The following is a 56,855-nucleotide window of genomic DNA, read 5'->3' as shown; positions in this document are numbered from 1 at the left end:
CAGCACGCCGAAATAGACCGGGTCGATGCCAGCCTGCTTGATGATTGGCATCAGCACCGGCGTCATGATCAGGATGGTCGGCGTCATGTCCATGGCGGTACCCACCACGACGACGAGGGCCATGATGGCGAGCAACAGCAGCGTCTGGTTGTCCATCAGGGGTTCAAGCAGGGACACGAGTTCGCCGGGCACGTCCGCGACGGTGACGAGCCAGGCCGAGACGGCCGCGCAAGCGACGAGGAACATGACGACGGACGTGATCTTGGCCGCAGCGACGAAGACGCCGAAGAGTTTTGCCGGCGGCAACTCGCGGTAGACGACCATGGCCACGAAGAGCGAATAGACCGCGGCAACAACGCCCGCCTCCGTTGGCGTGAACACGCCGAATTTCAGCCCGATGATGATGATGACCGGCAGCATCAAGGCCCAAAGGCTGTCGACGAAGGCTTTCAGGCGCACGGCGCCGCTCTGGCGCGGCGGCAGTGCGAACTGCTCCTTGCGCGCGACCAGCAGCCAGGTGATGCAGAGCGCGGCTGCGATCATCAGGCCGGGAAAGATGCCGGCGAGAAAGAGCTTGGTGATCGAGACGCCGCCGATGACGCCGTAGAGAATGAAGCCGATCGACGGCGGGATGATCGGGCCGATGACCGAGGCGGACGCGAGCAGCCCGCCGGTGCGCGCCGGGTCATGGCCGGATTTCACCATCATCGGGTAGAGCAGGGCGCCGAGTGCTGCCGCATCGGCAACCGCCGAGCCGGAGAGGCTGGACAGGATGCAGGCGGCGAAGATGGCGACGAAACCGAGCCCGCCGCGGATATGGCCGACCAGCGCCATGGCGAGGTTGACGATGCGGCGCGACAGTCCGCCCGTGTTCATCACCTCCCCGGCAAGCAGGAAGAAGGGCACGGCCATCAGGGGGAAACTGTCGGCGCCATTGAGCACGTTCTGGGCGACGATCTGCGCGTCGAAGAGGCCGAGATACATCATCAGTGCGACGCCGCTGAGGATCAGGGCGAAGGCGATCGGCACGCCAAGGGCCATGGGAACGAGAAGGGCGCCGAAGAAGATCGTGACGGTCATCGGAGCGGCCTCAATGTTTGACGGAAGGCGTGACGAGGGACGGTTCGGGCTGGTGTTCCAGCGCCACCTCGTCCTCGCTGTCCTTGACGAATTCGGCGGTAGCGACGTCGATACGGCCGGTGAGAACGCCGATCATGTCGGCGAGGATGAGGAGCAGGGCGGGAACACCGAAGGCAAGGCCGGCGCCGTAGAAGACACCCATGGAAATCCCAGTCGCGGGTGCCGAAACGTGAAGGTTGATCACGGTCTGTGTCCAGCTTCCGCTGATCATCAGCCACGTCGCCCAGAGCATCAGCGCCTGCCCGGCAAGAACGGCAACCTTGGCCCCAGTGGGCGGCAGACGACGCAGAAGGGAATCGACACCGAGATGGCCGTGTTCGCGCATGGCGACGACCGCGCCGAGAAAGGTCAGCCAGACGAAGAACATGCGCGACAGTTCTTCCGAATAGGTGATGCCGGTGTTGAAGGCGTAGCGCAGGACGACGTTGCCGAAGACGAGGACGACCATGCCGGCGAGCAGGGCTGCGATCGCTGCCTTCAGCAGCCAGAAGCTGAAATCGATGATGCGAACCATAACGCTCCTCCCAAAGCGAATTGCCGCTGGTGCGGCCTGTATCCGTTCCTAGCCTAGGTCCGGCCTGGCGCGTTAGCGCTATGGTGCAGCGACGTCCTCCTCCTGGCCGCCAGCGCATCTACAAAATGTACGAACTAGTACGTATGTCAAGTAGGGTCTCTTGAAAGACCCCCACAAGCTCAATATGACTTTCCTGGGAGGCAAGATGGGACGGCTGTTTAGCCGTCCCGTTGGGTGGCGTTTTCTTGATGAAAATCAAGCTGATCGCGGGGAGAATGGGAAAAATGGTAGAGCGGGCTGAGGCGAGTCGAAAGAACGATCCGGAGCGGACGAAGGAAGATATCCTCGTCGTCGCCACGGAGGAATTTTCGACCCATGGTCTCGCCGGCGCGCGTGTCGATGCCATCGCGGAGCGCACGCGCACGTCGAAGCGCATGATCTACTACTATTTCGGCGGCAAGGAGGGGCTCTATCTCTCCGTGCTGGAGCGCGCCTATCGCAAGATCCGCACGCTGGAGGAGGATCTCAAGCTCGCCAGCCTCGCGCCGGAAGAAGCACTCCGCACGCTCATCTCCAGCACCTTCGACCACGACGAGGCCAATCCGGATTTCGTGCGGCTGGTCAGCATCGAAAACATCCACCACGCCGCCCATATGCTGCGTTCGGAGGCGATCCGCGATCTCAACGTCTCGGTCATCGAAACGATCGCCGGCATCCTGGAACGCGGTGTCACCGAGGGCGCTTTCAAGCGCCAGGCCGATCCGATCGACGTCCACATGCTGATCAGCGCCTTCTGCTTCTTCCGCGTCTCGAACCGCTACACCTTCGGAACGATTTTCCGGCGCGACCTGTCCGAACCGGAAACAATGACGCGGCACAAGGGCCTGATCGCAGACGCGGTTATCCAGTATCTCAAGGGGTAGAGCTTGTCCTGTATCCGCGAACTGCTGGCGCCGTAAGCGCCACCGTCGAACGCGCCTCGCACCCGTATCCGGAGCAAGTTGCGACGAAACGTCGTGGCGCTATGCCAGACCACGCGAGTATCTCGCTCGCGATAAAGTCCTCGGCGACCTGATGCAGGACACCCGCATTTACGCGAATTGTTACCGTAACGTACTTCCTTCGATCCGTTTGCGGATGACAGTGGCACCGGCAAGAAGCGACCTGCGAGGGCGGCTGTGGCCTGTCCCGTCAGAAGGAGGGCGAAATGTCGAAGGATGTCCGACCAAACAAGCTGGAGCGACCATCATGACGAATACATTTTCACGTCGATTACTGAGTGTCACCGCCGCAGTCGCCATGTCCTTGACGGCGGTACCCCTGGGCGCCAGCACCGCACGGGCGCAGGATGCGGCCGCCGCCAAACCCAACATCCTCGTCATCTTCGGCGATGATGTCGGCCAGACCAACATCTCCGCCTATTCGATGGGCGTCGTCGGCTACAAGACGCCGAATATCGACCGCATCGCCAAGGAAGGCATGATGTTCACGGACTACTATGCCGAGAACAGTTGCACCGCGGGCCGCTCGACATTCATCACCGGGCAAACCTGCCTGCGTACGGGACTGTGCAAGGTCGGTGCACCGGGTGTTGCGGTCGGCTTGCAGGCGGGTGACATCACCATTGCCCAGGCTTTGAAGCCGCTCGGTTATGCGACGGGCCAATTCGGCAAGAACCATCTCGGGGACCGCGACGAATACCTGCCGACCAAGCATGGTTTCGACGAGTTCTTCGGCAATCTCTATCATCTCAATGCTGAGGAGGAGCCCGAGGCTGCCAATTGGCCGGGAAATGACGAGGAATTCCTAAAAGCCTACTCTCCGCGCGGCGTGATCAAGGCATCGGCCGACGGCAAGGTCGAGGACACCGGTCCGCTGACTGTCAAGCGCATGGAGACCATCGACGACGAGACAACGGCGGCCGCCATCGACTTCATCGACCGTCAGGCGAAAGCGAAGAAGCCCTTCTTCACCTGGATGAACACGACCCGCATGCATTTGTTCACGCATGTCCGCCCGGAATACAGGGGCAAGAGCGGGATGACAGGCAATGAGTATGGCGACGGGATGTGGGAGCACGACCAGGACGTCGGAAAACTCCTGACCAAGCTCGACGAGCTCGGCATTGCCGACAACACTATCGTCGTCTATGCGACCGACAACGGCCCGAACCAGTTCTCGTGGCCCGATGCGGCAACGACACCGTTCCGCAGCGAGAAGGATACCAATTGGGAGGGCGCGTTCCGCGTTCCGGCAATGGTCCGCTGGCCGGGTCATGTCCAGCCCGGACAGGTCTCCAACGGCATGATCTCCGGCCTTGACTGGTTCCCGACCCTGCTTGCCGCGGCTGGTGATCCCGATGTGAAGAGCCGTCTCCTCAGCGGCTGGAAGCCGGAAGGCAGCGATACGTCGTTCAAGAACCATCTCGACGGATACAACCAGCTCGACTACATCACCGGAAAGGCCGACAAGAGCGCGCGCAACGAGTTCTACTACTTCGATGACGACGGCAACCTTGTTTCCATTCGCTACGACGACTGGAAGGTGGTCTTCCATGAACAGCGCACGCCGGGTGGGTTTGGCGTCTGGCAGGATCCCCTGGTCACCCTTCGCCTTCCCAAGCTCTTCAATCTCCGCATGGATCCCTATGAGCGGGCCGACCTCGTTTCCGACCAGTACAATGACTGGCTGGTGAAAAACGACTTCCTGCTCGTCAAGGGACAGTTGAAGGGGGCTGCCTTCCTCGAGACCTTCGTCAAGTACCCGCCGAGCCAGCGTGTCGCCAGCTTCAACATCGAAGGCGTGCGCGAGCAGGTTAACAAGGCGATCGACGAGTCCTTCAAGGCGCGCGGCATCGAGAAGTAACCCATCGACCTGGAGACGCGCCGTTCAAGCGGCGCGTTTCACTGCTCCGGTTTTGACAGGGTTTCCCATGACCGCACGCGACGACATCCTGGCTCTCGGCCAGCGGATCGGCCAATCCATCATCGGGCAGGAAGCGATGGTCGAGCGGTTGCTGCTCGGGCTGCTCGCCAACGGCCATCTGCTGGTCGAAGGCCTTCCGGGGCTCGCAAAGACCCGCGCCATCAAGAGCCTCGCGAAGAACCTCAATTCCGAACTGTCCCGCGTCCAGTTCACGCCGGACCTTCTGCCCGCCGACATTACCGGGTCGGAAATCTATTTCAGCGAGGGCGGCAAGGGCGAATTCAAGTTCCAGCAGGGACCGATCTTTGCCAACCTGATCCTGGCCGACGAGATCAATCGCGCACCCGCCAAGGTGCAGTCGGCGCTGCTCGAGGCGATGGAAGAACGGCAGGTCACCGTCGGTGGCAAAAGCTATCCTTTGCCTGACCTGTTCATGGTCATGGCGACGCAGAATCCTATCGAGCAGGAAGGCACTTATCCGTTGCCGGAAGCCCAGCTCGACCGTTTCCTGATGCATATCGAGGTCGGTTATCCTGATGAGGCGTCGGAGGCTGCGATCATGCGGCTGGTGCGCGGTGAGGAGAATGCTGCCGCGCATGTAAAATCGGCCGCGGTCGAGCGTCTCGATCCAGCGGCAATCTTTGCTGCCCGCAAGGAGATCGGCGCCGTGACCGTGTCCGATCCCGTCGAGAAATATATAGTGGCCCTTGTCTTCGCCACGCGTTATCCAGATCGCTACGACAAGGATCTCGCCAGGCTGCTGCAGGTCGGCGCCAGCCCGCGCGGCGGCATCGGCCTCGACAAGGTCTCGCGCGCCTATGCCTGGCTGAAGGGCCGCGACTATGTCACCCCGGATGACGTCAAGGCGGTCGTCCACTATGTCTTTCGCCACAGGCTCATCCTGTCCTACGAGGCGCATGCCGCGAACACCACGCCGGACAAGGTCATCGATCGCATTGTCGAACTCGTGGCGATTTCGTGAGGAGAGGGGATGCCCACGACCGAAAGCACGGCAGGCGTCCATGTCTCCACCGACCAGCTCGTGGCGCTGGAGGCGCGCGCCCGCGACCTGAGCTTCGTCCAGAAATACCGCAGCCACCAGCAGCTTGCAGGGCGAATGCAGTCCTCGATGCGCGGCCGGGGCCTGACCTTCGAGGAGTTGCGGGACTACCTGCCCGGTGACGACATCCGCTCCATCGACTGGCGCGTGACGGCGCGCACGAACAAGCCCGTCGTGCGCGTCTACAGCGAGGAGAAGGAGCGTCCGGCCCTCATCGTCGTCGACCAGCGGATCAACATGTTCTTCGGCAGCCGGCGCGCGATGAAGTCGGTGGCGGCGGCCGAGGCGGCGATGCTTTGCGCCTGGCGCATCCTCGGTTCGGGCGACCGCGTCGGCGGCTTCGTCTTCGACGATGGAGACATCGACGAGGTCCGGCCGCATCGCAGCCGCGAGGCGGTGATCACGCTCGCGGGCAAGATCGCAACGCAGAACGGCAGGCTCGAGGCCGGATTTTCCGGGGAGCCGTCGCCTGGATCGCTCGACACCGTGCTGCAACGTGTGGCCGGCATCGCCCATCACGATCATCTCGTCGTGGTGATCAGCGACTTTGACGGGCACAGTGCCACGACGCGGGATACGCTGCTGCGACTGGCGGGCCGCAACGATGTCATCTGCATCCTCGTCTACGACCCTTTCCTGCTTGAACTTCCGACCTCCGGCGACATCGTGGTGAGCGGCGGCACCCTGCAGGCGGAATTATCGCTGCGCCGTGCGGATATTCGGCAGGCCATCGACACTTTTGCGCGCGCACGGGGCCGCGAACTTCGCGACTGGCAGCGGGAACTAGGGCTGCCGATGCTCCCTGTCTCGGCGGCGGAAGAAACCGCACCGCAACTCCGGCGTCTCCTCGAACAGGCCGCGTGGCGGCAGCGGAGGCGGTGATGGAACCCGACAAGGCGGCACCGCTGGATCCATTGACCAAGGTCGCGCTTGAATCGCTGAAGGACATTGCGGTTCCGCAGCCCGTGTCATGGATGCCGCAGACCTGGGGCTGGGCGCTGGTCGCGGTCCTTTTCGCGTTGGCCGTCGTTGCAATCCTCCTTCACCGGGTGCGGGTCTATCGCGCCAACGCCTATCGCCGTGAGGCGCTCGGTCTTCTCGACGGGATGGAGGCAAAGCTCCAGAATGCCGCAGAGCGCGATCAGGCCCTGTGTGATCTCGCGGAAGTGCTTAAGCGAACGGCTCTTGCTGGTTGGGGCCGGGCCGATGTCGCCGCGCTGTCGGGTGCCGCATGGGTGGCGTTTCTCGAAGAGCATGGGGATCGACAAAACGGGCATGTGCTCGCCGCGCTGCTTGACGATGGCGAATACCGGAACGGCAGCGGTGCGGTGGCGCCGGTGTCGGGTGATATCCTGTCGTCGGCCCGCAGTTGGATCAGGCGGCATCATGTATCAGCTTGATCTTCCCTGGCTGCTGCTTGTTCTTCCCTTGCCGCTCCTAGTCTGGTGGTTGCTGCCCGCGCACCGCGAGACCTCGGCATCGGTGCGGCTTCCCTTCTTCACGCAGATCGCCAAAGCCGCCGGCATCAATCCGACCCAGGGGTCGGTCATTGCCCGCCGCGGCTGGGTTCAACTCGCCTGCGAGACGCTGGCATGGTGCCTGATGATCCTGGCGCTGGCCCGCCCGCAATTCGTCGAGCCGCCGATCGAGAAAGTCGAGCCGCAGCGCGACCTGTTGCTGGCGCTCGATCTGTCGCAGTCGATGGATACCAAGGATTTTCGTTCGCCCGACGGCAGCAGTGAGGCTCGCGTGGATGCGGTGCGCACGGTGGTCGCGGACTTCGTCGCCAAGCGGCCCGGTGATCGCATCGGATTGATTGCCTTTGGCGACGCGCCCTATCCGCTGGTGCCTTTCACCATGGACCACAAGACCGTCCAGGCGGTGATTGCCGAAACGCTGCCCGGCATGGCGGGGCCGCGGACAGCGATCGGCGATGCGATCGGCCTTGCCATCAAGATGTTCGACAAGACCACCGTGCCGGAAAAGGTCCTGATCGTGCTGACCGATGGCAACGACACGGCAAGCCGGATGCCGCCGGTCAAGGCGGCGGAGGTCGCCAAGCAGAAAAGCGTCGTCATCCACACGGTCGGTATCGGCGATCCGAAGGCCGTGGGCGAGGACAAGCTTGATATCGTGACATTACAGAGGATGGCGGCCGACACGGGTGGGCGGTACTTCTTCGGCGGGGATCAGGCACAGCTTGCAGCCATCTACGACACCCTCGACAAGATCACGCCGCAGGACCAGAAAAACCTGTCCTGGCGGCCGCGCATCGAGCTGTTCCACTGGCCGTTGGGTGCCTCGATCGCCGTCCTTGCTCTGTTCTACCTCCTGAGCGGGCTGGCGGGTGTTTTCAAGAGGAGGGCACCGGCATGATCGAAGCCTTCCATTTCCTGCGGCCGTGGTGGCTGCTGGCTCTTATCCTTCCGCCCGCCATCGCCTGGCTGTCCTCGCGTGCGAGCGATATGCGCAGCCAGTGGAAGGGCATGATCGAGCCACATCTTCTCGACAGCCTGATCGTCGATGGTTCTGCCGGTTCGCGCATACGCCCCTCGTGGCTGCTGGCCCTGGTGCTGACGCTGGCAATTCTGGCTGTCGCCGGCCCGACCTGGCAGCGGGAACTGCCACCCTTCGTGGAAGATACCGCCCCGCTCGTCATAGCGGTGGACCTTTCACACACCATGGATGCGATTGACGTGACCCCATCGCGGCTGGAGCGCGCCAAGCTGAAAATCCGGGACATCATTGCCGGGCGCGCGGGCGCGCGGACGGCCGTGATCGCCTATGCGGGGTCGGCCCATCAGGTCCTGCCGCTCACCGAAGACCTGTCGCTTATCGCGACCTATACCGATGCGCTCGCAACGCGGATCATGCCGGTCGATGGCAAGGACACGGCCGGGGCGCTCGATCTCGCCACGACCGTGCTCGCCGCGCAGGAGGCATCCGGCACCGTTGTCTTCCTGACCGACGGGGTTGAACAGAAGGCGTTCGACGCGTTCAAAAGCAGCACGAGGAACGGGATCGTCGTGCTCGGTATCGGCACCCCCGAAGGCGGGCCGGTGAAGACGCCGGACGGGGGATTTCTGACCGATGCGGCGGGCGGACGCGTCTTTGCGAAGCTCGATGTCGAGGCACTGAAGACGCTGCATGCGGCGACAGGCGTGGATGTCGCCACAATGACGGATGACGACACCGATGTCCGCTGGGTGTTGCAGAAGATCCGCACCAACTTCGCGCAGAAGCAGGCAGCCGAAGGGGATCGCTGGCGCGACATGGGCTGGTGGATGCTCGTTCCGTTGGTGTTTTTTTTCTTGCTGTCGTTCCGCAAGGGCTGGGTCGTGCGGGTCGGCGCGATCCTCCTCGCCGCCCGCCTGCTGCTTCCGGCCGAAGCCCAGGCCGCAGACTGGGCGGGCATGTGGCTGACACCGGACCAGCAGGGGCGGCTGGCCTATGAGAAGGGCGACTTCGACGCGGCGGCAGCACACTTTGCCGATCCAATGTGGCGGGGAACGGCGCTCTACAGGGCGGGCAAGTTCGCCGAGGCGGTCGACGCCTTTGCCACGGTCGATAGTGCGGAAAGCTGGTACGATCAGGGCAATGCGCTGCTGCAGATCGGCAAGCTGGACGAGGCGGTCGCCGCCTACGGGAAGGCGCTCGACAAGAGAAAGGGCTGGCCGGACGCCGCCGCAAACCTCGCCATTGCCAAGACACTCATCCAGCGGAAAAAGGACGCTGAAGAAGAGCAGCAGGACCAACCCAACCTGCCGCCCGACAGCGTGCAGTTCGACGACAAGGGCAAGCAGGGCAAGGCCGGTCAGATGACCATCGCCGAGCAGACGTCGGACCTGTGGATGAAGAACATCGTGGTCAGCCCGGCGGATCTGATGGCGCGCAAGTTCGCGATCGAAGCACAGAGGGCAAAACCATGACGCTCCTGCGCTTCGCCGTCGCACTCTGGTTGGTGTTGGGGTCGGCCGGCTTCGCAGCAGAACCGTTTGCCCGGGTGAAGATCGAAGACACCGGCAGGATCATCCCCGGCCAGCAGGTTCGGGTCGATGTCGAGGTATTCGTGCCCGACTTCTTTACATCGCCGCCGCAGTTTCCGCTCTTCGATCTGCCTAATGCGCTCGTCACCCTGCCGGATGGTCGCGCGCTGAACATGGTCGAGACGATCGATGGGGTCCAATATGCCGGCATCCGGCGGACCTACGCCGTGGTTCCGATGGAGGCGGGCACTTTCACTTTGCCGCCGGCGGTCATCACGCTCGGCTATTCGCAGAATGGAAAACCGGTTCCGGGCCAAACGACGCTGCCGGAAACGCGTTTCACCGTGGCCGAGCCCTCGGGCGGCACCGCGACTGCCCCGACCTTTGCGGCGCGCGGCCTGACGATCACCCAGTCCTTCGACCGCGATCCCTCCACCCTGAAGGTGGGCGACGCTCTGGTCAGGACGATCACGGTGTTCGCCAAAGATACGCAGGCGATGCTGATACCAGCGGTCCCCGTCGCGACGGTTGCAGGCATGAAGCAGTATCCGAAATCCCCCAGCATAGCGGACGGGGTGCAGGCCGAGGACCGGACGACAGGCAGCACGCGGACGGAGACGACCACCTTCGTTGCCGAGATTGCGGGCGCAATCGAGATTCCGGCGGTGTCCTATCCGTGGTTCGATATCGATGCGCAAGCCAAGGCGATAGCGGCCCTTCCGGGCACGCCGGTCAAGGTGAGCAAGGCCACCCCGGCGAGGACAGGCCTTGCGCCGCAGCTCGAGCAGACGGACGCCGGGAGCGACCGGACATGGCCATCGAAGGCGACATTGGCCGCCGCTGCCGCGCTACTCGTTGTTCTTGCGGCCATATGCTGGCTCTTTGTGAAAACGCTCCCGTGGATGAAACGAAGACTGCGTGCGTTCGCAGATGGTGAGTGGGTTTCCGAGCGGCGAAGTTTCAAACGCCTGATGGCCGCGATCCGGGGGAGCGATCCGATGACGGTCTATCGACGTCTTGAGGATTGGACGCGCAGCGCAGGATATGGATCGATCGGCGATTGGGTGAACGCGTCCGGGAACGGCGATGTCGCCAGGGAGGCGGAGAAGCTCCAGCGAGAGCTTTTTGGCCCTGATCGCGACCGTCCTGGCTTCAACAGGGCGGCATTGTCAAAGTCTGTCCTCGCTGCCCGAAAGCGCAGTGAAAATCGGGAGGATATTGTCCGGCCGTCCGCGCTGCCGAAGCTGAACCCCGATAGCGCGGCCATCGGGTGAGCCCGATTTACGACGTTGTTACATCGCTCGGTTCCTTTTTACCGTAACGTACTTCCGTCGACCGCCCGTCTCCGCGATGTTCCAGTATCGAAAGACGGAGACGGCAATGACATTGGCTTTCCCGACGACTGGCGCGCAGCCGGCCGTAACCGAAGATCTCGTCTGGATCCCCGGCCGCACCTTCGTGATGGGCTCCGACAGCCACTATCCGGAGGAAGCCCCGGCACACCCCGTAAAAGTGGACGGTTTCTGGATCGAACAGACCCCGGTGACGAACAGGAAATTTGCGGACTTCGTCAAGGCGACCGGATATGTCACGCTGGCCGAGAAGGCCCCCGATCCCAAGGATTATCCAGGCGCGCTCCCGAAGATGCTGAAGGCGGGCTCCCTGGTTTTCACGCCGCCAAAGGTGGTGAGCGGACCGGACATCAGCCAGTGGTGGAATTTCAAGTTCGGCGCGAACTGGCGGCGACCCTATGGCGGCCTCAGCGATCTTCGGGGCAAGCTCGACCATCCCGTCGTCCATGTCGCCCACTGCGACGCCCTTGCCTATGCCGAATGGGCGGGCCTCGACCTGCCAACCGAGGCCGAATGGGAGCTCGCTGCGCGCGGCGGTCTCGACGGCGTCGAATACGCCTGGGGTGACGAGCTGACGCCCGGCGGCACAATAATGGCCAACACCTGGGCGGGCACCTTTCCGACGCTCAGCACGAAGGCTGCGGGCAAGGACCGCACGACGCCCGTCCGCTCCTTTCCTGCAAACGGCTACGGCCTCTACGACATGATCGGTAACGTCTGGGAGTGGACGACGGACTACTGGTCGACCCGGCATCCGGAGCCTGCAGCCAAGTCCTGTTGCATTCCGCAAAACCCACGAGGTGCTGCCATCGACGGTAGCTTCGATCCTCGCCAGCCCGAAATCCGGATTCCGCGCCGTGTCCTCAAGGGCGGCTCGCATCTCTGCGCACCGAACTATTGCCGCCGCTATCGCCCTGCGGCCCGCCATGCGGAGCCGGAAGACACATCCACGAGCCATGTCGGCTTCCGTTGCATCAGGCGGACCAGCCTCTGATGGGAGAATTTTGATGAAGATCATCCTTCGCGTCTTGCTCATCCTGCTCCTGACACCTCTGGCCGCAATGGCGGAAGACCTGCCCTCATGGAACGAGGGCAAATCCAGGCAGGCGATCATCGATTTTGTCACGACGGTGACGACGGAGGGTGGCGACGGCTTTGTCGCGCCCGAAGACCGCATCGCCGTGTTCGACAATGACGGTACGCTGTGGTCCGAGCAGCCGTTCTATTTCCAACTCGGCTTCATGCTCGACCGGGTGAAAGCGCTGGCACCACAGCATCCGGAATGGTCCGAGAAGGAACCGTTCAAGTCCATCCTTGCCGGAGACCTGAAGGGTATCGCGAAGAGCGGCGAGAAGGGCATCGTGGAGCTTGGCATGGCGACGCATGCCGGGATGACCACTGATGCGTTCACGAAAATCGTGACGGACTGGTACGCGACCGCCCGCCACCCGAAGTTCCACAAGCCCTATAACGAGGTCACGTTCCTCCCGATGCGTGAACTGCTCGATTACCTGCGGGCCAACGGCTTCAAGACCTACATCGTCTCGGGCGGCGGCGTGGAATTCATGCGGCCGATCACCGAGAAGGCCTATGGCATTCCGCCCGAGCAGGTCATCGGCAGCACGATCGTGACGCAATATGCGCTGGTCGATGACGTGCCCGTGTTGAACAGGCTGCCGAAGATCGACTTCATCGACGACGGCGCGGGCAAACCGGCCGGCATCAACAAGTTCATCGGCCGGCGGCCGATCTTCGTCGCCGGAAATTCCGACGGGGATTACGAGATGCTTCGCTGGGTCACCAGCGGCCCGCAGAAGGGTTTCGGCATGATCGTCCATCACACGGACGCGGTGCGCGAGTTCGCCTATGACCGGGAATCTGCCTTCGGGAAACTGGACAAGGCATTGGACGAGGCCGAAGCTCGCAAGTGGCTTCTGGTGGATATGAAGGTGGACTGGAAGAAGATCTATGCCTTCGAATAGCCGACGACCAGCAGCCTTCAGCATTCCGTGCAATGCGGGTGTCCTATAACGACGCCTGCATTGCACGATTTACGAAATGTTGCTGGAGGGCGGAAATGGCCTTACTGGGCCGCCACATTCGTCGGCTGTGTGATTGCCAAAGGCATCGCAATCGTCAGGAACACCGAATCGCCCTCGGCCCGGTTCGTGGCATTGAATTCGTGGAAATACTTGATGCGGGCGGAAATCGGCACTTCGCCAAACTTGAAATTCCACCCGATCGTCGCGCCGATTGCCGCGACCTCTCCCTTGAACGGCCGCGCGGCGCCATCGCCGCTGTCGCCCGTCGTCTGGTTGTAGTAGTAGCCAACCAGACCCGCATCGAATTGCTCGTTGAAGTGCTGGACGGCAGCCCATTCGAAATGGAACTCGTTGCCGGTCCTGTAGTCAGTCGCCGGGTTTTCCGCATTGAACGACATGCCGACGACGCCCGACAGGTCGAGGCCGATGTTCGGGTCGAGCCACGTCGCGGCCGCGAACACATCAGCGCCCCAGTGATGGAAGGCGATGTTGGAGATTTCGCCTTCCTGATAGTCGCCGATCGGGACGTTCACCATCGTGCCGACCTGGTAGTGAAAGTTGCCGGCTTCCCAGCCGACGAAAGCGCTCAGGATCGGATCTCCGATCGTGAACACCGTATCGGTCACCGATCCGGTCGCAATGCCGCCGAGTGGCCCGGTTCGTGTCGCCTCCGCAGAGGTCTTCTTCCAGCCGAACGGCAGGCTGGCCGAGAGGCCTAGATGGCCGCCTATCACCTCTTCCGGCAGAACCCAGATGACGGTTGGAACTTCAACGATCGCGCTGCCGTCGACACCGACAGCTATTTTGCCGCCCGTCGGAAGCTCCGTGCCGCCGCCGAGGTCGCCGGAATAGATGTAGATGTCGTTCTGGAAGAACACGCCCGGCGGCGGCAGGATGGCGGCGGCAGGTCCCTTCGAACCGAGCAGATAGAAGCCTGCACCGCCTTCGGCGGCATGTAAGGGGGCCGCAAGACACAAGGTCGTTCCCGCCAGAACCAGTCCAACGGTCGTCTTCATATGCCGTCCCATCATGCTCTCCTGACTATTCCGATAAGGCTAACTCTTCCTGCTACCGACGCCTGAAGCGTGCACCACCTCCGCCATGAAAGCCCCCCATCCGATGGCCACTGAATTCATGGGCCCGGAAGCTGCTTCCCCCGCCGCGGAACTGCCGTTCGCTGATGCCGCCACCGCGGAACTGTCCGATGTCCTGCCGTCCGAAGTCGTGGCGAAGTTCCCGCTGGTTGCCGACCTGACGCCCCGCCCTGTCGATGGCAAGATGCTCGGGCGCCCTTTCGCGAACCTTGCCTGTGTGACGGACGGGCTTTTCGGTGCGGATCCGCTCTGCCGCATCAGGATGTTTTGCCTGGAAGTTCTGGGCGTGGTTTTTCAGGTTTTCGGTGTTCGGACGATTGACGTCCTGCCAGCCATCCGACGTGTGCTTCTGCCAGCCCCCGTCGTCCTTGCGGTAGACATCGCCGTTGCGGCCCGCATAGACATCGGTGCCCTTGCCGCCGGCGACGAAGCCATGGTTGCCACCAGACGTTCGCCAATGCATGCCCGCCGCATTGTCTGTCGCGCCGCCTGATATGCGGGCGAAATCGGAGCCGTGTTTCACGCCTGCCGTGCCCCAGGCTCCGTAGACATTGTGGCCGCCGCGGGCGAAGGCGGCATTGCCCGTGCGGGGATTGTAGGCCGACACGAAACCGCGCGCACCGTTTGGTCCCGCAATCGCGCCACCGCGGACATAGGTCCCGGTGCGAGGATTATAGGCCGCACCCCCGGCTATGCCGCGATAGGGTCCGTAGGCATAGCCATAACGGCCGAACGTCCCATAGGCCGGATTGTAGAAGGCGCCAACGCCGTAGGTCAGCGGTCGCGGATAATAGGGCCAGTAGCCGCCGCCAGCCCAGCCGAAGTCCCAATAGGCCGGATACGCCCAGCCCGTTCCGTAGACGAAGGTGTCCCATGCCAGATAGGCGCCGAGATAGCCCATCGTGTAGCCGAACCAGACCGCATCCGGCTCCGTGTTGTAGACGCGCACATAGGTGACATTGTAGATCGGCGACGATGGTGGGATCTTGTAGATCTCATCCGGCACGGCCGTGGCGACCTTCCACGGACCGGTCGGCGCGGGTCCGGTGAACCAGACGCCATCCTTCAGGACGAAATAGGCATCGCCGACCTTGATCACCTGCTCGTTGGAATTCACCGCATAGGCAAGGCTCGTGCCGTCGATCGGTTCGAATTTCGGATCGCCGCTATAGGACACCTCGACATTGACCGAGCCATCCGTGGCGACGCGGGCCATCTGCGGGATGCTGGCTTTCAGGCGGGCTTCAGCGCTTTCCGATGTGCCGGGCACGGATGCGCGCACCTGATAATAGGCAGAGTCGTCCGGAATGTTCTGGAAGTCGGCGGGGAGATTCGGCGTTGCGAACGTCCACGGACCATCAAGGCTCGCCGCGGAGAACCAGCGCCCCGACACAAGCACGTACCAGGTCTTCTGGCCCTTGTGGAAGAAGACGTCGCTTGTGGTGTTTGACGCCCATTCCAGTCCGGTTCCGGGGACGGCTTCAAGCGTTGGCTGGCCGTCGAACAGAAGCATTTCGGCCGGCACATCCGAATAGAACACCTTCGGCACCTTGCCATCCTCGAAAGCTGCGGCCGGTACGGCTGTCTTCGTGTCCTTCCAGTTGTCGTCCGCGGGCAGCTTCGTCAGGATATCCGGAAGCTGTGTAACCGCGGTCCACGCGCCGTCGAGGGTCTTCGATGTCAGCCAGCTCTTCTCGTCGCGCAGGAAATAGGCGCCGCCGGGATCGGCCGTCTTGAAGAGATCCCAGTTCGTATTGACGACGAACTGAAGGCCCTCGACGCCCTTTACCGGCGAGAGCACTTCCTTGCCGTCCGTCTGCACGAGGATGGCGGGTTCGGTGCTGACGACGATCTTCGGCGGGTCGGACTTGATGCCATTCACGTCTTCAAGACGCTTGTAGTCCGCAAGGCTTGCTGTCAGCCGTTCCTGCGACACGGTGATGGAGCCGGTCGGCATGATCTTTCCGACCTCGATTGCCAGATCGGTGAGTTCCTTGCGATCAAGCGTCGAGAAATCCACCTGCGTGGCGGTAACGTCGGTGATCACCACCTCATCGGTCGTGTCGTCTGCGACGGTCTTGCCGCTGATGCCGATGACGCCGTAGATGGGCTTGGCATCGGCCGTCGCCTTGAATTCGGTGGCGACCAGCGCGTCGAGCTGCGTGAACCCCGGCCAATCGGTGATCTGCGGCTGGAAGAGCGTGAGTGTCGCGCCTTTGTCGGTGGTGAAGCTGCGCGGCCAGTTGGGTTTATGCGGATCGGCCTGCTCGATATATTTGCCGTTGATGAAGCCTTCGCGGCCATCCAGTTTTACGGCGCACCACGCACCGCTCGCGTCGCACTCGCTGACATCGACCGTCACACCTTCGCCGACGGTGCCGGCAGTGGGATAGCCGGTGCCCGGTCCGGTGCGCAGGTTGACCTTGGTGGTCGTGATCGCAGGCGCAGCCGAGGCCGCCGTCGCCACGAGGGATACCGTTATCAGAAGTGCTGCGAGCCGTCTCATCGCGGCCTCCTTCCACGTGTCGTTTGCATCAGGCACGAGAGTGGCAGAGACAGGCCTTGCAACAAGTACGTTACGGTAAATGTCGCGTTTTACATGCGTGCACTACACTCAGAACGCCCGCGCGGAGCGCCGCGTCTCCATGTTCGCCCCTGCCTTCATCAGGCCTGCCTTGATGGATGTCGCCAAGGCCGGCACGAAGCGCCGGGCGGACATCAGCTCGGAATAGGTCTGCTCGAAATCAGGATCATGGATCCGGACATCGGCCAGTCGCTGTGTCGCCTGCTCGGAGCCGATTTCGCCCAGCGCAGCCGCCCGCAGCAGCCGCACGACGGCATCGCTGCCGTTGAGTTGTTCGGACAGCAGCGACGCAGACGACCAGTCGGCCCGGCGATAGGCATCGAGGGCGAGAATCATGATTGCGTCACGTGGGACGACATCGACGGACCGGCTTGCATCCTCGGCGAGCGACACGCCCGCATCCCAGTATCCGGACGAAAACAGTACCATGCCAAGCTTGGCGGCGACGTCGGGATTGTTGGGGTTGAGGGCCATCGCCTTCTTGCCCGTCTCGATCGCCGACGGCGTGCGGCCGCTGTAGAACTGCGCCATCATCTGCGCGATCTGTGCTCGGTCGGAAAGTGGTGCCAGGGAGACCGCCAGGTTGGCAAGATCGAGAGACCGTTCCATCGCCTCTTTGGCAGGATGTCCTCCGGCCCGCGCGATGATCACGCGCGACAAAGCTGCCGCCGCGTCGCTGTCCCATGTGTGTTTCGCCACGGTACGTTCGAGGCAGTCGGCCGCTTCGGTGAGGTCGCTGGCACCGCCGTCATCAAGATCATATTCGGCACGCAGGACACAGGCGTTTCCAACAACGCTTTCCGCAGCATCATGCCGCTCGATGTTGTTGATGACACCGCGCGTGTGCGCGAAGCGCCTTGAGAGCACGCTCACCAGCTCGTCCCGCACCGCGAATGCAGCCTTGCCGTCGGTGTTGACGCGCTCGAGACCGGATTTCAGCAGGTCGCCCGTCCGCGCGTCGACGATCTGCCACCATACGCTGCGGTCGTCGTCATCTCCGTAGTATTTGAGGTCGATGGTATAGGCGTTCGAGCGGCGCGGACGCAGTGAGGTGGAGAACGATCCGGTCGCACGCCCGACGCTCGCGACCGTCAAGGTGCTGAACTGTGTGAGCGCTGCCAGCAGCATGTCGCGCGTGAGGCTGGCCTCTCCCGAAAGGGCCTCATCGGCTGCCGTCATCGTCACGGCCACTATCGGCTTTTCCGTGATGTCGGGCTGCATGCCGTACCATGTTCCCGCAGCGATCATGACGGAAACGGCCAATGCAAGACAGGCTGCCGGCCGCCAGTGTCTTCTGATGTTTCGAGATTGTGCCTCTGCCGGGGCAGGGGACGGGCGTGCGTCGATGGCTGCGTGCGCTGTCGGTCGCGCATCCGTTGCCTCATCGTCAGCAGCTAATGCCCGTGCGGCGTTCGCGTAGGTGAAGTCGGCGACGTAGTGACCTTTGGGGAGTGTGATGACGACAGCGCTCTCAGAACCGAACGCTTCATAGTATTGCGACAGAGCCGAGCGTAGCCTGCTCATCTCGATGCGCACGATGGGGTCGGTCGTTGGATCGAAGTCGCACCTGCGGCCGAGGACATCGAGCGCGATCGAGTAAGCCTTGACGCTGTCGGCCTGCCCCTCGAAACGCCGTTCCGCCAGATATTTCAAGATACTGCGCGTGCGATCGGTGCCGTGGAACCTGCTATCGTCGAGAAGCCTGCAGAGTTCGGCACGTGCGTGGACGTCGGAAACGGCGACGACCACGCCAAGGCTGTGTTCAGTGTTCATCGTCGCTCCCCCGCTACGCTTTACCTGAAACTAAACCAGGGGTTTTATCGCGCAGGTGATGATGAGTTGCAACCGAAGTTGTGCCATGAAGCGCGACAAAACTAAGCGAGCGTAAAGCCCCCGCGGGGCAAGTGGCCTATTCCGGCACGGTTGGGCGGTGCTTCAGACAGTATTCGATGACCTCGGTCTCGATTTCGGAACAGATGGTTTCGTACTCAAGCGCGAGCAAGTGGTCTTGTTCTCCCGGCGCTATCCTCAGGCGCTGAAGGGTCACGCTTGCGTCTTCGTACGCCTCGAAGAGATTGATGATGGAATCGCGCCTGGCGGCAAGGATCTGAAGACGCCCGCGCAGCGCGGGCAGCTTCAGCATGAGCCTCCAAAGGCCACGCTCAGCGGAACCGTGCGGTAGTCCTTCGCTTGTGTTTCCCTTGCCCATCAGCCCGTCTAGCCTCGGTCGAGTCCGACCGGCGCATACTATCCACGCCATGGAAGCGGATAAGTACGTTACGGTAAAAGCGGCCGGATTTACGAGGCGTTGATGTGTTTGTCGGGACGTCGTCAGCCGACCGAGAACACTGATACAGAATTCAGGGACTAGAATTGCCAAACGACGGTCGCGCACAGGCTATTGTCCTTGTCGCCCGCGACTGGAGCTGCCTCTCGAAAGCGTGTGCGTGCTATGAAGACGGCGGGTTCAGATGCTGAAGCGCTGTCCCTCCTGAACAAGTGCGATGTCGTCGAAATGCTGCTTCAGCGGCAGGAAGTCTTCGGAGGCAGAGCTTTGATAGCCCATGCGCCCGACACCCTTCCACACCTGAAAGGCTGCCGACCAGACACCGAGGAGGAAACCGGAGGTGTCGCGCAATTCGATGCGGTGCCCGAGAAGATCATGGAGGTCCAGGCGACGGTCGGTAACGCTCAAGCCCATTGAAACCGTCACAAATCCCGCGCGATAGAAACGCCAGCTCACATAGTGCCAGGTGCAGCTCTCGTGATGGTGCTCGTCGGGCCAATTGAACTGGATCCAGCTATTCTTTTTTTCGTCGCGGGCCGGCTTGCTCCTCTGATCCTCCCTCGACGCCCCAGGGAAAAGATATCTTTGGTGCAGCGTCTGCTGCTCTCGCCCCGCAGTCAGCCGGGTGCTCCCCGAACCGGCTGAAAGAACTGTATCCAGGACCTTATTGCGGTCGTCGCGTTCTTCCTGCGAACGGCTCTTGAGCGAATTCTTCAAAAGGGAGGCTATTGCCGAAATCATGCCAGAACGCTCCTGTTTGGTCAGCTCACTGCGCCTAGCGGTCAAGCGCGAACTGGAAGTTGATTCCCGCGAAGATCTGCCATTTCGGGCCGCCCGTGCCCCTGCTGAAAACTGTGTATTGCGGTTCGATGAAGGCGTTGAGTGTCAGCTTGTCGTTGACCTGGATGACCTTACCGATGCCGAAACCGACAGGGATGGTGTATTCACCGGTCTCAAGGTCGAAATCCAGGATCGCCGTCGAACGCAGGTAGAAGCCATCACTAAGGTTGATATTGACGATCGGCTGCACCGTCGCAAGTGAAACGTCGTCGCGATCATCATCGCCCGCAAACGACGCCTGGTAAGTCACGAGACCGGCAAGAAGGCCCCATTTCTGCGGCGCTACCACCATGCCGACAGCGCCGGCTTGCCATTTATCTGCGCCGAGTGCATTGTCGGTTGCCGTCGGCAGAACGACGAGTGGACCGACGCCGAGCGAGACCTCCTTGCCGGGAAAAACGAAGATGTCCATCAGTGTCAGATCGCCGAGCCCGGTCACGTAGTCGCGCGGGAATTCCGGGGCCGTTGCGATCGGCAAGGTAAAGCGAAATAGCTGCGGCACGCCAAACAAATCGGAAGGAACAAGCCCTCGCAGAGGAACTGGTTGGCATGCCGGTCATCGATGCCTTTCAGTTCGGGGGTGTAGCAGTTTTGAAAATTGAAAGTGATCTTCGGCGTCAGCGGATTGTTGGCCGCGTTGAGGTCGTCATGCTCCTGCGCCCAGGACGGGCTGACTAGAGTGATGGTGATGAATGAAAGCAGAAAGGCAGAAAGTCGCTTCGACATCTGATTTCTCCTCTAGCTTGACTTTCCTGTCTGTTATGCCGGATGGTACGTCCGTACGCCAATCCCCTGCCGTTCCGAACGCTTTCGTAGCAGATGGGTTGCACGCGGGCGTGGTTTCGCATCATAGTGGCGCGCGCTGATCCGGGGATTTCCACCAGACGTCGAATATCTCCATGATACGCAGCATGATAGACGTTGCCATGACGAAAGCCGAGAAGCTTTGCTAGGCGCATGATCGGTAGTTTGAGTTCCCTACTGATCATTTTTTCCGCCCAGCAAGCCGGCCTTACCCAGGCACCGGACAAAAAAGTTCCCCAGTGTCAACTCACCGATCTAGGCTTGTAACGTCTTGACATCGATTGTGGGCCTGCTGGTTTTGCCTTGACGTCATCAAAAAAACGACCGCCGCCCCACAGAGAGCCGGTCTTTCTGCTGCTTGCAGGTCGAATTGCTATGACCGTTCCACCAGCCTTTGCTCGCCCCAAGTCGTGGTAAGCGCTACCTTTGCCTTGAATGCAGAGATGAAGTCTGGTGCTCACTGTGCTATCTCCTGCTTCCGGCGTCGAAGTCAAAGGCAGGCAGAAACTCGACATATCCCCACTGTGCAAATCTCCCGAGCCACCTCTATGCCGAGGATTTTTGCTGCTTGGGTGGCGGCAATGCAATGCCACGATTAGGGGGCGATATGTTCAGAGATCTAACACCAACCACGATCGCCAACGGTGATCGTGGTTGGTGTTACTTGGACGAGAGCGTCATCCGCCATGGCGCTCAGATGACAAAAAAGTCCGCAGCGGTCAGTGCAAGCCCTGGCGCCAGCGACGCGAACTTCACGGCCGCAGTGCCGCCCAATCCGTCCGCGTCATAGAACATCGAGCCGGTGTCTGAATTATAAATGATTTTGTCGTTTGCATCCTGTGGAGACAGGGCGTTGTCCTTGAATAAGGATGCCGAGAGCACGCCGGTGGAGGTCAGGCCTGTAAAGATTGCGTTCTCCAGCCTGATCGTGTCATCGGTGACGTTGAAGTCGGTGATCTTGTCGACATTCGTTGCGCCGAGCGCGGTGGAAAACACAAAGCTGTCCTTGCCGCCGAGCCCTGTCAACGTGTCGTTGCCACCCTGGCCATTTAGAATATTGTTGCCGGCATTTCCGGTGATCGACTGAGTGAATTCGTTTCCGCTAAGGTCGACCCCGGATGTTCCCGTCGAACCATTGGTGGTCATAAGTTCCACATGGACTCCGGCGCCGAGCTGATAGTCGACCGCAGCCATGATTCGGTCTGCGGTGCCGCCGGATGATGCCTCGACGATTGTCGTTGTTTTACTATAGATTTGATAAATATCGTTGCCGCTAAGTCCTTTCAAAGTATCGCCGAGTCCTCCGCCGTCCTTAAGCGTGTTTTTTCCGGCATTGCCGACGATAAATTGATGAAGTGCATTGCCTGTCAGGTTGATCGCCGTGGTGGCGGTGGCCGAAGTCGTTGACATCAATTCGATATCGTCATCCGCCGCCAATGTGTAGCTCACCCGAGCAGAGACCCGGTCGGCGGTTCCTTCGCCGGCAACCTCGATAATCACATCGCCGATCTGGTCAACGAAGTAGTGATCGTCACCGGTTCGGCCGCGTAAGGTGTCTGCGCCGATGCCGCCATCCAGCCGGTCATTACCCGCTCCGCCATCAAGGTTGTTTTTGCCTTGATTGCCGACCAGATAGTCGTTCCCCGATCCGCCCGTCGCGTTCTCGATGAGCGAACGCAGGTCGCCGTTGTAGAGGAACGCGTTGTAGACGTTACCCCGGGCATAACCATTGTTGGGGCCGCCGCCAAGATAGGCGACCTGGTCCGGAGACAGAGTGGAGGAGTATCCGGGCCTGAGGTCGATTTTGACATCATTGCTATAGTTGGACGCATCATAGGTGTCGTTCGTGCCGCCATTATCCCAGATTGTCAGGAAGATGCGGTTGTAGATCCCGCCTGCTCCGTTGTTGGGTGCGCCCTGGCCGACGCCGTTGACGAACATTTCACCCGTCGTCGGTGACCATGAATACGTAGAATTGCTGCCGCCGAAATTGGCGCCATACATGTATTGCAAGGCTGCAATATCGACCATCATGAAGCTCTGCGGAAAGCCGCCGGCTTCATTCGTATAACTAGTCGGCCCACCCTGGTAACTGATATACGGCATGACGGTATATTCATGATGATTATACTCCACCGGCACGGAAATGTTGGCAGGACCACCGGCTTCATGGCCGTGCTTCAGGCCGAGTGCATGCCCCAGTTCATGCAGCGTCGAGCGATAGCCGGACGATCCGAGCGTCGCCGTGGCATAATTGTATCCGCTGAAGGTGCCGAACCACATATCGCCGCCGTAATAGCTGCTCGATGGGTAATAGGCATATGCCGACCCGCCGGGATCCGAAGAATAGGCGGCTCGCAATGTGGAATCCGCGCTGTTGCCGTTGTCTATTGTATCGAGGGCGGTAAATCCGTCGATCGAACGCCAGGTATTACCATCCAGCGCTGCGCGCAGAATTGCTTGCTGGCTCGATGAAATTTGTCCGAAATTCTCCAAAGGCGCGCCGTCTTCATACCCTGCCTCATAATCGGTTGATTCATCTGGAAAACTAAAGGTGATCGACGTCAGGTTCCATCGTACCCCGGAGAGAAGGCCGTCGACATAATTGATGCCCGACGCAGCAACCGATGTGGTCGCGCCGTCGAACTGCTGCAACGCCGTGGCGGGCTCCTGGCGTACATCGCTTTCAAACGGCAGGAGCGGATTCAAGTCGCCATCCGCGACGGCTTCATAAGCCTTTTGATCAAGTCCGTCATAGAGCGCGCGAGTCTTCAACAATGTGGTCATAAGATCCCCCGGAGGTTGCCATTCATTCGGAATTCATCGGAGAGGAGCCGCCATCCTGCGTATCCCCAGCGTTAATTCTTAAAATGAGCGAGATTGTAATATTAATCAACGGTTAAAATCTCTGAAGAGCTGATTTGTATTGCTTGAAGTCGAGCTTTCATGAAGAAATATCCGAAATATGGCTACTGTAGTTATGTATATCTTTGGGATGAAGATATGATGGTGTTGGCTGTCTCAAGTTTAGGTCCATCGCTCAGTCTTTGAGTCTGCCGAACATGGAGGCTTTGTGGTGCTTCAGTAGAGTGCCGGGTCATGCGGGATCGGTACCTTGCGGTTTGCCACCGAAGGATGCAGGCGAGAATCCGATCATCAACCGGTCTGGCCGACCATGGGCAGTTTGTCGAAAATCCGAATATCTACTCCAGCGAACGAAGCGGTTATAAATCGATCGTGTTCTAAATTTTCTCGGAAGCGGCTTGGGGAGGGTCGCTGGCAGCCGGCAAGCGCACGTCAACGTAACATTCCGTCGGCGACATCTCTGCCGGGCAGACAATGGCTGTCTTTCGGCTCGCGAAGGTGCGACCGCCGGAGCACCGAACGTTTTAACGGCGACGCCCGCTATGACGGCCTATCGCCGTTGAAGCGGGCGAGGCGGTTGTCAGCACATCCGTTTGCCCGCGGCGGATTTTCCAAGCAGTGCGGCGCGCTCACCGGTTTTGTTGGAGTATCGTCTCGGCGGCGATGTAACCCCAGGTCATGTTCGGGCCGAGCGTCGTGCCGGCACCGATGGCGCGTGTGCCGAACGGGTTGGCCATTGCGAGGCCCGCGGCATAGAGGCCGGCGATGATCGAGCCGTCCTCCCGGAGCACCTGGCCCCGCTCGTTGGTCATCGCGCCGCCTTTGGTACCAAGGATTGAGCGGTTGAGGGTCATGCCGACATAGGGCGGCTTGTCGATCGGCTTGAGGCGGCTTGTCTCGCCGTGCGCCTTGTACGCTTCCCAACTGTTTTCGCCACGCTGGAAATCCGTATCGCGGCCCGTCTTGCAATGGGCATTCCAGCGCGCGATCGTTTGCTCAAGGGCTTCCGCCGGCAGTCCCAGTTTCTGTGCGAGTTCCGGCACCGTTTCCGCCTTTTTGACCCAGCCCGGGTCGTACGAGGCGTACCAGCGAAAGGGGAGGGCAGCGCCCAGAAAGCGGTGATCGCCGATGAGGAAACACGGCAGGTTGAGAGGGGTTCCGTTCTCGTCCCTCGCGTCAAGCGCCTCGCCGATGTTGAAGTCGCTTTCGCTGACGAAGCGCTCGCCGTGACGGTTCACCACAATGGAATGCGGCTCGGCCTGGAATGTCATTGGAAGGCCACTGGGGCGTCGTTCGTAGCGCGTGGGGAGGCAGGGATAGATGTTCGCCTGGTCCATGCACGACAACGCGGCCCCGGCGAGCGCGGCCAACAGCTGCCCATCCCCCGCGTTGCTGCTCGGGCTGCCGATGCGATCGATCGGGCCTGGAAAATGGCGCGCGACCATCTCCGGGTTCCACTCGAATCCGCCGCTGGCTATGACGACGCCGCGTGCGGCTTCGATGTGCTGCTTCTGGCCGGCTTGTTCGACGTCCACACCATTGATTCGGCCGTCTGCATCGCGGATAAGGTCAACCGCCCGCGCCTCCAGGCGAAACTCGACACGCGCATCCAGGCAGCCCTTAATGAGTCCGACCATCAGTGCGGTTCCCTGCCCGCCCGAATTGGTCAGCCACCTGCGGAGGAGTTTATACCAGACCTTGAAGCCCGCCTTTATCGGATGATGATAGATGTCGAGGTCGACGGCCTCCTTGTAGGTGAAGCTGTGGGGAAGCGTTGAGCGGCGGAGCCGATTGGCAAAACGGCCGAGAATACGGCGGCTCAATTCCCGAGGCGTGACCATTCGGCCAAAGACCTTGCCACCTGGCGCTTCCGTGAAGGGATCCGGCTCGGCGACAAGCTGGAACTCCAGGGGCGTGTTCTCCGCGAGAAATTGGAGCATGTCGGGAGCCGATTCCACGAAGGCGGTCCACCGTTTGCTATCGTGCTGCTTGAGCTCGGGCGGCTGCACGGCATGGATATAGGCGAGCGCGTCCTGCCGGCTGTCTGCAACACCCGCTGCCGCTGCCACATGGTTCGCCGGAATCCAGATGCCCGCGCCGGACATGGCGGACGTCCCGCCGAGCCGATCCGATTTTTCGAGGACGAGGACTTTCAGCCCGCCCTTCGCACACCGCAAGGCTGCGGCGCACGCGGCCGAGCCCGATCCAATCACCACCACGTCGAACTCGTTCATTGCCTTCTCCGATGCCGAAACCGCACTATAAGAAGAATAATCTTTATCTGTCTACTATTGTGTCGACACTTTTTGCGCGCTAGTCTGACCTGCAATCAGGTGGGGGGATTCTTCCAAAGCACGGCAGGTCAAGCCGCATCGCCATAACCGGTTCACCGACCGGCAATGCTGTGGCGTGGCCGGCCCCCATCTGCGCATCAAACATCTTTCTCGAATGTCGGGCTGCCTATGACAAGAGATGACATATCCGGTCTTCATGATCCGCGCCTCACGGCGGGCGCCGACCTGCTCAGCCAAGGGCGGTCGATGGCTCAGGACTGGCGGCTTGGGACAAGCCGCTTCATGCGTGAGACGGGCGTGGCGTCCGAGGCGGAATGGAAGCGGCAGGCCGCCGCCAACAAACGCATCATGCAGCATGCCCATATCGGCTTTCGCGATGTCCACCGCACGATCGAGGGCATCCGCGCGGTCCATGGCGCATGCGCGGATGCGGGCATCACGGTCGATCGTTTCGGCATAACGCTCGATTGGTCGATGGGCTATCCCGAGGCGTGGCGTGCCCAGGCATCCCGCGGAACCGGCATTGTCCTGTCGGGTCCAGAGGATTTTGCGCGGATCATCGAGGCGGCCCCCGCAGCCGCGCACTTTGGCGATTTCATGCTGGGGCTTCCCGGTGCGCTCGAAAACACCAGAGCCGCGATCGTGGCCGGCGCCACGGCCATCGGCAATCTGGGGCAATATTTCACCTTCCGGCTGCCCTATTGGGACGATGACGTGGCGACCACGGAAGCGACCGTCACCGCGCTTGGCCTTATCGCAGCGCAGGATGCGGAAATCCTGGTTCATTCCAATCTAGACGATGGCTTCGCCGGCCTGTTCGTGGACATGGCCTGTGCGCTCGGCATGGTGATCATTGAAAAACACGTCGTCGAGGGGTTGATCGGCGCGCGGCTCGCCCATTGTTACGGACACCACTTCAGCGATCCGCTGTCGCGCACCGCTTTTCATGCCGCGCTGGTGCGGGTCAACGATACGCCCGGCACGATGATCTTCGGCAATACAGTCGCTTACCAGTCAACGCCAGCTGGCAATTATGCCAGTCTCGCAAGCTATCTTCTTGCCGATATTCTGGCGCTTGGACGTTGGCCGGCGGGCCACGCGATCAATCCGGTTCCGGTGACGGAGAACCAGCGCATCCCCGACATCGACGAGATAATCGATGCGCAGACCTTTGCCCATCGTCTCACGTTGCAGGCACCATTCTACGATCCGGTTTTCGACTGGGTGCAGGTGGAGGCCATGGCCGACGTCCTGGTTGAGGGCGGGGGACGCTTCGCTACCGCGGTCCTGGACGGTCTGGCGGAGCGCGGTGTGGCCGTGAACGACCCCGCTGCGCTGCTGCTGGCAATCCGCCGCATGGGACCGAAACGCATGGAGGCACTGTTTGGCCCAGGCGCGCTGGCGGGACGGGGACGAACGCCGTTGATCCATGCGGAATGGGCACGCGAACTCAATCACAAGGCAGAAGACTGGGTTGCGTCGCACCGTTCGTTTGCTCCGTCAAAGCCGCTTTCCGTCTGTATCGGCACGACCGACGTGCACGAACACGGCAAATATCTTGTGGAGAAGGCCTTCGAAGGGTTGGGCATCGAAACCATCGATGCCGGCGTCGCCGTAGACCCGGAAACGCTCGTTGCAAAAGCGGCGGAAACCGGTGCGGATGTAATCGCCGTCAGCACCTACAACGGCGTCGCACTTTCCTATTCGCGCGCGGTGAAGGCTGCCATGCGGCAGCGCGGCCTCGACCTTCCGGTTCTGATCGGTGGGAGGCTGAACGAGGTGCCGAAAGAATCCAACTCCGGCCTTCCTGTCGATGTTTCGAAGGACATCGCAGAGATCGGCTGCATCCCCTGCACGGATCTGGATGGGATGCTGGTCGCGCTCAAAGCCCATTCGCCTGAAAACTAGACAGGAAGTGTCGGTGGCGGTTGGGTCACTAAATAAAGTGTCGACAGGAATGTATTGGATTATTGTTCGGCGAGGCGGTACCGCGGCTCGCGCTTCGAAAATGAAGGATTAGGGATGCAACTTGTTTTCACTGCCGAAGGCCGTAGCTGGCCAATCCGCCTCACCGGCGATGCCCTGCGCACACGCAGTGCGTTGCTGGCCAGCTTGCCTTTGCGTCTCCAGCTGCATACGCCAAAGATTGCCGGGAGCCATATCTATTGGCACGCGCCCTTCGTCGAAGACGTTGAAGGGGCAACCCATGTTCTCGACGCGCAAGCGGGCGCCTTCATCTACTGGCCGGTTCGCCAGTTCCTCGAGATTACCTTTGCGCCGTTGCAGGCAGAGAACGCCCAGATCACCGTCCTTGGCCATCTGGACGCCGCGGTGGAAGGCATTGCCGAGCTGGCCGCAACTCTCAAGCGCGAGCAGGGTCATCGTGTTATCGAGGGAACTCTAGCGCTCGTAGAGGGTACGGAACTGGCAGCGGCTTGCGACACGGCGCCTGTCCTGCCCACGAATTTGATCTCGCGCCGGAAGGTGCTTTGGCAGGAGATGCCTGCAGACATTGCCCGTCTGACAGCCTCGCGTGCGATCATGCATCCGGCCGGTCCGATTTTCGCGGCCGAGGCGGAGGCGCGCGTGCTGCATGAGTTGCTCTGGTGGATCCGCGCCGGCCAAGGCCAGTATGACGAGGCTGTCCTGCGGCAGACCATGGCCATTGCGCTTGATAAAACGGCGACACGGCTGCGAGATTTCTGTCACATGGACGAAACGCCGGCGCTCCTTTTCAGCCTGCGTGACGCGGCTGAAGGAGCCGTGCCCGTCGCAGCGCTTGTTGACGAGGCCATTCTTGTCGCGGGTCGCATCGGCGCGTGGCTGGACCTTCTCATTCCGTGGAATGACCTCAACGAGGCATTTCGGGCCGCGCTGGACTGAGCCCGGTTCGCTCGCGTCCTAAGTGGAGGCTTGCTCCGATAGCCTATGAAGAACGGCGTCGCAGGCGGCTTGCCATGCTTGCGGCTGCCTCTTCCTGGCCAGAACATCGAGGCCAAGTTCGGTGATGCCGCCTGGCGTCACCAGTTCCCCGATCAGCGCATCCATCGGCCGATCGGTTTCCGCGATCAAGCGTCCTGCGGCGACAAAGGTCAGGGCCGCGAGCCGGCGCATGGTGTCGGCATCGCCGCCTTGGCGCGTCGCCCATCCGGCCGCTTGCCGGATCAGATCCTGTGCCCAGCCATAGATTGCCGCATTCACGGATGCCACTTCGAACTCGCGTTCGTCACGAAGCGTAATGATCGGCCCGAGTTTCTCAAGAACACCGAAGGCCGCAATACTGGCGGGAAAGCAGGCCGTCGGGCTGGCATTGATCGCCGCCGCAGTCAGCGGCATCGCGCGCACGGCTTGGGCAAGGCCGACATTGAGGCTGGAAAGCGGTACGCCGGCGCAGAATGAAAGCATTGTCTGGCCCGCACGCCACGGCAAACCGGCAACGGCATCGGGCGCATCGACAGGGCGCACGGAAAGCAGCACAATGTCCGCGCGTGTAACGAGATCCTCGTTGTCACGCGCAAGGGGAATGTTCCAGCGCTGCGCCAGCTGCCGGGCTTGACCGCGGGGAGACAACAGTATGGATGCCGGATCAACGCCCGCGCGCAGGAGGCCGGACAGGACTGCGGCTGCAAGGTGGCCCACGCCGATAATGCCGACAATCATCATTCGCCTCCAAATTAATGACGGCGGCTTGCCATCGACGCAAAATTAGGAACAAGATATTGCACAAAACTGTAGACACTTTGGTTCGATGCAGCAAGACGCCGGAGGCGCCATGACCGAAAGAATAGAGGCGGATACGCTGGAAAACGTGCCCGTTGAGGCTGAGCAGGAGGGGCGCCGCTCGGCAGACAGCAGCGAACGGGCCTACAACACGATCCGGAAACTGCTGATAGAGTTCAAGCTGAAGCCGGATGAGCGCCTGAATGAAGTTCAGTTGTCACGCAGTCTCGGCGTATCGCGCACGCCCATTCGAGAGGCATTGAACCGGCTTGCCTCCGAGGGGTTCGTGTCGCTCACGCCCAACCGCGGCTTTTTCGTGCGCAGCCTTTCGACGGAGGGCTTGCTCGACCTGTACGAGTTGCGCTCGATTATCGAATGTGCCGCCTTCCGGTTGATGTGCGAGCGGGCCGAGGATGCGCAGATTGCCCGACTGACGGCCTATTGGGCCAGCGTCGTCGATGGTTATGAACAAAATCCGCCGGACGAAATCCTGGTCAAGGACGAGACGTTTCACCTGCTGATTGCGGAACTCTCAGGCAATCCTGAACTTGCCAACCAGCTTGCCGCGATCAATGCACGCATCCGCTTCATCCGGCGCATCCAGATCGAGCACACGCATGACAGGAAACAGATCGTTTCCCACTCGGATATCGTCGCTGCCGCCATCCGGCGCGACGCGGAGCGGGGTACGGCGCTGCTGCGCGACCACATCGAAATGACCGTTTCGGCAACGCAGGAGGCGCTGAAGAACGCGCTGCTCAAGGTCTACACATCGGCCGAAGCGGCAGCCCGGCCGCGTCGCCGCTCCAACAAAGAGGCCTAAATGCGATAATTGAACGCAATAGTGTCGACACTTTCTTGACGCGACTGTGAATGTCTGCTTCCATGCAAGCAGTGGCAAGAGACCGGAACGGCCTGCCAACAAACGGATCGTGTCAAAGACAGGGGAACTGTTATGAAATTTGTCGCATCACTTTGCCTCGGCGTTTCGCTTCTCGCGACGCCGAGCCTCGCCGAGGAGATTTCGATCGGCATTGCCGGGCCGCTGTCCGGGCCGCAGGCCTACTTCGGCAACACCTGGCACAATGGCTTCAAGCTCTACTGGGACAAGTTGAATGCGGCTGGCGGCGTCAACGGCGTGACCGTTGCCTACAACCAGCAGGACGACAAGGCCGACCCACGCGAGGGCACGCTGGTTGCCCAGAAATTCTGCGACGACGATAGTGTCGTGATCGGCCTTGTGAACTTCAATTCCGGTGTGGCGCAGTCGACGCTGCCGATCTTCGAAGATTGCACCTTGCCGACCATGACCTTCGGCTCGAACCCGGACCTGACGCAGCAAGACTACAAATACATGGTGCGCCCCGTCGCCAACGACCTCGCCGGCGCTCTGCTGCCGGCTGAATATGCGCTCCAGAAACTCGGTGCGAAGACGGCGATCGTCGTCAACGACAAGCAGGTGTTCGGCCAGGGCATTTCCGAAATCTTCGGCAAGAATTTCACGGCGGGCGGTGGGCGGTTGCTCGACACGCTTGCCATTGCGCCGACGGATGTGGACTTCTCTTCGGTTCTCGCCCAGATCAAGGCCAAGGCGCCGGATGTCATCTATGTCGGCGCGGTCATGCCGCAGCTCGCTCTCTTTGCCAAGCAGATGCATGAGCAGGGCGTGACGGCGACCCTCATGGTTCCGGACGGCGGCTACACGCCGGACTTCATCGGCCAGGCGGGTGAGGGCAACGTGCAGGGCACGCTGGTCGCAATCCAGGTTCCCCCGATGGATGCGTCACCGGCGATTGCCGAATTCGCCAAGCTTTACAAGGAGAAGTTCGGCGAAGAAGCCGGGCCCTATTCGATCTACGGTTATGTCCAGGGGCAGATCCTCGAGGCCGTGCTGAAGACGACCAAGGGGCTCTCCCGCGAGGAGATGAACGAGGCACTGCACGCTGTAAAGGTCGAGACCGCCGTTGGCGCCCTGGAGTTCGACGATGTGGGCGAGTTGAAGGTCGCGCCGTCCTACCTTTACAAGGTGGAAGGCAAGAACTTCGTTCTGATCGGATCCAGGTAAGCGGGCAGGGCCGGCCTCGGCCGGCCCGTCCGTCCGCCGCGCGGTGGCCTTTTCCGCCGCCGCGCATTTCTTCTTGATATCCGCGGTCCTTCGGCCGCGGACTTTCCGGGCGGACCTCCATGCTGGGAACCCTTATTCAACAGACTGTCAACGCCCTGACGATCGGGTCGATCTACGCTCTGATCGCGTTGGGCTATACGATGGTCTACGGCGTCCTGCGCATGATCAATTTCGCCCATGGCGAGATGTTCATGCTCGGCGCTTACGCCGCATTTCTGGCCCTCAGCCTGTTTGTCGGTGAGATCGGCGCGGCCGGTGCATTCGCCTTCACCCTTGCCTTTTTCGGCGCCGTCGTCGCCGTTGGCTTCTTTGGCGTCGGCATCGAGCGGCTGGCCTACAAGCCGCTGCGCAATTCCACCCGCCTGGCGCCAATGCTGTCCTCGCTCGGCGTATCGCTGACCCTTGTCACCGGCCTCCAGATTCTGGCGGGACCGCAGCCCGTCGCCTTCCCCAGTTTCTTCCCGGCCACGCGCTACGATTTTTTCGGTGGCACCGTGACATCCGTGCAGATCGGCATTCTCGTTGCGGCCTTCGTTCTGATGTTCGCACTCTATATGCTGGTCAATCGCAGCCGCATGGGCATCATCGTGCGCGCCGTCTCGGAAAGCCGCCCTACAGCGCAGCTTCTCGGCATCAACGTCAATCTGGCGATTTCGGCGGTCTTCTTCTCCGGCCCGCTGCTTGGCGCTGCCGGTGGCATTCTCTATGCCAGCTATTACGGCATCATGTCGCCGACCATGGGGGCCGTCATCGGCCTCAAGGCCTTCACCGCAGCGATCCTCGGCGGGATAGGCTCCATTCCCGGCGCCATGCTGGGCGCCTATATTCTGGCTTTCGTCGAAGTGGGAGGCACGGCGCTGCTGCCGATCCTCACCAACGGCATGCTCGGCACGGAGTATCGCGACGTGCTGTCCTTCGTCATTCTCATCCTCGTGCTGCTCGTGAGACCCGCCGGTATTCTTGGCGAGCCGGTGTCCGAGGAAAGCATGGTCTATAAGAGGGAGTTCTGATGTCTGCCATCGACGCCTCTTCCCCCGCCAAACCAAAGGCAGGCCGTCTCGTCGCACTTCTCGTGCTTGCCGCCATTGCAGCCCTGGTCGTCGCGACGCCGTTTCTGTCAAACTACCACATCCGCGTCGTCAATAGCCTGCTGATCTACATCCTGCTCGGGATCGGCCTCAACATCGTCATCGGCTATACCGGCCTTCTCGATCTGGGTTTCGTGGCGTTCTATGCGGTGGGAGCCTACACCTATGCATTGCTGGCCAGCCCGCAGCTCGATCTGCACCTGCCGTTCCTCCTGATCGTCGGCATCGCGGCCCTCATGGGCATGATCACCGGCATCCTGCTCGGCATACCGGTCCTGAAGCTGAGAGGCGATTATCTCGCCATCGTGACCCTCGGTTTCGGCGAGATCATCCGCATCGTCATCAACAATGTCGATTGGCTGACCGGCGGCCCGAAGGGTATTGCACGCCTCGACAAGGCGTCCATTCTCGGCGCGGAGGTCGCGCGGCCGGTGGAAATCTACTGGCTGCTGTTGGTCACCGTCGTCCTGACAGGGATCCTCGTCTGGCGGCTTGAGCGCTCCATCCTCGGCAAAGCCTGGGCGGCGATCCGCGAGGACCAGGATGCTGCGCGCGGCATCGGCATCAACACGACCAATGCCAAGCTCGCGGCCTTCGCGACCTCCGCCACCATCGGCGCCATTGCCGGGACGATCTTTGCCGCCTCGCAGCGTTTCGTCAGTCCGGAAAGCTTTACGCTGCAGGAATCCGTGCTGATCGTCCTGATGATCGTCATCGGAGGGATCGGCAACATTCTGGGCATCGTCGCGGGTGCGGCCATTCTCATCCTGTTGCCGGAAATGCTCAGGGAATTTGCCGAATGGCGCATCCTCTTCCTGGGTATCCTGATGGTCGTTCTGATCATTGTGCGCCCGGCCGGCATCGTGCCGCGCAGCTTCGGCCCGGAAAAACTCATTCGGGGGCTTTTCAGAAAATGACACTCGTCTTCAGCAACCTGCGAAAGCAGTACGGCGCCAATGTCGCCATCAACGACGTCTCGACCGAATTCGAGCCTGGTCTCATTCACGGCGTCATCGGCCCGAACGGTGCCGGCAAATCGACGCTTATCAATATGACTGCCGGCTCCTACACGGTCTCAGCGGGCTCCATCTCCCTCGACGGGCGGCGCCTGGACGGGATGAAGAAATACCAGATCGCCAATTCCGGCATCGCGCGCACCTACCAGAACATCCGCCTGTTCGATCAGATGACCGTGCTGGAAAATCTGGAAGTCTGCTTCTACCCGGCGCAGGTGCGCGACACGTGGAAAGAGGTGCTCTGGCCGCCCTATGGACGTGCCCGCGCGGGATCGCGTCGCCAATCCTGTATGGAAATCCTGCGCTTCTTCGATCTTCAGGGATATGCCGACATGGAAGCCGGCAGCCTTCCCTATGGCCGCCAACGCATGTTGGAGATCGCCCGAGCCCTGGCCATGAACCCGCGCGTTCTTCTGCTCGACGAGCCTGCCGCGGGGCTCAACCACCACGAAACGGCCGATCTGACGGCCAAGCTCGCCGAACTGCGTTCGCCTGATCGCATCATGCTCGTCGTCGAACATGACATGGATCTGGTGATGACGCTCTGCGACAGGATTGTCGTGATGCATCACGGCAAACTTCTCTTCCAAGGTACGCCCGCCGAAGTTCAGGCGAGCAGCGACGTTCAACTTGCCTATCTGGGGACCGACAATGACATCGATGACATCAGAGCCGCTGCTCAGGATCGCCGGGCTCAGCTCGGGATACGGGCGCGTCGGCGTTCTTGAAAGCGTCGATCTCGAGGTCGACCCGCGTGAGATCGTCGTTATCCTCGGTCCCAATGGTGCGGGCAAGACGACGCTGCTCAACTCCATCTCGGGCGTGGCTCGTCCCACGGCCGGCACCATTCACTTCGAAGGCCGCGATATTACCGGCGCGCGACCGGAGCAGGTGGTGCGCATGGGGCTTACCCACTGCCCGGAGGGGCGGCAGATCTTCCAGCGCCTGACGGTCGAGGAAAACCTCGTCGCCGCCCATATCGGCCGTGCCGGCAAGAGTTTCGAGACGTTGCGGGCAGAGGTGTTTGATCTCTTTCCCGTTCTCAAGGAGCGTCGCAACGGCATGGCGAGCCGCATGTCCGGCGGCCAGCAGCAGATGCTGGCGATCGGTCGTGCGCTGATGGCGGAACCGACGCTTCTCATGCTGGACGAACCCTCTCTCGGCCTTGCTCCGAAGATCGTCCACCAGATTTTCCATATCATCCTCGACCTGTCGAAAACCGGCATGTCGATCCTGCTCGTGGAGCAGAATGTCCAGCTTGCGCTGGAATGCGGCGACTATGGCTATCTGTTCAACATGGGGCAGGTGAAGCTCCATGGACCCGCGCAGGAGATGGCGGAGCACTCGGCTCTGGGCGAGCTCTATCTCGGCGGGGCCAACGAGGACACCGTCCGTGTTTGATGTCGACTGGAAGAACCCGCATCTATGGCGGAAGACGACAGCGACCCGAAATGCTTCTCCCGCACTCGCTGATGATATCGAGACTGACGTGCTTGTGGTCGGCGGCGGTTTTACCGGTCTCGCCGCGGCGCTGGGTGCGCGCGACAGCGGGGCGAGCGTCGTCCTTCTCGAGGGCAACGAGATTGGCTCGGCTGCGTCGGGCCGCAACAACGGCCTCGTCATTTCGCATCATTCCAAGGCCTCGCCCTCCGAACTCGAAGCGAGTTTTGGGAAGGTGCATGGCGCGCGGTTCAACGCTCTTGTCGCAGGCGCAGCCGATGTCGCCTTCGGGCTGATGCAGCGCTTCGGCATCGATGCCCATCAAGCCCAGGAGGGCTGGATCCAGCCGGCGCACACGAAGGCGACGCTCGCCCGTGCGCGTCAGTTCCATGATGAATGGCGAGCCTTCGGGGCGCGCGTCTCCTGGCTAGACCGGGACGAGGTGACGGAGAGGGTGGGTAGCCCGTATCTTGGTGGCTGGATGGTGCACAATTCCGGGCACATCAATCCCTTCTCGATGACGGTCGGGCTTGCTGGTGCGGTCGAGCGCGAGGGCGTGAAGCTCTTCGAAAACACTCGGGCACTCCGTCTGGAGCGGGGGGCGGCAGGCTGGAAAGTCTATGCCGGCAGCGGCAGCGTGACCGCGCGCGAGGTTGTGCTGGCCACAAATGCATTGACGGATGACCTATGGCTGAGCTTGAAGCGCACGCTCATTCCGATGAAGGTCTTTCAAGCCGCAACTGAGCCGCTCGCCGAGGACCTGAGGGCACAGATTCTCGTCGGCAATCCCGCCGTCTCCGACATGCGCAACGACCTTCGCTACTTCCACTATGACCGCGACGGGCGCCTGGTCAGCGGTGCGACGCATACATTCTGGCATGACGAGGCGGCCCGCGGGCGGGCCAAGGTGGCGAAGATGCTCGCCAGCACCTTCAAGGCCTTTGGCGGCGAGCCGCACATTCCCGAATACTGGCATGGTACCTTCGCGGTGGTTCCGGATCTGAAGCCGCAACTCTATCGGCTGGCACCGGGCCTGGTCTTCGGCGGCCTCTATTCCGGCCGGGGCGTGGCGCTTTCCATGGCTCTGGGACAGGAGATCGGCCGTTGGGCTGCCGGCTGCCTGACCGATGCGGACATGCCGCTGCCCGTGACGACTATGAAGCCGATTGCCTTTCATCCGCTCGCCGTGCAGGTCGCCAACCGCATTCATCCGTGGAACCGCTTCAAGGACAGGCGTGCCTGACCTCGAAGCGTCGCGGGGGCGTTATCGCTTGCCATCCAGATTGCGGAAGTAGCGAACCTCGATCGCGCGCAGGATATCGCGCGGTTCTTCGTCGTAGCTTTCGGAAAACTGGTCCTCGCCACTTTCAATCGTGATCGCCCAACGGCCACGATGCGGGTTGAGCGCGCAATCCGGGAAATTCATGTGATGGTGCCAGGACTTGCCCGCATCATCGATGTCGACGAGACGGCGCAGCAGCGGCGAACCATCGAGCAATGCGCCTTCGGCACTTGCCGGATGGCCTGCATCCAGGATGTCGTCGCCATGCAGCATCTTCACAAGTTGCTTGTCCACTTCCGGAAAGCCGTCCGAGGGGGCGATGTAGGCAGTCTGCGTTGAATCGTCTTCCACCACGGCGGCATAGCGGCCCTCGAAAGGGTTGAAACGGCAGCCTGGCGACAGAACGTGCGAATGCCACACCTTCCCCTCGTTTTGAAGACGGTTGGCAAGCGGCAAGCACTCTTCAAGCGCAATGGTTTTGTAGTTGATCGAGCCGTGGTGGACAGTGCCGTTGCACATGGGAATGCCTTTTGTTGGATTTCGGGTGTGGGGATCAGCCCTTCGAGAAACGCGTTCCGCCGACAACCTGTCGGGTCGGCATCATCTCGACGGTGGAAATATCGGTCGCCGGCGGGGTGGCGAGCATGTGGAGGATCGTCTGGGCGACATCGTCCGGGAGGATGCATTCGTAGCCATTGTAAAAATCAGTATCCATCTCGAGCTGGCCGTGAATGCCGGTTCGCACACGGCCAAGGCGGATTTCGCCGACCCGGATAGGCGTGTCTTGAAGATCGAAGCGCAGATTGGCCGCAACCGACTGCATGGCGGCCTTGGTGGCGCTGTAGGCGCCGGGTCCCGCGCCCGCTACATTGCCGCAAATCGAGCCCAGCAGCACGATCGAGCCGCGCTGGCGCTCGACCATCCCGGGAACGACGGCGCGCAAGATGTTGAACATGCCGGTGACATTGACGGCGATCAGTTGCGCGATCGTCTCTGCCGGTGTCCGATGGATCGGCAGGTTTGGTCCGAGAAGGCCGGCGCCGTGGATCAGAACGTCCGCCGTCACGCCCACCAGTGCGGCGTCGACTGCCTCGGCATCGGAGATATCGACCGCAATACCCGTGCAGCCACATGCGTCGGAGAGTTGTTCAAGGGCATCCCGGCGCGTCCCAAGGGCAAGAACCTGAAAGCCCTTTTCCGTTAGCTGTCGCGTCACGGCCTGGCCGATGCCGCCTGTTGCCCCCGTCACGATTGCTGTTCCAGCCATCCGTTTTCTCCACCAGAGGGCGCCATGTTATTTGTTGTAACATTTTGCGTGACGCACTCTTGCGCGTCAAGGAAAAGATGCAGGAAATCGCCGACTTATGATGAAAAGGTGTGCCGCGGGTTCGCGACTGAAGATGGCAAAAAAGCGAAACAACGCCCACAATACGGCGCGTGCAGGACGTACCGCGCTGCCCCGGGGCTTGGGCATCCTGTGCTTCGGTCTTACCGGCCAGCCTTTTGGCGGCGCTCTGCTCCCTGCTGCGCCGTAATCATATCCAGCAGCGTATCGGCTGCGAAATTGATGTCGATGACGACGGCGCTCGCGAGACGTTCTGGATCGCGCGAATGAAGGGCGCGGACCATCGTGTGGTGATTGTTTATGCCCTGGTCCATCTGGCCGAAGCTGGGATAGATGACGTTCAGGTAGGAACTGTTCATCATCCAGCGCTTCTCGATCATTCGCACCAGCTCGCTCATGCCGCTGGCACGGTAGATCGCGAAGTGGAATTCCCAGTTCAATTCCATGACCTGGGCGTAGTCTTTCCGCTCGTTCGCCTCCACCATCATCTCGTTGATGCGCGTGATGTTGGCGATGCCCTCGTCGGTGATACGCATGGCCGCCTCGCGCGCGGCCAAGGCCTCGAGTGCGGTGCGGATCTTTGTCAGTTCGACGATTCGCTCCGTCGTGAGCGTCGGCACATAGACGGAGCCGTTCGGCCGCATTTCGAGAATGCCCTCGGCGGCGAGGTTGTAAAGGGCTTCTCGGGCAGGCGTCAGGCTGACGTCGAGCGCGGTTGCGACCGCACGGATCGTCAATTTCTGGCCGGGCTTGAAACGGCCAGCCATGATGGCGCTTCCAAGCTGGGTGCGAACTTGCTGACCGAGGGTCTCGCTACGACCGATCGGCGCCAGATCCACGCCAGCCAGCGAAACGTCCAAAGGCTTCTTCTTGCTCATTCTGCCGCCAAACTGTGTGAACCTGCCGACCACGCGGCAGTCCCGCTCATCGCATTTCTGTTACTTGTCATTGCATACAAGAGCGCGACAAGCGGCACAACTCTCTCCCCGTCTCAGTGACTGAGGACCTGGCTCAGGAACATGCGGGTTCGCTCACTCTTCGGATTGTCGAACAGGTCCGCCGGAGGGCCTTCTTCAACGATCTCGCCCTTGTCCATGAAGATGACACGGTCAGCGACCTGGCGGGCAAACCCCATTTCATGGGTCACGCATACCATCGTCATGCCGTCATTGGCCAACTCCACCATGACGTCCAGCACCTCCTTGATCATTTCCGGATCGAGGGCGGAGGTGGGTTCGTCAAAGAGGAGGATCTTCGGCTTCATGCACAGCGCGCGTGCAATGGCGACGCGCTGCTGCTGGCCGCCGGAGAGCTGGCCGGGGAATTTCTCAGCCTGCTCGGGGATGCGAACGCGCTCCAGATAGGTCATGGCAATCGCCTCGGCTTCCTCGATCGGTACCTTGCGGGCGAGGGTAGGGGCGAGCGTGCAGTTCTCCAGCACGGTCAGGTGCGGAAACAGATTGAAATGCTGGAACACCATGCCGACGTCCCGGCGGATATGATCGATCTTGGCGATATCGTCATTCAGCTCGGTGCCGAGAACGTTGATCAGGCCATCCTGATGGTCTTCCAACCGGTTGATGCAGCGGATCAGGGTGGACTTGCCCGAGCCCGATGGGCCGCAGATGACGATCCGCTCGCCCGTGCGAACCTCCAGGTTGATATCCCGCAGGACCTGGAAGCGGCCATAGAACTTGTTCATGCGGGAAATATGGACTGCGGCTTCGCTCATCACGGGTCTCTTTCAATGCTGGCCGAAACGCATGCGCCGTTCAAGATAGGCGCCATAGCGGGAGAGGCTGAAAACGAACAGGAAGTAGACGAGACCGACGAAAATATAGACCTCGAAGTAGGCGAAGGACCATTCGCCCGTGCCGTAGGCCGCATGGCCGGAGGCAAGAATATCGAAGAAGCCGATGATCACGATCAGCGAGGTCTCCTTGAAGGTGATCACGAGCTGGTTGATCGTCGGCGGCAGGGCATTGCGGAAGGCCTGCGGCAGGATGATGCGACCGGTGCGCTGCCAATAGCCGAGCCCCAGCGCTTTCGCAGCCTCTTCCTGCCCGACGGGAACGGACTGGATGCCGCTGCGAATGATCTCGGCCTGATACGCGGCGAAGAAAAGCGCAAAGCCGATGATGACACGCCAGATCTTGTCGCCCTGCAGCCAACCGGGCAACACGAAGGGGAGGATCAGTGCTGCGGTAAAGAGGATGGTGATGAGGGGCAGGGAGCGCACGCCGTCGATGAATGCGCCCGTGGTCCTTGAAACGACGGGCAGCTCCGAACGCCGCAAGAGTGCCAGCGCGATCGCCATCGGCATGCCGATCAGCACGCCCGCGGCATAGAGAAAGACTGTCAGTGTCAGGCCGCCCCAGTCGGCCGGCATGACGACCGGCATTCCGAAAATTCCGCCGCGCATGAGGATGTAGAAGACCAGAAAGCCGGTGCACCAGAGGCTCGCCAGCCGCAGCGGTTTCCAGAACCATGGCACGCAGGACAAGACGATCGTGACCACCATGGCAATGCAGGCGAGCATCGAGCGCCACTGTTCGTCATAGGGGAACAGGCCGAAGATGATGATGCGCCAGCGCTGATGGATCACCGCCCAGCAGGCGCCTTCAATGCCGCGACAGACGGCCGAGGTACCGTCAGGCGAGATCCAAACGGCGTTCAGAATGGCCCAATCGACGGCCAAAAAGGCGAAATAGGCGAGGAAGATGATCCCCGACACCGAAATGAGGGCATTGAAAGGGGTCCGAAAATAACGCCGGCGGATCTTTTCCTGCAAGCCTGCGGGGCGAAAGCCGAAGGCGTTCAGCGGAGACGTGGTGGATGTCGCGGAAACGGTTGCCATGGGGCTCTCTTCAGGTTCTCAGCTGCGTGCCCTTGAGGGCAATCGCCTTGTTGACGCGATTGAGCACGAAGGAGAGCGTGTTGTTCATGACGAGGAAGCCGGCCATCAGGATTGCGATCAGCTCCAGCGTCTGGCCGCTCTGGTTGATAGAAACGGAAATGACCGAGAAGAAGTCCGCAAAACCGACGACGATGCCGAGCGTAGTCGCTTTGAACAACCAGACATATTGGTTGATCAGCGTGGGGAGAACGGCGCGGATGGCGAGCGGAAGGTGCACGCGCGAAAAGACATGCCACGGCGAAAGGCCGAGGGCACGCGCCGCCTCGACCTGCCCCTTGCCGACCGAGATGAAGCCGGCGCGGATGACCTCGGCGATATAGGCGCCGCCATAGATGGCCGTGGCGATGGCAAGAGCCGCCATTTCCGGCGGGACGGTGATGCCGCCGCGGAAATTAAGGCCTTGCAGCGAGGGGACGGAGATCAGTGCGGAGCCCGGTTCGCGCGCATAGACGAGGATGGCTGCCATGGCTGCCAGCGTGGTGGCGGCAATGACGCCTTGAACCTTTCCCCGGCTTCGAATGCGTCGGAAGCGGCGGGCCATCGAAAACCAGGCGAGGCAGGCAAGGCCGGCAAACAGCACCAGTGCCACGGCCGCAAACCATTTCCCTTCCACGTTCAGGCTCGGGATGAACACGCCACGGGCAGAGAGAAACACGGAATCGAACAGCGCATACGCCTGCTTGGGCGGCGGAAAATGCGTGAGCGCGGCATACCAGAACAGGGCCTGGAGGATGAGCGGTACGTTGCGGAAGGCTTCGATGTAAAGCGTTCCGATGTCGTTGAGGACGCCGTTCGATGAAATCCGGAAAATCGCGATCACCAGGCCGACGATGTTGGCAAGCACGATGCTGAGCAGGCCAAGGAAGATTGTGTTGACGATGCCGACCCAGATCATGCGCGCATAGGAGCTAAAGGGGTCGAACGGGATCAGCGAAAAGCCGATCCGGAAGCCGGTCGACTTGTACAGGAATTCGAAGCCGCCGGTCATGCCTTGTGCGGCCATCTTGGTCGTCGCCTCATGCACGGCGCCGGTGATGGCAAGGACGAGAACGACAAGAAAAGCGACCTGATAGATCACGTTGCGCGTTTTTCTGTTTCTCAATATCTGCATCGGAACACCTCTCCGCTCTGATCGTGACCGCCGGTGCGTCAAGCACCGGCGGTCGTCTTGGGAGGAGGATCAGTCGAGAACGAGCGGATAGAGGATGCCGCCATTCTTAAGGAGCGCATTGACGCCACGCTCGACCTTGTAGGGCGAATCCTTGCCGATGTTGCGGTCCCAGATTTCCGAATAGTTGCCGACGGTCTTGATGACGTTGTAGGCCCAGTCGTCCGTCAGGCCGAGCGGCGTGCCCATGCCGGGCGTCGCGCCCAGAAGCTTGCCGACCGCAGGCGTCGGGGGCTTGGCCTTCATCTCGTCGACATTCGCGCTGGTCACGCCGGACTGTTCGGCCAGAAGCAATGCCGTCTGCACCCAGTTGGCGATATCGACCCAGTTGTCATCACCCTGGCGCATGACGATGCCCACCGGCTCGGCAGACAGGACGTCGGGAAGGATCACGAAGTCGTCCGCATTCTTTGCCTCGGTGGCGCGCAGGACGCCGAGCTGTAGGTCCCATTCCATCATGGCGTCGCAACGGCCCGAGAGGAAGGCAGCATTGGCTTCTTCCGTCTTTTCGAAGGGCACGACTTCAAGCTTGTAGCCGTTTTCGGCCTCATGCTCGACGGCGTAGCGCTCCATTGTCGTGCCGGTTGGCAGGCAAAGCGTACCGCCATCCAGATCCTTGGCAGAGGTGATGTTCAGTTCCTTGCGCACCATGTAGTGGATAGCGGCCATCATGTAGGGCTGCGCGAACTGCGCGCGGATTTCGGTGTCGCGGCTGAATGTCCAGCCGGAGGACTTGATGACGAGATCCAGTTCGCCGGACTGGAGCGATGGCCAGCGCTGCGCCCAGCTCGTGGGCTTGATGTCGAGGTGATTTTCCCAGGCGCCGAAGACGGCGGATGCTACGGCGCGGCAGAGGTCGATGTCGAAGCCTTTCCAGTTGCCTTTGTCGTCGACTTCCGCGAGGCCCATGTAGGAGCCGTTGTGCCCGGTGCAGGAAAGCGCGCCGCGCTCCTTCACCTTCTTGAGCGTTTCACCGTACTCGGCGTGGGCCGGGGTGATGGAAAGAAGAACGGTACCCGCGAGCGCGGCCGCAAGTGTCAGCTTGATAGACATGAATTCCCCTTTTTGTGCTGATTGGCGATGACCGGACGATCCGTGCATCAAAAGTTATTTGTTATATAATATGACGGCTTTCGCTTTTGTCCAGATGGATCGGCACTTGGCGCAGGTTATTTCATAAGGCGCTGTTTTTACATAATTTAGTTGGATTTTTTCGCTTTATGCCGCGGATTTTCTCCACAGGCGGCAAAAAACGAATTGCGCCCATTTTCGAATATGGTACGTGTTATAACAAATCTGAAGACGAGGATTACGATGAGAAACGCGCCATCCACGGACGAGCTGAAGGAAATCCACCACAAGATGGTGGTGACGCGCGAATTGGAGGAGGTGCTTGGCGCCTACGCGAAGGAAGGCAAGACGCGCGGGCCTATCCATCGTTGCGATGGCCAGGAAGCGGTCGGTGTTGCAGCCTGCGCTGCGCTGCGTTCCGACGACTATGTCTGCACCTCTCACCGCGGACACCATGTCTATGTCGGCAAGGGACTAACGGCACGCGGCATCGTTGCCGAAATCTTCGGCCGCGAGACCGGCTACTGCAAGGGCCGGGGCGGTCACATGCTGCTCGGCGACGTAACGACCGGCATGCTGGGCGGCAACGCCATCGTTGGCGCCGGCATTCCGGCTGCGACAGGCATGGCGCTCTCCATCCAGATCCTCAAGCAGGACCGCGTTGCGATGGTGGTCTTCGGCGATGGCGCTGCCCAGACGGGTATCTGCCACGAGGCCATGAACATGGCGGGGCTCTGGAAGCTGCCGGTGATCTTTGTTCTCGAAAACAATCAGTATGGTCTCACCGTGCGCCAGGACGTGCAGTCGCCGGTGGCCGATCTCAGCATTCGCGCTGCCGGTTATGCGATGCCCGGTGAAATCGTCGATGGCAACGATGCCGAGGCGGTCTACCGTTCCGTGGCCGCCGCCGCCGAGCGCGCACGCCGTGGCGAGGGGCCGAGCCTGATCGAGGCGAAAACCTATCGGGTCAAGGGCTTCTCCACCTCCGACATGGGCGGCTATCAGTCTGAAGAGGAAATGGCGCCCTGGCTTGAGCGCGACCCGATCAAGCTTTCGGCTGAAAAACTCGCAGCCCTGGTGGGTGCCGAAACGGTGTCGGCGATCGAGGCCGCAGCCCGTGCGGAGGTCGCGAGCGCCTTCGAGGTCGCGCTTGCCGACCCGTTTCCCACCTTCGAAATTCATGCCCCCTCGGCCGCCTACTCGGAGTCCAAGTAATGACCTTGATGCGTTATGCAGAAGCGTTGAACGCCGCCCTCAGGGAGGAAATGCAGCGCGATCCGAGCGTGTTCCTGTTCGGCGAGGACATCGGCCGCTATGGCGGCGTCTTCAAGGTTTCCAAGGGCTTGCGTGATGAATTCGGCGATTCCCGGGTGCGTGACACGCCGATCTCGGAACAGGCGATGACGGCCATGGCTGTCACCGCGGCAATGTCCGGCACGCGCCCCGTTCTCGAAATCATGTATGCCGACTTCCTGCCGCTGTCGCTTGATGCGCTGGTCAACCAGGCCTCGGTCTTCACCTATCTCTGGGAAGGCCAGGTGGATATTCCCTTCGTGCTTCGCACCCAGGGCGGCGGCGGCGTTGGCACGGGCGCCCAGCATGCCAAGAGCCTGGACGCGATGGTCTGCCATATTCCCGGCATCAAGGTCGTGGCGCCAGCAACACCCGCGGACGCGAAAGGTCTCCTGAAGTCGGCAATCCGCGATCGCCAGCCCGTGGTCTTTCTGGAGCATAAGTTGCTCTACAACACGCGCGGCGAGGTTCCCGACGATGATGATGTGCTGGTGCCGATCGGCAAGGCGCGGACCGTCGTCGAGGGTAAGCACGTCTCGATTTTCGCCTCGTCGAAAATGGTCATCGAAGCGGAGAATGCCGCTAAGCTGCTGGCCAAGGACGGCATCGAGGCGGAGGTGATCGATCTTCGCACGCTTCGCCCGCTCGATCTCGACGCCATCCGCCAGTCCATCGCCAAGACCAACCACGCCGTCGTCGTCAATGAGGGCTGGACGTTCTGTGGTTACGCGTCCGAGCTATCCGCGACGATCATGGAGTATTGCTTCGACGATCTGGATGCGCCGGTCGTGCGTGTGGCGATGCCTGACATGGCGATCCCCTATTCCGAGCCGTTGGAAATGGCCGTGCTGCCAAATGCAGCGAAGATCGCCGCCGCGGCAAAAAAGGCGCTCGCTTAGGGCCGGGAGAGAAATATGGCAACGCCGATAACAGCAGGCGCCATCGCCGGCGAATATATGGAAACGTTGGTGATCGTCGAATGGCGCGTGGCAAAGGGTGACACCGTTGCCGAAGGCGACGTTCTGCTTACCATCGAGACGGCAAAAGCCGCGGTCGACGTAGAGGCGCCTTGCGATGGCGTCGTCAGCGCCATCTTCGCCGAAGCGGAGAGCGAAGTGCCGGCGGCCGCGGTTCTATGCCTGATCGGCAAGAACCTGTCGGATGTGAGCTATGACGGTGATGAAACACAGGCTGCCGATGCCGGCAATCCGCCCGCATTGCCGGCTGTCCAGGTCGCGTCTATCGCAGAGATGACGCAGATCGTGTCCGCCGGGTCACGGATCGTGGCAAGCCCTGCTGCGCGCCTGGCTGCCCGGGAAGCGGGCGTCGACCTGCGGACGGTCAGATCAAGCAGCGCGTCGGGCCGCATCAAGCTGCGCGATATTGCTGCTGCATCCCGCACTTTGCCAGTTGTTACTACAATCTCGCCCGTCAGCCTCGCCGCCGACGAGAGTGGCCCACTCAAGATTCACCGCAGCGGCACTACCAGTGGCGCGCCGATTTTCCTTATTCATGGTTTTGCTAGCGACTCCCTGTCCTGGTATCCACTCGACCGGCATCTTGCCAAGATCCACCCCGTTTATCGGCTCGACCTGCCCAATCACGGCGCTTCGCCGAAACGTCAGGTTGGCACCTTTGCCAATCTAGTGCGTGAAGTGCGCGAGGCTTTCGACTCTCTCGATCTCGATGGCGTGCATGTGATCGGGCACTCGCTCGGCGGTGCGCTTGCGCTTGCACTGGCGGATACACGCCCCCGCAAAATAGCCTCGCTGGCACTCCTTGCCCCCGGCGGGTTGGGGCCAAAGATCAACGGCGACTTCATCGGCGGGATCGCTCGAGCTTCCCGGCCGGAAAGCCTCGAGAGCTGGCTGAAGGTGATGGTTCACGATCCACGCCTCGTTGACCCGGCCTTCGTCAACGCTGCCTTTGCGGCGCGCACGGACGCCGGTCTGCGCGCAGCGCAGACCCATATGGGCGAAACGCTGTTTGCCGACGGCACGCAAGGTTTCGACCTCGCCGCCGCCCTGCAACGACTGGAATGCCCGGCGCGGATCGTCTGGGGCCGCAAGGACAGGGTGCTCGATTGGAGAGACGCCTTGCGGGCGCCCGGCCATGTCGGACTGCATCTGCTCGCCGATGTCGGGCACGTTCCGCAACTGGAAGCGCCGGACCTTACCCTCGGCATCGTCACTGCGCTGATCAAGAGCGTCTGAGAGGAAACGTCATGTCGCACACGCTTCTTCTTATCGGTTGCGGGAACATGGGCTTTGCCATGCTGCGCGGATGGTTGAGGGAGGATCCCTCACTCATTGTTCATGTTGTGGAGCCTACGGACGAGCTTCGCGAACGTGCAGCCAAGGCCGGTGCCAATACTGTTTCCGACATTGCCGATCTGCCGGAGGGCCTTGCGCCCGTTCTCGTATTCGTCGCCGTCAAGCCGAACCTTGTCCAGCCGGTTCTGCAACGATGCGGCGGCCTCGCCGAACGCGGCGCGACCTTTGTTTCAGTTGCGGCAGGCGTCACGACTGCTTCTATGGCCGACGTCCTTCCTGCCGGGGCGGCAATCATACGCTGCATGCCCAACACGCCGGCCGCGATTGGCGACGGCATGCTGGTTCTCTATGCGCGTGACGGTGTCTCGGACGGTGCTCAGCACCTTGTTTCCACACTGCTTGCCACTTCGGGCGTGGTGGCCTGGATCGATGACGAAGCGCAGATGGACGCCGTCACGGCGATTTCCGGCTCCGGTCCAGCCTATGTCTTCCACTTCATCGAAGCCTTGACGGAGGCCGGCGTGGCGCTCGGCCTTCCCGCAGCAACCGCTGCCCTGCTTGCAAAACAGACCGTCCGCGGTGCCGGCCGGCTTGCCATGGAGGCGGATGTCAATCCCGCGACCCTGCGCCGGCAGGTCACGAGCCCCGGCGGCACGACCGCCGCCGCATTGGACGTCTTCATGAACGACGATCGCACCGGGCGGCTCGTGGCCGAGGCCACGCGCGCCGCCCGCGACCGCAGCATCGCACTCGGCAAACCGAACTGACATAAATCTGGAAGGACATAGACATGATCAGCCTCATAACAGGCGGCGCGCAGGGCATCGGCTTTGCAACGGCGGAACACTTCATTGCCAGGGGCGACAAGGTCTGCATTTTCGATCGTGCCGGTGTGGCCGAAGCCAAGGAAAAGCTCGGTCCGGATGTTCTGGCCATCGAAGGCGATGTCACCAACAAGGCGGGGGTTGACGCTGCGGTCACCCTGGCAATCGAGACTTTTGGCGGGCTCGACACCCTCGTCACCGCAGCCGGCATCGTGACGGTCGAGCCTGCGCTCGATGTGGCGCCCGAGGCATTCATGCGCATGATGAACGTGAACGTACTTGGCAGCTTCCTGCCGGCCCAGAGCGCCGCGCGCCATATGAGCCAGAATGGCGGTGGCAGCATCGTCTTCATCGGCTCCGTCTACGGCTCCGTCGGTGCGCCGAAGCGCACCGCCTATTGCGCCTCGAAGGGTGCGGTTCACAACATGATGCAGTCGCTCGCGACAGAGTGGGGACCGCTCGGCATTCGCGTCAATGCCCTGGCCCCCACAGGAGTACGCACGCCGATGGTGCAGAACCTCATCGACAACGGCCTCTACAACATGACGGGCGTGCGCAACCGCACGCCGCTTGGCCGTATCGCCGAGCCGGAAGAAATTGCCGCCGCCGCGGCGTTCCTGTCCTCGCCGGGGGCCGCGATGGTTCACGGCGCCGTGCTGCCGGTGGATGGCGGCTGGATCGCCAACGGCTTCACCTGGTGACGTGTTTCTCAAACCATCCCTTTTTCCGTTCAGACACGAAAGGCTGAGACTATGACGAAGCGTATCAACATCTCTTCCGGATCCTCCTTCGAGAAAGCCTTTGGCTATTCCCGTTGCGTGAAGGTGGGCGACACGGTCTATGTGTCTGGCACCGTCGGCATCAATTTCGAGACGGGTGAATGCAGCCCCGACCCGGTCGAACAGCTTCGCCAGGTCATCGGCAATATCGAGCCCTGGCTGGAAAAGGCCGGCGCCTCGCTGAAGGACGTCGTGCAGATCACGACCTATGTCACCTCCGCCGAAGTCTTTGCCGCCATCGGCCCGACGCTGAAGGAAATCTTCGGCGAGATCCTGCCGACGAATGCAGCGCTCGTCGTCCAATTCCCGGTCCCGAACGTCAAGGTCGAAATCTCCGCGACGGCTGTCATCGGCTGCGGCGCCTGATAAAATGGCGGCCGCCGGACTTGCCGGCGGCCGCTCCCTTTCTTGGCCTCCTTGCGGGCGTCCGGCATGCTTCGAAATCTCATTCATCCCGACAACCGGCATGCCCTCACCGTGGGAATAGGCCTTGTCATCATTGGCTACTTCCTCTTCGCGTTGAATGACGTGGTGGCCAAATTCCTGGTCGCGAGCTTCGGCGTCGCACAGGTGCTGACCATCCGTGCAATCGGCGCCTTTGCCGTTCTCGTGCCGCTGGCACGCCAGCAGGGCGAACATCCCTTCCGCAATGTGCATCGACCGCTCGTGCAGGTATTGCGCGCGCTTCTCATCACGCTGGATACGGCGTTGTTTTACGCCGCGGTTGTCTATCTGCCGCTCGCCGACGTCATGACGTTCTACATGGCCGGGCCGATCTACATGACGGTGGCGTCGCATTTCCTGCTGGGCGAGCGGGCCGGCTGGCGGCGCTGGAGCGCCGTTCTGCTCGGTTTCATCGGCGTCGTGGTCGCGCTCGATCCATCGACATCGGCGTTCTCGGCGCCGGCCTGGTTTGCGCTCATCGGCGGACTTGCCTACGCACTCACATTGGTGCTCAATCGTTCTCTTGCGCGGACGGGCGACGCCACGCTTGGCATCTACCAGGGACTTGCCACCTTCATTCTTGCCGGTGCGGCTTCCATTTTCGACTGGCGATCCTTCACCATAGCCGAAGGCGCATCCATGCTTCTTCTGGGCGTGATCGGCGCATTTGCCCATCTCGTCGTCACGCGTTCGCTGAAGCTTGCGCCGGTATCGATCCTGGCGCCGTTCCAATACACCCTTCTGCTGTGGGGAATGCTTTTCGGATTTTTGTTCTTCGGCGACGTTCCGGGTCCCAACATGATCGTCGGATCGGCGATTATTGTCGTTGCCGGCCTGTTCATCTCCCACCGTAAGGCGCGAAAGGTGGAGACGGTTCCAGACAGCGACCTGCCGGCGCAACTGCCATGAGCACAGGTCCATGGCCGTGTGCGCCTGAGAACCACGCACCAGCCCAGAGCCGTGAGCGTCGACGCGTTTCGCAAACACTTTCCCAACACCTCATCGAAAGTCCCTGATCATGTCTATGGCAAGCCCGATCGATCCAACCATGCAAGGCGTCGTCTGGACGAAAACCCTGCAGGAAACCGTTCGCGACTATCCTCGCCTTGTCGGCGAGGAGACCGCCGACCTCGTCGTTGTTGGTGGCGGTTATTCCGGCCTCAACGCGGCGATCCATGCGACGCGACATGGTTTGAACGTTGTTGTGGTCGAGGCCGGGCGCGTTGGAAACGGTGCCGCCGGTCGCAATGGCGGTTACAACGTGCCCCATTTCCCGGGTGGGATGACCCCCTCCGTCGTTGAAGCCGCCATCGGTCCTCGCAAGGGTCGCGCGCTTGCCGATCTGGTGCTTCACGGGGCGGATGCCGTCTTCCGACAGATAGAGGCGTTCCAGATCAAGTGCTCGGCAGTGCAGAACGGCTGGATGCAGCCGGCACATTCCGATACCTCGATACTGAAGGTGCGCAAGGTCCATGATGAGTGGAAAGCGCTCGGCGCCGCGGTGGAATGGCATTCCGCCGCTGATGTCGCTGACCTTCTCGGTGCACGGGGCTATCTCGGTGGCTGGTCCAACGCCGAGGGCGGGACCGTCAATCCCTACAGCCTCGCCGTGGGTTTGGCGCGTGCCGCGGAGCAGAGCGGCGTGCGTATCTTCGAGAACAGTCCGGTCGATGGCTTTGAGGAGACGGGGCAGGGTGTCGTCGTCCGCTGCGGGGCAAATCGCGTTTTCGCCAAATCCGCCGTTTTCGCCACCAATGCCTATACGGGCGATTTCCTGCCGGCCATTCAAAAGTCGGTTATTCCCGTTTACCTCTATCATGTCGCAACGAAGCCGCTGCGCGAGGAGTTGCGCGGCGAAATCCTGAAAAGCCAACTTTGCTTTACGGACCTGCGCAAGTCCGGCGGCTTCGGCCGTCTCGATGCGGACGGGCGTCTGATTTCGGGTGGCGCCGTCTTCGATTTCGGCAACAAGATTGCTTATGGGCAGGACCATGCCCGCGCGCGCATGAAGCTGCTCTTCCCCAAGCTGACGGATAGGGACATCGAACTGGAAAGCTATTGGGAGGGTTACTGCGCGGTGACGGAGAGCTATCTGCCGCATATCCTGCGGCTTGGCCGCAACGTCTTTTCCGTCGGCGGCTTTTCGACGCGCGGGGTCAATCTGGCCCAGAATCTCGGGCGGGTCATGGGCGAGTTCATGGCGGGAAAACGTGATCTCGACAGTATTCCGGTCAACATCTACGACCAGCGCCACGACGTGCCGCTCTGGTCGATAAAGACAAGGGCGGCACGCTATGTCTTCCCTTATTATCGTCTGAAAGACGCGATGGGGCTGAGCTAGCGCGCGTTACCCTATAGCCTCGGTGTGTCCCGGTACGAGAGGGCAGTCATCGGCTAGGCGACGCCGCCCCCGCGCGTCGTTTGGCTGGCGGCCCGGCGCAATTCTGGTCGGTTTTGCCAAGAAGTCCGTGCCGGGTTTTCATACAATCTTCCGCGGCCCGCGCTTGCTTCGATGCGGAAATATGTCACGCTACGGCACAGAGTGCCGCCCAACGCGTCGCAGCTTTAGGTCGTTGTTCAGCTTTCTGCCCTAACGTCAGGCAATCTTGCATGCGGGGATTTCGGATGGGCGTCGTGACGCTGGACCAGGTGGAGCGCCAGATAGCGCGGGGTTTTCGCCTTCTGCGCTTCGCCCCGGATATCGAGGCCGCGTTCCGCAAGGACTATGCGGCGGAACGGGTGCGGCTGGCCGCGATCTGGGGTGTGATCGGCACGCTGATCTACGACCTGGTCTATTTCGGCGATCGCACCATGATGGCGGACGTCTTCACCGAGCTGGTCATCGTTCGTTTCCTGGTGTTCACGCCCTTCGTGATCGGATGCATCCTTGCTGTTCGCCGCTGGCCGGATGCGCTTCTGTACGACATTCTCTCCATTGCGATCGCCGTGCTGGGTGTCACCCTGCCCATGGCCGTCGCCACACAGAGCGCCAGTCCCTACCTTTTCGTCTACCAGAACGGCAATTCCGCCGCCTTCCTGTTTTTCGTCATCGCATTGCGGCCGCGGTTTCCCGCCGTGCTGGCAGGGCTTGTGTTGATGTGCGCCTCGCATTTCACCACCACGCAGCTGACCGGCGCCTTCGACGCCGTCACCTATTCCGGCATCGTCACCTTTTATGTGACGCTCTCGATCTTCCTGGCGGTGAGTGCCTATTTCTTGGAGCAGACGGACCGGCAGAATTTTCTCAACCAGCTGCGGGCCAGCCTGCTCTACGGGCAGCTCGAATACAATTCCGAACGCGATGAACTGACGGGACTGCTGAACCGGCGCTCGCTCGCGCGGATTTGCGAGCGGCTGTGGAGCGGCAATCACCAATCGGGGGTCGCCGCCATCCTTCTCGATATCGATCATTTCAAGCGATTCAATGACGTCCACGGCCATATCGAAGGCGATGCCTGCCTTCGCACCATCTCGCAGTGCATCCGCGACACGGCGGATGAGGCATCCTTCGTGTTCCGCTTCGGCGGCGAGGAGATGCTTGTGCTTTCGCCCATCCGGGAACCCCTGACGGCGCTTGCAACGGCGGAGCGCATCCGGGTCGCGATCGAAAACCTGGCCATGCGTCATCGTGGGCTCGAAGAAGGCTGCGTGACCGTCAGTCTGGGTGTCGCCTTCGCGGCGCCGTCCGAGGTGACGCTCGAAGGGCTTCTGCGGGATGCCGACAGCGCGCTCTACGAAGCAAAGCGCAAGGGTAGAAACATGGTGGCGCTTGCCGGCGGGCCGGTCGCCGGCACCCGTGTTGCCTAGGATCAACGTTTAAAGGCGCACGGCAGTGCCTGGCCCGGATTACCGTCCGGTGTGCCTCAGGCTGAACGGTTTCATCAACCGACCTGCGGCTCAGCCAGCGTTCCATCCCGATTATGAGAAAACGTGGGCCTTGCCCGTCACGCCGAGGCGTACGAGGGCGCCGAGGGCAGGCAGCGCTATGCTCGACGTCTTGATGAGGATTGGCGGCAACGCGATATCGGGAAGGGCGACGGCGACGGTGCAGACGGCGCCGCCGAACTGCACATCGACGACGCGTCCGCCGTCCTGTGGCGCGGTGCCGTCAACGACGATACTGATCTGTTCCGGCCGCAGCATGATTTCCGCGCTGCCCGCATGGCCGCCTTCGACCGCCACGCGCCCCAGGGCACAGTCGGCGAAGCCGTTGGTGACCGTTGCCGGCAGCAGCACGGCGTCGCCGAGAAACCGTGCGGTTTCCCGGTCGCGCGGATGCTGGTAGAGCGTCTGGGGCGAGCCGGCCTGAACCAGGCGCCCCTCCCGCAGCACGGCGACCTGATCGGCGAAGGAGAGCGCTTCCGCCTGGTCGTGGGTGACGAGGATGGCGGTGATGCCGGCCGTCTGGAGAACGCGCACGACCGCCTTGCGCATGGTCTCGCGCAGGCCCGTGTCGAGGGCGGAGAAGGGCTCGTCGAGCAGCATGAGGCGCGGCCGCCGGCCGAGCGCCCGGGCCAGCGCCACGCGCTGTTGCTGCCCGCCGGATAGCTGGTGCGGTCGACGCGTCGCCATGGCGTCGTCGAGCTCGACCATGTCCAGCAGTTCGGCGATGCGGCGCGTCCGATCCGGCGCGCCGCGCTCGAAGCCGAAGGCGACATTTTCGGCGACGCTCAGATGCGGAAACAGCGCGCCATCCTGTGAGACGATGCCGATGCCGCGCTTGTGTGCCGGCACGCCCGCCGGTCCTTCGGCGAGCTGCTTCCCATCGAAACGTACAGTGCCGCTGTCGGGAAACTCGAAACCGGCGATGATGCGGAGCAGCGTCGACTTACCCGAGCCGGAGGGACCGACCACGGCGGTCCGGCTGCCGGGTTCGACGGAAAGGCTGACATCGTCCAGCGCTGCTACCGGGCCGTACCGCTTGCTGATGGTCTCGAGATGCAGCAGCGTCATTGGCCGGCGGTCCGTTTCGATTGGGCATGGAGGAGGAGGGTGAGCGGCAGCGACAGCACGACCATCATCACCGCATAGGGTGCGGCGGCGACATAGTCGATCTCGCTGGTGAGCGCCCAGAACCGGGTGGCGAGCGTATCGACGCCGGTCGGTGCCAGCATCAGCGTGGCGGTCAGTTCGTTGGTGATGCCGAGCGAGACAAGGGCGACGCTGGCTGCAGCCCCGGGTGCGGCGAGCCTGAGCGTGATCTGGCGCACCGCCTGGCCGGGCGTGCGGCCGAGCGCCATGGCCGCGCGCTCCAGCTCCACCGGCGCCTGCGCAAGGCTGGCGCGCAGGCCGACCATGGCGCGCGGCAGGAAGAGCAACACATAGCCGGCGAGCAGCAGGGCGAAGGTCTGGTAGAGCGGCAGCAGGAACCGCACCGTGACCGATACCAGCGCAAGTGCCACCACGACGCCCGGCAGCGAGCCGACATAATAATGGCAGGCCTCGAGAAGGCGTTGCAGCCGGCCGGGTGCGCGCACGGACAGCCAGGCCATGGGCGCTGCGGCAATTGTCGCGAGGATACCGCCGGCGAGGGCCAGCAGCATGGTTTGCCCCATCGCGCTTGTGACCTCGTTGTTCCAGATGGCGGCGCCGCCAAGCCAAAGCCAGCGGCCGAGTGTCAGCAGCGGCACGCCGAGGGTCAGGACCGCGAGCGCTGCGGGCAGGAGCAGGATCGGCAGAGAGAGACGCCCGAGCCGCTGCCGGGTGGCCGGTCGCGCAGCACCAGAACCGACGCGGGCGTAACGCTCGTTGCCACGCAGCAGCACTTCGAGGCCAAGCAGGAAAAGGCAGCAAGCGACCAGTACGCCGCCGATCATGCTGGCGGCCGGGCTGTTATAGGAGGACTGGAACTGATCGACGATGGCGGTCGCCAGCGTATCGAAGCGGATCATCGCGAACAGGCCGTATTCCGACAGGAGATGCAGGCCGATCAGCAGCGAGCCGCCGCAGATGGCGAGGCGCAATTGCGGCAGGACCACGCGGAAGAACACGGCGACGGGCGCAAGGCCAAGCGAGGCGGCGGCATCCTCCACCGCGGGATCCAGCCGCCGGAGAGCCGCGGCCACCGGCAGGTAGAGAAACGGATAATAGGCGAGGACCGCAACGAACACGCCCCCGGAGAGACCCCGCATGCCCGGCACGAGACTGACCCAGGCATAGCTGTGCACGAAGGCCGGCACGGCGAGTGGCGTTATCGCCAGCCACGCCCAGAGGCGAGCGCCCGGAATGTCGGTGCGTTCCGTCAGCCAGGCGAGGCCTACGGCGACCGCGATCGACAGCGGAATGGTCAGGACTTCGAGATAGAGGGTGCTGAGGATCAGTTCGCCGACGCGCGGGCGGAAGACCAGCGTCTTCACCGTTTCCCAGCCGACATCATAGGTCACCCAGCCGATGAAACCGAGTGGCACGAGGCTGAACAGCGCCACCAGCGCGGCAAACACGATCACCGGCACATGTGGGAGCGACGTGCCCACGCGCCTGCGCGCCGGCCAGGCGTCGGTGAATGCTTCCGCTGTGCTATCCTGCAACACGGCCCATGCCTTCATGCCACGCGAACAAGTGGAGGCCGTTGCAGCATTCCGCGGCCATCCGACCTTGCCCTAAGGATTTCCTGAGTAAAAGGCAATGGTTTGTCATAGGCAGCCGGCGAACCGCACATCGCTTCTGGAAACGGTCGCGATCCCGTTATAAGTAGAGTCTTGTTGGCCAGTTTTGCACCGGCACCCGGATTTCGAGCAGGAGAACACCATGAACATGTCGATCCGAATGACAGCGGCAGCGCTGTCGCTCTTTGCAGCGGCGTCGCTGGCGTCAAGCGTCCGCGCGCAGGAAGTGGATGAACTCGTCATCTACAATGCCCAGCATGAAGGGCTCGGAAAGGTTTGGATCGAGGCCTTCACGAAGGAGACAGGCATCAAGGTGGTGGTCCGCAAGGGCAGCGACATGGAATTCGCCAACCTGATCCTCCAGGAAGGCGACCTGACGCCGGCCGACGTGTTCCTGACGGAAAATTCGCCGGCCATGGCGTTGCTCGATACGGAAGGACGCTTTGCACCGGTCGACAAGGAAACGCTCGACCAGGTGCCGGCGGAGTATCGCCCGGCAGATGGCATGTGGACCGGCATCGCCGCACGATCGACAGTTTTTGCCTATGACAAGACGAAGCTCAGCGCGGAGACGCTGCCCAAGTCGATGCTCGATCTTGCCGATCCGGCCTGGAAGGGCCGCTGGGGCGCGTCGCCCGCCGGCGCGGATTTCCAGGCGATTGTGGGGGCATTGCTGCAGCTCAAGGGCGAGGAGGCGACGTCCGCCTGGCTCACGGCGATGAAGGAAAATGCGACGCCCTACAGAGGCAACAGCGTTGCCATGAAGGCGGTCAATGCCGGTGAAATCGAAGGGGCGGTGATCTATCACTACTATTGGTTCGGCGATCAGGCGAAGACCGGCGAAAACAGCAGCAACGTGGCGCTGCACTATTTCAAGAACCAGGACCCGGGCGCCTTCGTCAGCATCTCCGGCGGCGGCATCCTGAAGACCAGCAAACACCAGAAGGAGGCGCAGGCCTTCCTGAAATGGATCACCGGCAAGTCCGGCCAGTCCATCCTGCGCGATGGCGATTCTTTCGAATATGCGATTGCGGGTGATGCCAATCCCAAGCTCGTTCCGCTCAAGGATCTCGATGCCCCGAAGGTGGAGGCCTCAACGCTTGACAACAAGAAGGTCGTGGAACTGATGACCGCCGCCGGCCTGCTTTGATGCTTGGCGGTGCGCGTCTATCGGCCGCGCACCGTCCATTTCACAAGCTGGGATCGCAGGGCGCCTGCCTATACTTCGAACACGTCCTCGAACGATTCAGGGAAGCTTTTGCGGGCGACCCGCTCGTCTATGACGAGCATTGCCTCATAGGACATCGGGTCGAACTCCTTCTCCACCGCCAAGACCTCGCGGCCGAAAAGCAAACTGAGGCGGGCGGCGTCGAGATTGCCGCGTTCGAAGGGTTCCGGGCCGAAATGGTGCCAGAGGGCATGCAGGAAGGCCGCGTCGATGCGGTGTTCGGCGGTGCCGGGACGGCCACGACGAGGCAATGCCTTGATCGGCGTCACTCCGCGTGGATTGGCGCGGCGGATGGTGAACTGCACGCCCGTGCCCGGCATGCCGGATGGAAAGCCGCGGTGCTTGATCATGTCGGGCAGGGTTGCCATGGGATGCTCCTATGCCGTTTCCTGGCCGATCTTGTCCTGCGTCTTCGTCTCGAAGTCGGAGGCATCGTGCCGCTCGTGCAGC

General features: G+C 61.7%; 52 protein-coding genes (2 of these 52 cut by a window edge). 29 read left to right on the top strand and 23 right to left on the bottom strand.

Features of this window, described 5'->3' with window-relative positions:
- Nucleotides 1–1,080, bottom strand: partial view of a TRAP transporter large permease gene (locus tag AC1RT2_RS01775; RefSeq protein WP_444798040.1) — the 5' portion only. Its footprint begins 201 nt before the window's first position; the window shows 1,080 of its 1,281 coding nt (coding positions 1–1,080); the start codon lies at nt 1,078–1,080; its stop codon lies beyond the left edge, outside the window.
- A 10-nt stretch (nt 1,081–1,090) separates the two neighbouring features.
- Entirely contained in the window at nt 1,091–1,654 is a 564-nt protein-coding gene (locus AC1RT2_RS01770; RefSeq protein ID WP_493098909.1) for a TRAP transporter small permease, read from the bottom strand.
- Nucleotides 1,655–1,938: 284 nt separating this feature from the next.
- Here AC1RT2_RS01770 and AC1RT2_RS01765 point away from each other — a divergent pair, with 284 nt between their 5' ends.
- The 10 genes from AC1RT2_RS01765 to AC1RT2_RS01720 all read left to right on the top strand — a co-directional run bounded on the left by AC1RT2_RS01765 (nt 1,939) and on the right by AC1RT2_RS01720 (nt 12,959).
- Nucleotides 1,939–2,577, top strand: coding sequence for a TetR/AcrR family transcriptional regulator (locus AC1RT2_RS01765; RefSeq protein WP_493098907.1), 639 nt, complete (start codon nt 1,939–1,941; stop codon nt 2,575–2,577).
- Nucleotides 2,578–2,902: 325 nt separating this feature from the next.
- A complete protein-coding gene (locus AC1RT2_RS01760; RefSeq protein WP_493098905.1) occupies nt 2,903–4,519 on the top strand; it encodes an arylsulfatase in 1,617 nt (538 codons plus the stop codon).
- Between the two features lie 67 nt (nt 4,520–4,586).
- A complete protein-coding gene (locus AC1RT2_RS01755; RefSeq protein ID WP_493098903.1) occupies nt 4,587–5,561 on the top strand; it encodes an AAA family ATPase in 975 nt (324 codons plus the stop codon).
- A 9-nt stretch (nt 5,562–5,570) separates the two neighbouring features.
- Complete coding sequence (locus tag AC1RT2_RS01750; RefSeq protein ID WP_493098901.1) at nt 5,571–6,521, top strand: DUF58 domain-containing protein; 951 nt, start codon at nt 5,571–5,573, stop codon at nt 6,519–6,521.
- The gene (locus AC1RT2_RS01745; RefSeq protein WP_493098899.1) at nt 6,521–7,039 is read left to right on the top strand and encodes a DUF4381 domain-containing protein; all 519 of its coding nucleotides are present in this window, start codon (nt 6,521–6,523) and stop codon (nt 7,037–7,039) included. The genes AC1RT2_RS01750 and AC1RT2_RS01745 overlap by 1 nt, the downstream gene beginning before the upstream one ends.
- Complete coding sequence (locus tag AC1RT2_RS01740) at nt 7,026–8,015, top strand: vWA domain-containing protein (RefSeq protein WP_493098897.1); 990 nt, start codon at nt 7,026–7,028, stop codon at nt 8,013–8,015. The genes AC1RT2_RS01745 and AC1RT2_RS01740 overlap by 14 nt, the downstream gene beginning before the upstream one ends.
- The gene (locus AC1RT2_RS01735; RefSeq protein WP_493098895.1) at nt 8,012–9,568 is read left to right on the top strand and encodes a VWA domain-containing protein; all 1,557 of its coding nucleotides are present in this window, start codon (nt 8,012–8,014) and stop codon (nt 9,566–9,568) included. Before AC1RT2_RS01740 ends, AC1RT2_RS01735 begins: the two co-directional genes overlap by 4 nt.
- Nucleotides 9,565–10,899 carry a BatD family protein gene (locus tag AC1RT2_RS01730; protein ID WP_493098893.1) on the top strand — a complete coding sequence of 445 codons (1,335 nt, stop codon included), beginning with the start codon at nt 9,565–9,567 and terminating at the stop codon, nt 10,897–10,899. Before AC1RT2_RS01735 ends, AC1RT2_RS01730 begins: the two co-directional genes overlap by 4 nt.
- A gap of 106 nt (nt 10,900–11,005) precedes the next feature.
- The gene (locus AC1RT2_RS01725) at nt 11,006–11,971 is read left to right on the top strand and encodes a formylglycine-generating enzyme family protein (protein WP_493098891.1); all 966 of its coding nucleotides are present in this window, start codon (nt 11,006–11,008) and stop codon (nt 11,969–11,971) included.
- Between the two features lie 13 nt (nt 11,972–11,984).
- Nucleotides 11,985–12,959, top strand: a complete 975-nt coding sequence (locus AC1RT2_RS01720; RefSeq protein ID WP_493098889.1) for an HAD family hydrolase — start codon at nt 11,985–11,987, stop codon at nt 12,957–12,959.
- Nucleotides 12,960–13,060: 101 nt separating this feature from the next.
- On the opposite strand, the gene AC1RT2_RS01715 is transcribed toward AC1RT2_RS01720, so the two are convergent.
- From AC1RT2_RS01715 to AC1RT2_RS01675, 9 genes are all read right to left on the bottom strand, one after another.
- Complete coding sequence (locus tag AC1RT2_RS01715; RefSeq protein WP_493098886.1) at nt 13,061–14,035, bottom strand: SphA family protein; 975 nt, start codon at nt 14,033–14,035, stop codon at nt 13,061–13,063.
- Nucleotides 14,036–14,087: 52 nt separating this feature from the next.
- A complete protein-coding gene (locus tag AC1RT2_RS01710) occupies nt 14,088–16,619 on the bottom strand; it encodes an SH3 domain-containing protein (RefSeq protein ID WP_493098884.1) in 2,532 nt (843 codons plus the stop codon).
- Between the two features lie 108 nt (nt 16,620–16,727).
- Entirely contained in the window at nt 16,728–18,446 is a 1,719-nt protein-coding gene (locus AC1RT2_RS01705; protein ID WP_493098882.1) for a tetratricopeptide repeat protein, read from the bottom strand.
- 160 nt (nt 18,447–18,606) lie between these two features.
- On the bottom strand, nt 18,607–18,840 hold the full coding sequence (locus tag AC1RT2_RS01700; RefSeq protein WP_353652382.1) for a hypothetical protein: 234 nt from the start codon (nt 18,838–18,840) through the stop codon (nt 18,607–18,609).
- A 324-nt stretch (nt 18,841–19,164) separates the two neighbouring features.
- Nucleotides 19,165–19,725, bottom strand: a complete 561-nt coding sequence (locus AC1RT2_RS01695; protein WP_493098880.1) for a hypothetical protein — start codon at nt 19,723–19,725, stop codon at nt 19,165–19,167.
- 34 nt (nt 19,726–19,759) lie between these two features.
- Complete coding sequence (locus AC1RT2_RS01690; protein WP_493098878.1) at nt 19,760–20,302, bottom strand: hypothetical protein; 543 nt, start codon at nt 20,300–20,302, stop codon at nt 19,760–19,762.
- Nucleotides 20,260–20,550: a hypothetical protein gene (locus AC1RT2_RS01685; protein ID WP_493098876.1), complete on the bottom strand. Its 291-nt coding sequence runs from the start codon at nt 20,548–20,550 to the stop codon at nt 20,260–20,262. The genes AC1RT2_RS01690 and AC1RT2_RS01685 overlap by 43 nt, the downstream gene beginning before the upstream one ends.
- A 771-nt stretch (nt 20,551–21,321) precedes the next feature.
- On the bottom strand, nt 21,322–23,415 hold the full coding sequence (locus tag AC1RT2_RS01680) for a M10 family metallopeptidase (RefSeq protein ID WP_493098874.1): 2,094 nt from the start codon (nt 23,413–23,415) through the stop codon (nt 21,322–21,324).
- Between the two features lie 707 nt (nt 23,416–24,122).
- Nucleotides 24,123–25,727: an FAD-dependent oxidoreductase gene (locus AC1RT2_RS01675; protein ID WP_493098872.1), complete on the bottom strand. Its 1,605-nt coding sequence runs from the start codon at nt 25,725–25,727 to the stop codon at nt 24,123–24,125.
- Nucleotides 25,728–26,069: 342 nt separating this feature from the next.
- Here AC1RT2_RS01675 and AC1RT2_RS01670 point away from each other — a divergent pair, with 342 nt between their 5' ends.
- Nucleotides 26,070–27,695, top strand: a complete 1,626-nt coding sequence (locus tag AC1RT2_RS01670; RefSeq protein ID WP_493098870.1) for a cobalamin-dependent protein — start codon at nt 26,070–26,072, stop codon at nt 27,693–27,695.
- A gap of 114 nt (nt 27,696–27,809) precedes the next feature.
- Nucleotides 27,810–28,670, top strand: coding sequence for a hypothetical protein (locus AC1RT2_RS01665; RefSeq protein ID WP_493098868.1), 861 nt, complete (start codon nt 27,810–27,812; stop codon nt 28,668–28,670).
- Nucleotides 28,671–28,688: 18 nt separating this feature from the next.
- On the opposite strand, the gene AC1RT2_RS01660 is transcribed toward AC1RT2_RS01665, so the two are convergent.
- Complete coding sequence (locus tag AC1RT2_RS01660) at nt 28,689–29,447, bottom strand: NAD(P)-binding domain-containing protein (RefSeq protein WP_493098866.1); 759 nt, start codon at nt 29,445–29,447, stop codon at nt 28,689–28,691.
- A gap of 112 nt (nt 29,448–29,559) precedes the next feature.
- Between AC1RT2_RS01660 and AC1RT2_RS01655 the strand changes: the two genes are divergently transcribed.
- From AC1RT2_RS01655 to AC1RT2_RS01625, 7 genes are all read left to right on the top strand, one after another.
- A complete protein-coding gene (locus AC1RT2_RS01655; RefSeq protein WP_493098864.1) occupies nt 29,560–30,330 on the top strand; it encodes a GntR family transcriptional regulator in 771 nt (256 codons plus the stop codon).
- 132 nt (nt 30,331–30,462) lie between these two features.
- Complete coding sequence (locus tag AC1RT2_RS01650; RefSeq protein WP_493098862.1) at nt 30,463–31,572, top strand: branched-chain amino acid ABC transporter substrate-binding protein; 1,110 nt, start codon at nt 30,463–30,465, stop codon at nt 31,570–31,572.
- Nucleotides 31,573–31,691: 119 nt separating this feature from the next.
- A complete protein-coding gene (locus AC1RT2_RS01645) occupies nt 31,692–32,642 on the top strand; it encodes a branched-chain amino acid ABC transporter permease (protein WP_493098860.1) in 951 nt (316 codons plus the stop codon).
- On the top strand, nt 32,642–33,637 hold the full coding sequence (locus AC1RT2_RS01640; RefSeq protein ID WP_493098858.1) for a branched-chain amino acid ABC transporter permease: 996 nt from the start codon (nt 32,642–32,644) through the stop codon (nt 33,635–33,637). The genes AC1RT2_RS01645 and AC1RT2_RS01640 overlap by 1 nt, the downstream gene beginning before the upstream one ends.
- Nucleotides 33,634–34,464: an ABC transporter ATP-binding protein gene (locus tag AC1RT2_RS01635; protein WP_493098856.1), complete on the top strand. Its 831-nt coding sequence runs from the start codon at nt 33,634–33,636 to the stop codon at nt 34,462–34,464. Before AC1RT2_RS01640 ends, AC1RT2_RS01635 begins: the two co-directional genes overlap by 4 nt.
- The gene (locus AC1RT2_RS01630) at nt 34,388–35,137 is read left to right on the top strand and encodes an ABC transporter ATP-binding protein (protein ID WP_493098854.1); all 750 of its coding nucleotides are present in this window, start codon (nt 34,388–34,390) and stop codon (nt 35,135–35,137) included. The genes AC1RT2_RS01635 and AC1RT2_RS01630 overlap by 77 nt, the downstream gene beginning before the upstream one ends.
- Entirely contained in the window at nt 35,130–36,419 is a 1,290-nt protein-coding gene (locus AC1RT2_RS01625; protein ID WP_493098852.1) for an NAD(P)/FAD-dependent oxidoreductase, read from the top strand. Before AC1RT2_RS01630 ends, AC1RT2_RS01625 begins: the two co-directional genes overlap by 8 nt.
- A 21-nt stretch (nt 36,420–36,440) precedes the next feature.
- On the opposite strand, the gene AC1RT2_RS01620 is transcribed toward AC1RT2_RS01625, so the two are convergent.
- The 7 genes from AC1RT2_RS01620 to AC1RT2_RS01590 form a co-directional block, all read right to left on the bottom strand.
- Nucleotides 36,441–37,043 carry a hypothetical protein gene (locus tag AC1RT2_RS01620; protein ID WP_493098850.1) on the bottom strand — a complete coding sequence of 201 codons (603 nt, stop codon included), beginning with the start codon at nt 37,041–37,043 and terminating at the stop codon, nt 36,441–36,443.
- Nucleotides 37,012–37,725 carry an SDR family oxidoreductase gene (locus AC1RT2_RS01615; RefSeq protein ID WP_493098848.1) on the bottom strand — a complete coding sequence of 238 codons (714 nt, stop codon included), beginning with the start codon at nt 37,723–37,725 and terminating at the stop codon, nt 37,012–37,014. The genes AC1RT2_RS01620 and AC1RT2_RS01615 overlap by 32 nt, the downstream gene beginning before the upstream one ends.
- A gap of 221 nt (nt 37,726–37,946) precedes the next feature.
- Nucleotides 37,947–38,681, bottom strand: coding sequence for a GntR family transcriptional regulator (locus AC1RT2_RS01610; RefSeq protein WP_069062750.1), 735 nt, complete (start codon nt 38,679–38,681; stop codon nt 37,947–37,949).
- Between the two features lie 113 nt (nt 38,682–38,794).
- Nucleotides 38,795–39,535, bottom strand: coding sequence for an amino acid ABC transporter ATP-binding protein (locus AC1RT2_RS01605; RefSeq protein WP_493098844.1), 741 nt, complete (start codon nt 39,533–39,535; stop codon nt 38,795–38,797).
- 12 nt (nt 39,536–39,547) lie between these two features.
- Complete coding sequence (locus AC1RT2_RS01600; protein ID WP_493098842.1) at nt 39,548–40,660, bottom strand: amino acid ABC transporter permease; 1,113 nt, start codon at nt 40,658–40,660, stop codon at nt 39,548–39,550.
- A 10-nt stretch (nt 40,661–40,670) separates the two neighbouring features.
- Complete coding sequence (locus tag AC1RT2_RS01595) at nt 40,671–41,831, bottom strand: ABC transporter permease subunit (RefSeq protein WP_493098840.1); 1,161 nt, start codon at nt 41,829–41,831, stop codon at nt 40,671–40,673.
- 69 nt (nt 41,832–41,900) lie between these two features.
- Nucleotides 41,901–42,941: a transporter substrate-binding domain-containing protein gene (locus AC1RT2_RS01590; protein ID WP_493098838.1), complete on the bottom strand. Its 1,041-nt coding sequence runs from the start codon at nt 42,939–42,941 to the stop codon at nt 41,901–41,903.
- 261 nt (nt 42,942–43,202) lie between these two features.
- Here AC1RT2_RS01590 and AC1RT2_RS01585 point away from each other — a divergent pair, with 261 nt between their 5' ends.
- The 9 genes from AC1RT2_RS01585 to AC1RT2_RS01545 all read left to right on the top strand — a co-directional run bounded on the left by AC1RT2_RS01585 (nt 43,203) and on the right by AC1RT2_RS01545 (nt 52,379).
- On the top strand, nt 43,203–44,174 hold the full coding sequence (locus AC1RT2_RS01585; RefSeq protein ID WP_493098836.1) for a thiamine pyrophosphate-dependent dehydrogenase E1 component subunit alpha: 972 nt from the start codon (nt 43,203–43,205) through the stop codon (nt 44,172–44,174).
- Complete coding sequence (locus tag AC1RT2_RS01580; protein ID WP_493098834.1) at nt 44,174–45,151, top strand: alpha-ketoacid dehydrogenase subunit beta; 978 nt, start codon at nt 44,174–44,176, stop codon at nt 45,149–45,151. Before AC1RT2_RS01585 ends, AC1RT2_RS01580 begins: the two co-directional genes overlap by 1 nt.
- 15 nt (nt 45,152–45,166) lie before the next feature.
- The gene (locus tag AC1RT2_RS01575) at nt 45,167–46,465 is read left to right on the top strand and encodes an acetoin dehydrogenase dihydrolipoyllysine-residue acetyltransferase subunit (protein ID WP_493098832.1); all 1,299 of its coding nucleotides are present in this window, start codon (nt 45,167–45,169) and stop codon (nt 46,463–46,465) included.
- An 11-nt stretch (nt 46,466–46,476) separates the two neighbouring features.
- Entirely contained in the window at nt 46,477–47,292 is an 816-nt protein-coding gene (gene proC, locus AC1RT2_RS01570; RefSeq protein WP_493098830.1) for a pyrroline-5-carboxylate reductase, read from the top strand.
- Between the two features lie 23 nt (nt 47,293–47,315).
- Entirely contained in the window at nt 47,316–48,050 is a 735-nt protein-coding gene (locus AC1RT2_RS01565; RefSeq protein WP_493098828.1) for an SDR family NAD(P)-dependent oxidoreductase, read from the top strand.
- 51 nt (nt 48,051–48,101) lie between these two features.
- Nucleotides 48,102–48,494, top strand: a complete 393-nt coding sequence (locus AC1RT2_RS01560) for a Rid family hydrolase (protein ID WP_069062759.1) — start codon at nt 48,102–48,104, stop codon at nt 48,492–48,494.
- A 66-nt stretch (nt 48,495–48,560) separates the two neighbouring features.
- On the top strand, nt 48,561–49,481 hold the full coding sequence (locus AC1RT2_RS01555) for a DMT family transporter (RefSeq protein ID WP_493098825.1): 921 nt from the start codon (nt 48,561–48,563) through the stop codon (nt 49,479–49,481).
- 109 nt (nt 49,482–49,590) lie between these two features.
- On the top strand, nt 49,591–50,913 hold the full coding sequence (locus tag AC1RT2_RS01550; RefSeq protein WP_493098823.1) for an NAD(P)/FAD-dependent oxidoreductase: 1,323 nt from the start codon (nt 49,591–49,593) through the stop codon (nt 50,911–50,913).
- A gap of 269 nt (nt 50,914–51,182) precedes the next feature.
- On the top strand, nt 51,183–52,379 hold the full coding sequence (locus AC1RT2_RS01545) for a GGDEF domain-containing protein (RefSeq protein WP_493098821.1): 1,197 nt from the start codon (nt 51,183–51,185) through the stop codon (nt 52,377–52,379).
- A gap of 111 nt (nt 52,380–52,490) precedes the next feature.
- Here the strand turns inward: AC1RT2_RS01545 and AC1RT2_RS01540 are convergent, their stop codons facing one another.
- Together AC1RT2_RS01540 and AC1RT2_RS01535 are read right to left on the bottom strand one after the other, a co-directional pair.
- The gene (locus AC1RT2_RS01540; protein ID WP_493098819.1) at nt 52,491–53,525 is read right to left on the bottom strand and encodes an ABC transporter ATP-binding protein; all 1,035 of its coding nucleotides are present in this window, start codon (nt 53,523–53,525) and stop codon (nt 52,491–52,493) included.
- A complete protein-coding gene (locus AC1RT2_RS01535) occupies nt 53,522–55,045 on the bottom strand; it encodes an ABC transporter permease (protein ID WP_493099547.1) in 1,524 nt (507 codons plus the stop codon). Before AC1RT2_RS01535 ends, AC1RT2_RS01540 begins: the two co-directional genes overlap by 4 nt.
- A 274-nt stretch (nt 55,046–55,319) precedes the next feature.
- Between AC1RT2_RS01535 and AC1RT2_RS01530 the strand changes: the two genes are divergently transcribed.
- Nucleotides 55,320–56,327 (top strand): iron ABC transporter substrate-binding protein, encoded by a 1,008-nt coding sequence (locus AC1RT2_RS01530; protein WP_493098817.1) that lies wholly within the window; start codon nt 55,320–55,322, stop codon nt 56,325–56,327.
- A 68-nt stretch (nt 56,328–56,395) separates the two neighbouring features.
- Here AC1RT2_RS01530 and AC1RT2_RS01525 read toward each other — a convergent pair whose 3' ends face one another.
- Both AC1RT2_RS01525 and yghU read right to left on the bottom strand, forming a co-directional pair.
- Entirely contained in the window at nt 56,396–56,773 is a 378-nt protein-coding gene (locus tag AC1RT2_RS01525) for a hypothetical protein (RefSeq protein WP_493098815.1), read from the bottom strand.
- Nucleotides 56,774–56,782: 9 nt separating this feature from the next.
- Nucleotides 56,783–56,855: the 3' end of a glutathione-dependent disulfide-bond oxidoreductase gene (gene yghU, locus AC1RT2_RS01520; RefSeq protein ID WP_493098813.1), read on the bottom strand. Its footprint extends 839 nt past the window's final position; only the last 73 of its 912 coding nucleotides appear in the window; its start codon lies beyond the right edge, outside the window; its stop codon occupies nt 56,783–56,785.

This window comes from Shinella sp. GW821-FHT11G07 (assembly GCF_058808115.1).
Note: the sequence above shows the minus strand (reverse complement) of the source record. Positions and strands in the feature narration are given on the sequence as shown.

What these genes read in the sequence shown, in the direction of transcription:
- AC1RT2_RS01770 (WP_493098909.1), bottom strand. Translation starts at nt 1,654, where the DNA reads ATGGTTCGCATCATCGATTTCAGCTTCTGGCTGCTGAAGGCAGCGATC.
- AC1RT2_RS01765 (WP_493098907.1), top strand. Translation starts at nt 1,939, where the DNA reads ATGGTAGAGCGGGCTGAGGCGAGTCGAAAGAACGATCCGGAGCGGACG.
- AC1RT2_RS01760 (WP_493098905.1), top strand. Translation starts at nt 2,903, where the DNA reads ATGACGAATACATTTTCACGTCGATTACTGAGTGTCACCGCCGCAGTC.
- AC1RT2_RS01755 (WP_493098903.1), top strand. Translation starts at nt 4,587, where the DNA reads ATGACCGCACGCGACGACATCCTGGCTCTCGGCCAGCGGATCGGCCAA.
- AC1RT2_RS01750 (WP_493098901.1), top strand. Translation starts at nt 5,571, where the DNA reads ATGCCCACGACCGAAAGCACGGCAGGCGTCCATGTCTCCACCGACCAG.
- AC1RT2_RS01745 (WP_493098899.1), top strand. Translation starts at nt 6,521, where the DNA reads ATGGAACCCGACAAGGCGGCACCGCTGGATCCATTGACCAAGGTCGCG.
- AC1RT2_RS01740 (WP_493098897.1), top strand. Translation starts at nt 7,026, where the DNA reads ATGTATCAGCTTGATCTTCCCTGGCTGCTGCTTGTTCTTCCCTTGCCG.
- AC1RT2_RS01735 (WP_493098895.1), top strand. Translation starts at nt 8,012, where the DNA reads ATGATCGAAGCCTTCCATTTCCTGCGGCCGTGGTGGCTGCTGGCTCTT.
- AC1RT2_RS01730 (WP_493098893.1), top strand. Translation starts at nt 9,565, where the DNA reads ATGACGCTCCTGCGCTTCGCCGTCGCACTCTGGTTGGTGTTGGGGTCG.
- AC1RT2_RS01725 (WP_493098891.1), top strand. Translation starts at nt 11,006, where the DNA reads ATGACATTGGCTTTCCCGACGACTGGCGCGCAGCCGGCCGTAACCGAA.
- AC1RT2_RS01720 (WP_493098889.1), top strand. Translation starts at nt 11,985, where the DNA reads ATGAAGATCATCCTTCGCGTCTTGCTCATCCTGCTCCTGACACCTCTG.
- AC1RT2_RS01715 (WP_493098886.1), bottom strand. Translation starts at nt 14,035, where the DNA reads ATGAAGACGACCGTTGGACTGGTTCTGGCGGGAACGACCTTGTGTCTT.
- AC1RT2_RS01710 (WP_493098884.1), bottom strand. Translation starts at nt 16,619, where the DNA reads ATGAGACGGCTCGCAGCACTTCTGATAACGGTATCCCTCGTGGCGACG.
- AC1RT2_RS01700 (WP_353652382.1), bottom strand. Translation starts at nt 18,840, where the DNA reads ATGCTGAAGCTGCCCGCGCTGCGCGGGCGTCTTCAGATCCTTGCCGCC.
- AC1RT2_RS01695 (WP_493098880.1), bottom strand. Translation starts at nt 19,725, where the DNA reads ATGATTTCGGCAATAGCCTCCCTTTTGAAGAATTCGCTCAAGAGCCGT.
- AC1RT2_RS01685 (WP_493098876.1), bottom strand. Translation starts at nt 20,550, where the DNA reads ATGTCGAAGCGACTTTCTGCCTTTCTGCTTTCATTCATCACCATCACT.
- AC1RT2_RS01680 (WP_493098874.1), bottom strand. Translation starts at nt 23,415, where the DNA reads ATGACCACATTGTTGAAGACTCGCGCGCTCTATGACGGACTTGATCAA.
- AC1RT2_RS01675 (WP_493098872.1), bottom strand. Translation starts at nt 25,727, where the DNA reads ATGAACGAGTTCGACGTGGTGGTGATTGGATCGGGCTCGGCCGCGTGC.
- AC1RT2_RS01670 (WP_493098870.1), top strand. Translation starts at nt 26,070, where the DNA reads ATGCGTGAGACGGGCGTGGCGTCCGAGGCGGAATGGAAGCGGCAGGCC.
- AC1RT2_RS01665 (WP_493098868.1), top strand. Translation starts at nt 27,810, where the DNA reads ATGCAACTTGTTTTCACTGCCGAAGGCCGTAGCTGGCCAATCCGCCTC.
- AC1RT2_RS01660 (WP_493098866.1), bottom strand. Translation starts at nt 29,447, where the DNA reads ATGATTGTCGGCATTATCGGCGTGGGCCACCTTGCAGCCGCAGTCCTG.
- AC1RT2_RS01655 (WP_493098864.1), top strand. Translation starts at nt 29,560, where the DNA reads ATGACCGAAAGAATAGAGGCGGATACGCTGGAAAACGTGCCCGTTGAG.
- AC1RT2_RS01650 (WP_493098862.1), top strand. Translation starts at nt 30,463, where the DNA reads ATGAAATTTGTCGCATCACTTTGCCTCGGCGTTTCGCTTCTCGCGACG.
- AC1RT2_RS01645 (WP_493098860.1), top strand. Translation starts at nt 31,692, where the DNA reads ATGCTGGGAACCCTTATTCAACAGACTGTCAACGCCCTGACGATCGGG.
- AC1RT2_RS01640 (WP_493098858.1), top strand. Translation starts at nt 32,642, where the DNA reads ATGTCTGCCATCGACGCCTCTTCCCCCGCCAAACCAAAGGCAGGCCGT.
- AC1RT2_RS01635 (WP_493098856.1), top strand. Translation starts at nt 33,634, where the DNA reads ATGACACTCGTCTTCAGCAACCTGCGAAAGCAGTACGGCGCCAATGTC.
- AC1RT2_RS01630 (WP_493098854.1), top strand. Translation starts at nt 34,388, where the DNA reads ATGACATCGATGACATCAGAGCCGCTGCTCAGGATCGCCGGGCTCAGC.
- AC1RT2_RS01615 (WP_493098848.1), bottom strand. Translation starts at nt 37,725, where the DNA reads ATGGCTGGAACAGCAATCGTGACGGGGGCAACAGGCGGCATCGGCCAG.
- AC1RT2_RS01610 (WP_069062750.1), bottom strand. Translation starts at nt 38,681, where the DNA reads ATGAGCAAGAAGAAGCCTTTGGACGTTTCGCTGGCTGGCGTGGATCTG.
- AC1RT2_RS01605 (WP_493098844.1), bottom strand. Translation starts at nt 39,535, where the DNA reads ATGAGCGAAGCCGCAGTCCATATTTCCCGCATGAACAAGTTCTATGGC.
- AC1RT2_RS01600 (WP_493098842.1), bottom strand. Translation starts at nt 40,660, where the DNA reads ATGGCAACCGTTTCCGCGACATCCACCACGTCTCCGCTGAACGCCTTC.
- AC1RT2_RS01595 (WP_493098840.1), bottom strand. Translation starts at nt 41,831, where the DNA reads ATGCAGATATTGAGAAACAGAAAAACGCGCAACGTGATCTATCAGGTC.
- AC1RT2_RS01590 (WP_493098838.1), bottom strand. Translation starts at nt 42,941, where the DNA reads ATGTCTATCAAGCTGACACTTGCGGCCGCGCTCGCGGGTACCGTTCTT.
- AC1RT2_RS01585 (WP_493098836.1), top strand. Translation starts at nt 43,203, where the DNA reads ATGAGAAACGCGCCATCCACGGACGAGCTGAAGGAAATCCACCACAAG.
- AC1RT2_RS01580 (WP_493098834.1), top strand. Translation starts at nt 44,174, where the DNA reads ATGACCTTGATGCGTTATGCAGAAGCGTTGAACGCCGCCCTCAGGGAG.
- AC1RT2_RS01575 (WP_493098832.1), top strand. Translation starts at nt 45,167, where the DNA reads ATGGCAACGCCGATAACAGCAGGCGCCATCGCCGGCGAATATATGGAA.
- proC (WP_493098830.1), top strand. Translation starts at nt 46,477, where the DNA reads ATGTCGCACACGCTTCTTCTTATCGGTTGCGGGAACATGGGCTTTGCC.
- AC1RT2_RS01565 (WP_493098828.1), top strand. Translation starts at nt 47,316, where the DNA reads ATGATCAGCCTCATAACAGGCGGCGCGCAGGGCATCGGCTTTGCAACG.
- AC1RT2_RS01560 (WP_069062759.1), top strand. Translation starts at nt 48,102, where the DNA reads ATGACGAAGCGTATCAACATCTCTTCCGGATCCTCCTTCGAGAAAGCC.
- AC1RT2_RS01555 (WP_493098825.1), top strand. Translation starts at nt 48,561, where the DNA reads ATGCTTCGAAATCTCATTCATCCCGACAACCGGCATGCCCTCACCGTG.
- AC1RT2_RS01550 (WP_493098823.1), top strand. Translation starts at nt 49,591, where the DNA reads ATGTCTATGGCAAGCCCGATCGATCCAACCATGCAAGGCGTCGTCTGG.
- AC1RT2_RS01545 (WP_493098821.1), top strand. Translation starts at nt 51,183, where the DNA reads ATGCGGGGATTTCGGATGGGCGTCGTGACGCTGGACCAGGTGGAGCGC.
- AC1RT2_RS01540 (WP_493098819.1), bottom strand. Translation starts at nt 53,525, where the DNA reads ATGACGCTGCTGCATCTCGAGACCATCAGCAAGCGGTACGGCCCGGTA.
- AC1RT2_RS01530 (WP_493098817.1), top strand. Translation starts at nt 55,320, where the DNA reads ATGAACATGTCGATCCGAATGACAGCGGCAGCGCTGTCGCTCTTTGCA.
- AC1RT2_RS01525 (WP_493098815.1), bottom strand. Translation starts at nt 56,773, where the DNA reads ATGGCAACCCTGCCCGACATGATCAAGCACCGCGGCTTTCCATCCGGC.